Source organism: Candidatus Njordibacter sp. Uisw_056, from assembly GCF_047730085.1.
Classification (GTDB): Bacteria; Pseudomonadota; Gammaproteobacteria; order Pseudomonadales; family Balneatricaceae; genus Njordibacter.
In genome coordinates this window covers 2139684-2196494 of record NZ_CP159830.1, presented here as the reverse complement: position 1 = coordinate 2196494, position 56811 = coordinate 2139684, and the positions used below count along the sequence as shown (strand labels likewise).

At 45.2% G+C, this 56811-nt stretch carries 58 protein-coding genes and 1 tRNA gene (2 of these 59 running past the window's edge); 25 read left to right on the top strand and 34 right to left on the bottom strand.

Annotation, left to right across the window (positions count from 1 at the left end; all coding sequences use genetic code 11):
- Nucleotides 1-248: the beginning of an amidohydrolase family protein gene (locus tag ABXT60_RS10595; RefSeq protein WP_443632099.1), read on the bottom strand. The gene continues 775 nt to the left of window position 1, outside the view; the window shows 248 of its 1023 coding nt (coding positions 1-248); it begins with the start codon at nucleotides 246-248; its stop codon lies off the left edge, out of view.
- A 159-nt stretch (nucleotides 249-407) separates the two neighbouring features.
- Here ABXT60_RS10595 and ABXT60_RS10590 point away from each other — a divergent pair, with 159 nt between their 5' ends.
- Entirely contained in the window at nucleotides 408-1631 is a 1224-nt protein-coding gene (locus tag ABXT60_RS10590; RefSeq protein WP_443630115.1) for a LysR family transcriptional regulator, read from the top strand.
- 126 nt (nucleotides 1632-1757) lie between these two features.
- The gene (locus tag ABXT60_RS10585; protein WP_443630114.1) at nucleotides 1758-2711 is read left to right on the top strand and encodes a Gfo/Idh/MocA family oxidoreductase; all 954 of its coding nucleotides are present in this window, start codon (nucleotides 1758-1760) and stop codon (nucleotides 2709-2711) included.
- Nucleotides 2712-2747: 36 nt separating this feature from the next.
- Here the strand turns inward: ABXT60_RS10585 and ABXT60_RS10580 are convergent, their stop codons facing one another.
- Nucleotides 2748-3527: a helix-turn-helix domain-containing protein gene (locus ABXT60_RS10580; protein WP_443630113.1), complete on the bottom strand. Its 780-nt coding sequence runs from the start codon at nucleotides 3525-3527 to the stop codon at nucleotides 2748-2750.
- A gap of 328 nt (nucleotides 3528-3855) precedes the next feature.
- Here ABXT60_RS10580 and pobA point away from each other — a divergent pair, with 328 nt between their 5' ends.
- Nucleotides 3856-5058: a 4-hydroxybenzoate 3-monooxygenase gene (gene pobA / locus ABXT60_RS10575; RefSeq protein WP_443632098.1), complete on the top strand. Its 1203-nt coding sequence runs from the start codon at nucleotides 3856-3858 to the stop codon at nucleotides 5056-5058.
- A 640-nt stretch (nucleotides 5059-5698) separates the two neighbouring features.
- Here the strand turns inward: pobA and ABXT60_RS10570 are convergent.
- The 4 genes from ABXT60_RS10570 to ABXT60_RS10555 all read right to left on the bottom strand — a co-directional run bounded on the left by ABXT60_RS10570 (nucleotide 5699) and on the right by ABXT60_RS10555 (nucleotide 7987).
- Nucleotides 5699-5908, bottom strand: coding sequence for a hypothetical protein (locus ABXT60_RS10570; RefSeq protein WP_443630112.1), 210 nt, complete (start codon nucleotides 5906-5908; stop codon nucleotides 5699-5701).
- A 482-nt stretch (nucleotides 5909-6390) separates the two neighbouring features.
- The gene (locus ABXT60_RS10565) at nucleotides 6391-6810 is read right to left on the bottom strand and encodes a terminase small subunit (RefSeq protein ID WP_443630111.1); all 420 of its coding nucleotides are present in this window, start codon (nucleotides 6808-6810) and stop codon (nucleotides 6391-6393) included.
- A 163-nt stretch (nucleotides 6811-6973) separates the two neighbouring features.
- Nucleotides 6974-7049, bottom strand: a tRNA-Ile gene (locus tag ABXT60_RS10560).
- Nucleotides 7050-7117: 68 nt separating this feature from the next.
- Nucleotides 7118-7987, bottom strand: coding sequence for a phytanoyl-CoA dioxygenase family protein (locus ABXT60_RS10555; RefSeq protein ID WP_443632097.1), 870 nt, complete (start codon nucleotides 7985-7987; stop codon nucleotides 7118-7120).
- Between the two features lie 110 nt (nucleotides 7988-8097).
- Between ABXT60_RS10555 and ABXT60_RS10550 the strand changes: the two genes are divergently transcribed.
- Nucleotides 8098-8721, top strand: a complete 624-nt coding sequence (locus ABXT60_RS10550; RefSeq protein ID WP_443630110.1) for a VF530 family DNA-binding protein — start codon at nucleotides 8098-8100, stop codon at nucleotides 8719-8721.
- Nucleotides 8722-8756: 35 nt separating this feature from the next.
- Here ABXT60_RS10550 and ABXT60_RS10545 read toward each other — a convergent pair whose 3' ends face one another.
- The 5 genes from ABXT60_RS10545 to rpsU form a co-directional block, all read right to left on the bottom strand.
- Nucleotides 8757-9758, bottom strand: a complete 1002-nt coding sequence (locus ABXT60_RS10545; RefSeq protein WP_443630109.1) for a DMT family transporter — start codon at nucleotides 9756-9758, stop codon at nucleotides 8757-8759.
- Between the two features lie 157 nt (nucleotides 9759-9915).
- Nucleotides 9916-11724 carry an RNA polymerase sigma factor RpoD gene (gene rpoD / locus ABXT60_RS10540; protein ID WP_443630108.1) on the bottom strand — a complete coding sequence of 603 codons (1809 nt, stop codon included), beginning with the start codon at nucleotides 11722-11724 and terminating at the stop codon, nucleotides 9916-9918.
- Between the two features lie 208 nt (nucleotides 11725-11932).
- Nucleotides 11933-13972, bottom strand: a complete 2040-nt coding sequence (gene dnaG, locus ABXT60_RS10535) for a DNA primase (protein ID WP_443630107.1) — start codon at nucleotides 13970-13972, stop codon at nucleotides 11933-11935.
- 23 nt (nucleotides 13973-13995) lie between these two features.
- Complete coding sequence (locus ABXT60_RS10530) at nucleotides 13996-14442, bottom strand: GatB/YqeY domain-containing protein (RefSeq protein WP_443630106.1); 447 nt, start codon at nucleotides 14440-14442, stop codon at nucleotides 13996-13998.
- A 186-nt stretch (nucleotides 14443-14628) separates the two neighbouring features.
- Entirely contained in the window at nucleotides 14629-14844 is a 216-nt protein-coding gene (gene rpsU, locus ABXT60_RS10525) for a 30S ribosomal protein S21 (protein WP_046484947.1), read from the bottom strand.
- A gap of 280 nt (nucleotides 14845-15124) precedes the next feature.
- Between rpsU and tsaD the strand changes: the two genes are divergently transcribed.
- From tsaD to folK, 3 genes are read left to right on the top strand one after another with little or no spacing between them, the layout of a single operon-like run.
- The gene (gene tsaD / locus ABXT60_RS10520) at nucleotides 15125-16159 is read left to right on the top strand and encodes a tRNA (adenosine(37)-N6)-threonylcarbamoyltransferase complex transferase subunit TsaD (RefSeq protein WP_443630105.1); all 1035 of its coding nucleotides are present in this window, start codon (nucleotides 15125-15127) and stop codon (nucleotides 16157-16159) included.
- A gap of 35 nt (nucleotides 16160-16194) precedes the next feature.
- The gene (gene folB / locus ABXT60_RS10515; RefSeq protein ID WP_443630104.1) at nucleotides 16195-16554 is read left to right on the top strand and encodes a dihydroneopterin aldolase; all 360 of its coding nucleotides are present in this window, start codon (nucleotides 16195-16197) and stop codon (nucleotides 16552-16554) included.
- Nucleotides 16554-17042: a 2-amino-4-hydroxy-6-hydroxymethyldihydropteridine diphosphokinase gene (gene folK / locus ABXT60_RS10510; protein ID WP_443630103.1), complete on the top strand. Its 489-nt coding sequence runs from the start codon at nucleotides 16554-16556 to the stop codon at nucleotides 17040-17042. The genes folB and folK overlap by 1 nt, the downstream gene beginning before the upstream one ends.
- On the opposite strand, the gene ABXT60_RS10505 is transcribed toward folK, so the two are convergent.
- From ABXT60_RS10505 to ABXT60_RS10470, 8 genes are all read right to left on the bottom strand, one after another.
- Entirely contained in the window at nucleotides 17023-18153 is a 1131-nt protein-coding gene (locus ABXT60_RS10505) for a hypothetical protein (protein ID WP_443630102.1), read from the bottom strand. The two genes, folK and ABXT60_RS10505, sit on opposite strands and share 20 nt — an antisense overlap.
- A 12-nt stretch (nucleotides 18154-18165) precedes the next feature.
- On the bottom strand, nucleotides 18166-18486 hold the full coding sequence (gene glpE / locus ABXT60_RS10500; protein WP_443630101.1) for a thiosulfate sulfurtransferase GlpE: 321 nt from the start codon (nucleotides 18484-18486) through the stop codon (nucleotides 18166-18168).
- 100 nt (nucleotides 18487-18586) lie between these two features.
- Complete coding sequence (locus tag ABXT60_RS10495) at nucleotides 18587-19402, bottom strand: symmetrical bis(5'-nucleosyl)-tetraphosphatase (protein ID WP_443630100.1); 816 nt, start codon at nucleotides 19400-19402, stop codon at nucleotides 18587-18589.
- Between the two features lie 11 nt (nucleotides 19403-19413).
- Entirely contained in the window at nucleotides 19414-19800 is a 387-nt protein-coding gene (apaG, locus tag ABXT60_RS10490) for a Co2+/Mg2+ efflux protein ApaG (protein WP_046484961.1), read from the bottom strand.
- A gap of 9 nt (nucleotides 19801-19809) precedes the next feature.
- Nucleotides 19810-20619 carry a 16S rRNA (adenine(1518)-N(6)/adenine(1519)-N(6))-dimethyltransferase RsmA gene (rsmA, locus tag ABXT60_RS10485; RefSeq protein ID WP_443630099.1) on the bottom strand — a complete coding sequence of 270 codons (810 nt, stop codon included), beginning with the start codon at nucleotides 20617-20619 and terminating at the stop codon, nucleotides 19810-19812.
- A 20-nt stretch (nucleotides 20620-20639) separates the two neighbouring features.
- Nucleotides 20640-21629 (bottom strand): 4-hydroxythreonine-4-phosphate dehydrogenase PdxA, encoded by a 990-nt coding sequence (gene pdxA, locus ABXT60_RS10480; RefSeq protein WP_443630098.1) that lies wholly within the window; start codon nucleotides 21627-21629, stop codon nucleotides 20640-20642.
- 2 nt (nucleotides 21630-21631) lie between these two features.
- The gene (locus tag ABXT60_RS10475; protein WP_443630097.1) at nucleotides 21632-22918 is read right to left on the bottom strand and encodes a peptidylprolyl isomerase; all 1287 of its coding nucleotides are present in this window, start codon (nucleotides 22916-22918) and stop codon (nucleotides 21632-21634) included.
- Entirely contained in the window at nucleotides 22902-25184 is a 2283-nt protein-coding gene (locus tag ABXT60_RS10470) for an LPS-assembly protein LptD (RefSeq protein WP_443630096.1), read from the bottom strand. The genes ABXT60_RS10475 and ABXT60_RS10470 overlap by 17 nt, the downstream gene beginning before the upstream one ends.
- Before the next feature lie 210 nt (nucleotides 25185-25394).
- Here ABXT60_RS10470 and djlA point away from each other — a divergent pair, with 210 nt between their 5' ends.
- From djlA to ABXT60_RS10440, 6 genes are all read left to right on the top strand, one after another.
- The gene (gene djlA / locus ABXT60_RS10465; protein ID WP_443630095.1) at nucleotides 25395-26219 is read left to right on the top strand and encodes a co-chaperone DjlA; all 825 of its coding nucleotides are present in this window, start codon (nucleotides 25395-25397) and stop codon (nucleotides 26217-26219) included.
- 33 nt (nucleotides 26220-26252) lie between these two features.
- Entirely contained in the window at nucleotides 26253-26921 is a 669-nt protein-coding gene (gene rpe, locus ABXT60_RS10460; RefSeq protein ID WP_443630094.1) for a ribulose-phosphate 3-epimerase, read from the top strand.
- Between the two features lie 9 nt (nucleotides 26922-26930).
- On the top strand, nucleotides 26931-27596 hold the full coding sequence (locus tag ABXT60_RS10455) for a phosphoglycolate phosphatase (RefSeq protein ID WP_443630093.1): 666 nt from the start codon (nucleotides 26931-26933) through the stop codon (nucleotides 27594-27596).
- Between the two features lie 65 nt (nucleotides 27597-27661).
- The gene (locus tag ABXT60_RS10450) at nucleotides 27662-27955 is read left to right on the top strand and encodes a Trp family transcriptional regulator (RefSeq protein WP_443630092.1); all 294 of its coding nucleotides are present in this window, start codon (nucleotides 27662-27664) and stop codon (nucleotides 27953-27955) included.
- A gap of 7 nt (nucleotides 27956-27962) precedes the next feature.
- A complete protein-coding gene (locus ABXT60_RS10445; RefSeq protein WP_443632096.1) occupies nucleotides 27963-29324 on the top strand; it encodes an anthranilate synthase component I family protein in 1362 nt (453 codons plus the stop codon).
- Complete coding sequence (locus tag ABXT60_RS10440; RefSeq protein ID WP_443630091.1) at nucleotides 29321-29974, top strand: anthranilate synthase component II; 654 nt, start codon at nucleotides 29321-29323, stop codon at nucleotides 29972-29974. Before ABXT60_RS10445 ends, ABXT60_RS10440 begins: the two co-directional genes overlap by 4 nt.
- 77 nt (nucleotides 29975-30051) lie before the next feature.
- Here the strand turns inward: ABXT60_RS10440 and gnd are convergent, their stop codons facing one another.
- Both gnd and ABXT60_RS10430 read right to left on the bottom strand, forming a co-directional pair.
- The gene (gene gnd / locus ABXT60_RS10435) at nucleotides 30052-31500 is read right to left on the bottom strand and encodes a decarboxylating NADP(+)-dependent phosphogluconate dehydrogenase (protein WP_443630090.1); all 1449 of its coding nucleotides are present in this window, start codon (nucleotides 31498-31500) and stop codon (nucleotides 30052-30054) included.
- An 88-nt stretch (nucleotides 31501-31588) separates the two neighbouring features.
- On the bottom strand, nucleotides 31589-31834 hold the full coding sequence (locus tag ABXT60_RS10430; RefSeq protein WP_443632116.1) for a hypothetical protein: 246 nt from the start codon (nucleotides 31832-31834) through the stop codon (nucleotides 31589-31591).
- Between ABXT60_RS10430 and ABXT60_RS10425 the strand changes: the two genes are divergently transcribed.
- Nucleotides 31731-32000, top strand: a complete 270-nt coding sequence (locus tag ABXT60_RS10425) for an NAD-binding protein (RefSeq protein ID WP_443630089.1) — start codon at nucleotides 31731-31733, stop codon at nucleotides 31998-32000. The genes ABXT60_RS10430 and ABXT60_RS10425 overlap by 104 nt on opposite strands.
- A 149-nt stretch (nucleotides 32001-32149) precedes the next feature.
- Here ABXT60_RS10425 and ABXT60_RS10420 read toward each other — a convergent pair whose 3' ends face one another.
- Entirely contained in the window at nucleotides 32150-33034 is an 885-nt protein-coding gene (locus tag ABXT60_RS10420; RefSeq protein WP_443630088.1) for an NAD(P)-dependent oxidoreductase, read from the bottom strand.
- A 700-nt stretch (nucleotides 33035-33734) separates the two neighbouring features.
- Entirely contained in the window at nucleotides 33735-34181 is a 447-nt protein-coding gene (locus ABXT60_RS10415) for an Lrp/AsnC family transcriptional regulator (RefSeq protein WP_443630087.1), read from the bottom strand.
- A gap of 204 nt (nucleotides 34182-34385) precedes the next feature.
- On the opposite strand from ABXT60_RS10415, the gene putA reads away from it, so the two are divergent.
- The 8 genes from putA to hisC all read left to right on the top strand — a co-directional run bounded on the left by putA (nucleotide 34386) and on the right by hisC (nucleotide 44162).
- A complete protein-coding gene (gene putA, locus ABXT60_RS10410; protein WP_443630086.1) occupies nucleotides 34386-38042 on the top strand; it encodes a bifunctional proline dehydrogenase/L-glutamate gamma-semialdehyde dehydrogenase PutA in 3657 nt (1218 codons plus the stop codon).
- A gap of 35 nt (nucleotides 38043-38077) precedes the next feature.
- Nucleotides 38078-39370, top strand: coding sequence for an MFS transporter (locus ABXT60_RS10405; protein WP_443630085.1), 1293 nt, complete (start codon nucleotides 38078-38080; stop codon nucleotides 39368-39370).
- A gap of 100 nt (nucleotides 39371-39470) precedes the next feature.
- Complete coding sequence (locus tag ABXT60_RS10400) at nucleotides 39471-40049, top strand: anthranilate synthase component II (RefSeq protein ID WP_443630084.1); 579 nt, start codon at nucleotides 39471-39473, stop codon at nucleotides 40047-40049.
- A 121-nt stretch (nucleotides 40050-40170) separates the two neighbouring features.
- Nucleotides 40171-41193, top strand: coding sequence for an anthranilate phosphoribosyltransferase (trpD, locus tag ABXT60_RS10395; RefSeq protein WP_443630083.1), 1023 nt, complete (start codon nucleotides 40171-40173; stop codon nucleotides 41191-41193).
- Complete coding sequence (trpC, locus tag ABXT60_RS10390; RefSeq protein WP_443630082.1) at nucleotides 41193-41999, top strand: indole-3-glycerol phosphate synthase TrpC; 807 nt, start codon at nucleotides 41193-41195, stop codon at nucleotides 41997-41999. Before trpD ends, trpC begins: the two co-directional genes overlap by 1 nt.
- Nucleotides 42000-42037: 38 nt before the next feature.
- Nucleotides 42038-42607 carry a DUF2147 domain-containing protein gene (locus ABXT60_RS10385; RefSeq protein ID WP_443630081.1) on the top strand — a complete coding sequence of 190 codons (570 nt, stop codon included), beginning with the start codon at nucleotides 42038-42040 and terminating at the stop codon, nucleotides 42605-42607.
- A 39-nt stretch (nucleotides 42608-42646) separates the two neighbouring features.
- Nucleotides 42647-43072, top strand: coding sequence for an OsmC family protein (locus ABXT60_RS10380; protein ID WP_443630080.1), 426 nt, complete (start codon nucleotides 42647-42649; stop codon nucleotides 43070-43072).
- Between the two features lies 1 nt (nucleotide 43073).
- Nucleotides 43074-44162 carry a histidinol-phosphate transaminase gene (gene hisC / locus ABXT60_RS10375; protein WP_443630079.1) on the top strand — a complete coding sequence of 363 codons (1089 nt, stop codon included), beginning with the start codon at nucleotides 43074-43076 and terminating at the stop codon, nucleotides 44160-44162.
- Between the two features lie 24 nt (nucleotides 44163-44186).
- Here the strand turns inward: hisC and ABXT60_RS10370 are convergent, their stop codons facing one another.
- The 5 genes from ABXT60_RS10370 to dusB all read right to left on the bottom strand — a co-directional run bounded on the left by ABXT60_RS10370 (nucleotide 44187) and on the right by dusB (nucleotide 48883).
- Nucleotides 44187-44519, bottom strand: coding sequence for a histidine triad nucleotide-binding protein (locus tag ABXT60_RS10370; RefSeq protein ID WP_443630078.1), 333 nt, complete (start codon nucleotides 44517-44519; stop codon nucleotides 44187-44189).
- A 23-nt stretch (nucleotides 44520-44542) separates the two neighbouring features.
- A complete protein-coding gene (gene purD, locus ABXT60_RS10365) occupies nucleotides 44543-45832 on the bottom strand; it encodes a phosphoribosylamine--glycine ligase (RefSeq protein ID WP_443630077.1) in 1290 nt (429 codons plus the stop codon).
- 87 nt (nucleotides 45833-45919) lie between these two features.
- Nucleotides 45920-47485 carry a bifunctional phosphoribosylaminoimidazolecarboxamide formyltransferase/IMP cyclohydrolase gene (gene purH / locus ABXT60_RS10360; RefSeq protein WP_443630076.1) on the bottom strand — a complete coding sequence of 522 codons (1566 nt, stop codon included), beginning with the start codon at nucleotides 47483-47485 and terminating at the stop codon, nucleotides 45920-45922.
- A 35-nt stretch (nucleotides 47486-47520) separates the two neighbouring features.
- The gene (fis, locus tag ABXT60_RS10355) at nucleotides 47521-47883 is read right to left on the bottom strand and encodes a DNA-binding transcriptional regulator Fis (RefSeq protein WP_443630075.1); all 363 of its coding nucleotides are present in this window, start codon (nucleotides 47881-47883) and stop codon (nucleotides 47521-47523) included.
- A gap of 4 nt (nucleotides 47884-47887) precedes the next feature.
- Nucleotides 47888-48883 (bottom strand): tRNA dihydrouridine synthase DusB, encoded by a 996-nt coding sequence (dusB, locus tag ABXT60_RS10350; protein ID WP_443630074.1) that lies wholly within the window; start codon nucleotides 48881-48883, stop codon nucleotides 47888-47890.
- A gap of 307 nt (nucleotides 48884-49190) precedes the next feature.
- On the opposite strand from dusB, the gene ABXT60_RS10345 reads away from it, so the two are divergent.
- Nucleotides 49191-49520: a hypothetical protein gene (locus ABXT60_RS10345; protein ID WP_443630073.1), complete on the top strand. Its 330-nt coding sequence runs from the start codon at nucleotides 49191-49193 to the stop codon at nucleotides 49518-49520.
- A gap of 60 nt (nucleotides 49521-49580) precedes the next feature.
- Here ABXT60_RS10345 and proB read toward each other — a convergent pair whose 3' ends face one another.
- From proB to aroQ, 6 genes are all read right to left on the bottom strand, one after another.
- Nucleotides 49581-50348 carry a glutamate 5-kinase gene (gene proB, locus ABXT60_RS10340; protein ID WP_443630072.1) on the bottom strand — a complete coding sequence of 256 codons (768 nt, stop codon included), beginning with the start codon at nucleotides 50346-50348 and terminating at the stop codon, nucleotides 49581-49583.
- A 113-nt stretch (nucleotides 50349-50461) separates the two neighbouring features.
- Nucleotides 50462-51190 carry a TSUP family transporter gene (locus ABXT60_RS10335; RefSeq protein WP_443630071.1) on the bottom strand — a complete coding sequence of 243 codons (729 nt, stop codon included), beginning with the start codon at nucleotides 51188-51190 and terminating at the stop codon, nucleotides 50462-50464.
- 6 nt (nucleotides 51191-51196) lie between these two features.
- Complete coding sequence (gene prmA / locus ABXT60_RS10330) at nucleotides 51197-52090, bottom strand: 50S ribosomal protein L11 methyltransferase (RefSeq protein WP_443630070.1); 894 nt, start codon at nucleotides 52088-52090, stop codon at nucleotides 51197-51199.
- Nucleotides 52091-52281: 191 nt separating this feature from the next.
- Complete coding sequence (gene accC / locus ABXT60_RS10325; RefSeq protein ID WP_443630069.1) at nucleotides 52282-53622, bottom strand: acetyl-CoA carboxylase biotin carboxylase subunit; 1341 nt, start codon at nucleotides 53620-53622, stop codon at nucleotides 52282-52284.
- Between the two features lie 14 nt (nucleotides 53623-53636).
- Nucleotides 53637-54086 carry an acetyl-CoA carboxylase biotin carboxyl carrier protein gene (accB, locus tag ABXT60_RS10320; protein WP_443630068.1) on the bottom strand — a complete coding sequence of 150 codons (450 nt, stop codon included), beginning with the start codon at nucleotides 54084-54086 and terminating at the stop codon, nucleotides 53637-53639.
- A 30-nt stretch (nucleotides 54087-54116) separates the two neighbouring features.
- Complete coding sequence (gene aroQ / locus ABXT60_RS10315) at nucleotides 54117-54557, bottom strand: type II 3-dehydroquinate dehydratase (RefSeq protein WP_443630067.1); 441 nt, start codon at nucleotides 54555-54557, stop codon at nucleotides 54117-54119.
- A 157-nt stretch (nucleotides 54558-54714) separates the two neighbouring features.
- On the opposite strand from aroQ, the gene ABXT60_RS10310 reads away from it, so the two are divergent.
- Together ABXT60_RS10310 and ABXT60_RS10305 are read left to right on the top strand one after the other, a co-directional pair.
- Entirely contained in the window at nucleotides 54715-55908 is a 1194-nt protein-coding gene (locus tag ABXT60_RS10310) for a hypothetical protein (protein ID WP_443630066.1), read from the top strand.
- A 104-nt stretch (nucleotides 55909-56012) separates the two neighbouring features.
- On the top strand, nucleotides 56013-56811 hold the 5' portion of the coding sequence (locus ABXT60_RS10305) for a DUF2333 family protein (RefSeq protein WP_443630065.1). 212 nt of this gene lie beyond the right edge of the window; 799 of the gene's 1011 nt are visible here — the first part of the coding sequence; the start codon lies at nucleotides 56013-56015; its stop codon lies off the right edge, out of view.

Here is a 56811-nt window from a genome sequence, read left to right as displayed (position 1 = left end):
TCATTGCCAATATGATGGCCCATCCAGCTGGCGCGCGGGGAGAAAATTGTCAGATCGGTACCGCGTTCTTGCTGCAGGCGTAATTGATTTTTCTCAATGCTTTCACGTATTTCATCATCGCTGATAATAATGGACCCTTTTTCACCCACGTGATGAGGGTTACTGGCTAGTGCTGTCTTTTGTTTTTCGCGGTACTCACCGACTTGAGGCGGTGTGGTTGTGTAGTGCCCATGGCAGTCGATGATCATTATGTATCTCACTTTAAAAAATGAATTTTTGGTGCGTCAATTAGATATGTGAGATACAGTATTATACGAAATGCTCATTTTTTCCATTTGATTTTTAACCCATGGGTATTCATTTTTGAGATAGACTGCGTTTTTAGTATTTTGGCTCAAGAGGCGGCTATGGAATTAAAAAGTCCTAACATCAGGCATTTACGTATTTTTTTGGAAGTTGTTGACTCTAAAAGTATTAGTAAGGCTTCTGGTCGGGTATTTCTTTCTCAACCAGCAATTACTCAGGCGATATCCAAATTAGAATATAACCTATCAGCACTTCTGTTTCAGAGGCGGAGTGATGGAATGTATGTAACGCCTTCCGGAGAAGTTCTCGCTCAACGGGTGCGGAGAGCATTGGATTTGCTTATTAATGGACTGAAAGGTGCAGTACGCATTGGTGGGGTCAAAGGAGTTCAGCCTTCCCAATTGTTACAGTTATTGACTTCAACGCAATTGCGCGCGCTGGTTGCAGTTTCAGAGGCTCAGAGTTTCAGTATGGCAGGGCGTAACTTAGGTGTTTCTCAATCGTCTGTGCATCGAGCTGCACGAGAGTTAGAAAGCTTGCTGGGTATTGTTCTATTTGAAAAAACTAGTATAGGTATTAGCGCCAGTAAAGCGGCGCGCTTGTTGGCAAAAGCGACAAAGTTGGCTTTGGCTGAAATAGCACAGGGACGGAATGAAATAGATTCTTTGTATAATCGTGAAGCCCCTCGTATTGTTATTGGTAGCATGCCGTTGGCACGTACGTCAGTTTTACCTAAAGCAATTATCGATTTTTCGAATAGTTTTCCTGATGTTAAAATTATTGTGAATGATGGTCCATATAATGATCTTTTATATCACCTGCTTGATGGTGACATCGATTTTCTAATCGGTGCGTTACGTTTTCCACCACCAAGTGATGATGTGGTACAGGAGGAACTATTTACATCGACAATTGAAATTGTCGCGCGTCCACAGCATCCATTAATATCGGCACAGACGATTACCACCAACATGTTGTCACAGTACTCATGGGTTGTTCCAAGAAAGGGCGCTCCCACACGAGCTATATTTGAATCTATATTCGTTAAAGATGATGTGCCGCTACCTAGGAGTATAGTAGAAACCAGTTCTCAAATACTTATTCGCTCATTGCTGTTGGGAAGTGATCGGCTCACCATAATTTCGGGCCATCAGATACAGCATGAGTTGAGTCAGGGAGTACTTAAGCCTGTTTCTTATAAACTACGGAATGTCCACAGGCCTATTGGTATTACTATGAGGTCGAGCTGGAAGCCAACAAAAGCACAGCTTTCCTTTGTTAATTCACTCCGCAGGAATGGGCAAGATATGAATGATGATCTATAACATATCAGTTCTATACTATGCAAAAAATGAATATCTAATATCATTATTTAATTACCTATAAATTAGAACGGATGTTAGTGTTAATAAAAATTTGGTGACCCCGTTATTAACTTTGGAGTGTTCAATATGAACGTGTGCGTAGTAGGTGCTGCAGGTGCATTTGGTATCAAACATTTAGATGCTATTAGCTGTATAAAGGGTGCTGTAGTCACCTCTATAGTAGGTACTAATACTGAAAAAATGAAAGCTTTTGCCGCCAATCGTACTATTCCACATTACACTACAGACTTGGCAGATAGCCTTGCTCGTGATGATGTTGATGCGGTTATTCTTGCCACTCCTACACAAATGCATGCGGCTCAGGCTATTCAGTGTCTGGAAGCGGGTAAACATGTCATGGTAGAAATACCCATGGCTGATAATATCGAAGATTCACAGCGCCTTGTCGACGCTCAAAAAAAATGTGGTCTGATCGCTATGGCAGGCCATACACGCCGCTTTAACCCAAGTCATCAATGGATCCATGATAAAGTTTTGTCAGGCGAGCTTACGGTTCAGCAAATGGATGTTCAGACGTATTTCCTCCGTCGTAGTAACACAAATGCCAAAGGTGAACAGCGTTCTTGGACTGATCATCTTTTATGGCATCATGCTTGTCATACGGTTGACCTATTTCAGTACCAAACTCAAGAAGAGGTCAGTCAGGTTCAAGCATTGCAAGGCCCTCTGCATCCCGACTTGGGTATTGCGTTAGATATGAGTATTGGCATGAAAGTACCTTCAGGGGCATTGTGCACGCTGTCATTGTCATTCAATAACGAAGGGCCGTTTGGTACCTTCTTCCGTTATATCTGTGATAACGGTACATATACTGCTCGTTATGATGAATTGTATGACGGCTTTGAGAATGCGGTAGATTTATCAGATATTGCGGTTTCTATGAATGGTATTGAGCTGCAGGATAGAGAGTTTTTTGATGCTATTCGTGAAGGACGTGAACCTAACGCGAGTGTAGGGCAGTGCTTTACCGCCATGAATACTCTGGATCGAATTGAGCAGCATCTTAATCAGGTAAAATAGAAACGGAAGTGATACCTGTTATAAAACGAAATATTTTTACGATTGAATTGTGTTTGGATGTTGTTTTTTTTGTTTACGATAATCGCTAGGTGAGACCTGTTCGATTTTTTTGAACATGCGAGAAAAGTAAGCAGGATCTTTAAATCCCAATGTATATGCCATCTGGTCGAGAGGTTCCTGTGTATAAATTAATCGTCTTTTTGCTTCAATCATAACTCTATCCTGAATTATAGCCTTGGCAGTTACACTGAGATTTTCATGGCATAGTCGATTAAGGCTAGATACTGAGGTATTTAACGCATCAGAGTATTGGCTAACTTTCCAATGTTGCCGATAGTGCGTTTCCAGCAGTTTTCGGAATCTACTGAGTAGCTGGCTACCAGTAGATGTGTGCGAGGTTGCACTATGCCTTTCTTCATGATGTTTTTGTTCGTACAGCCTTTTTAACGTCATCAACACCATTTGGATTAGCCACTCTTGCATTAGTTGATAACCGGCATCAGTGCGTTCTGACTCACCTTTAATTAGTGAAAGATATTGGACTAGTTGCGTTAAAAGTACATTTTTTTGACTAAAATTCATCACCTGAGGGTGATCGAGTATATCTCCAAAATAGCCGGGTGAAACTTGATTTTTTTGATATGCCAGCAAGGGGTCTGCAATTGACAGTACGACACCTTCAGCCCCCGGCATAAAACGAAATCCATGGACAATTCCAGGTGGAATTGTGATGGCGTAGCTGCCGGAGATAGAGTCTTTTTTTTCATCAAGCGTTAGTTCAAGCTCTCCATTGTACATAAATAAAATTTGGAACATTTTTATATGACGATGGGGCTTGATTAGCCAGCCGTTCTCACTACTTCGCGTGACTATATCCTCTATATGTACAAATCCTGGTTCCTGAGAATGGTTAATTTCTCCGTAGAGGCCAAACTGTGGAATAGAGTGTTTTTTCTTCTCGCGAATGGTAGCCCTTACGACAGGTTTTATAGATCCACCATATTATCATTTTGATTAAAAAGTACAAGTATATGTCTGATTATTGAATTCAGAATTCATCACAAAAAGAGGAATATATACATAAGTTGTGTCAGGCATATACAGATGTTAAATGAATCATAAAAGTGAGAGCTGCATGAAAATAATTAAAACCAAAATCGCGATTATTGGTGGGGGGCCTTCAGGGTTGTTATTAGGTCAGCTTCTTTCCAAGCAGGGTATTAGTAATGTAATCGTTGAGCGAGTGGCTGGTGATTATGTATTGGGTCGCATCCGCGCCGGAATTTTGGAGCAGGGCTTTGTCGATTTGGTACGCGAGGCTGGAGTGGCGACAAATATGGATGCTGCAGGTGGAGTCCATGATGGCTTTGAAATATCGGTAGGTGACCGTCGTGTTCGTATCGACTTGAAAGCATTGACTGGTGGTAAAACAGTGATGTGTTATGGGCAACTTGAGATCACCAAAGACCTTATGGATGCTCGGTCAGCAAGCGGGTTGGAAACGTATTATGAGTCCAGTCAAGTATCATTACATGATTTGAAAGCAGATTCACCTTTTGTGCTTTTTGAGCAAGGAGGAGAGCAGTTCCGTCTTGAGTGCGATTACATCGCTGGTTGTGATGGGTTTCATGGAGTTTCCCGGAAGACGATTCCCTTAGAGTTGAGAACTGAACATGAGCGTGTTTATCCATTTGGTTGGTTGGGCTTGTTGAGCGACACACCGCCGGTAAGTCACGAGTTGATCTACTGTAAAACCGAGCGGGGGTTCGCGTTAGCTAGTATGCGATCAGAGACACGGTCTCGTTATTATTTACAGGTTCCTCTCACGGACACAGTAGAAGACTGGTCAGATGAAGCGTTTTGGGATGAATTGAAAAAACGGTTACCAGAAGACATTGCCCTGAATCTAGTCACCGGCCCAAGCATTGAAAAGAGCATTGCACCTTTGCGCTCATTTATTTGCGAGCCGATGCAATACGGCAATCTATTTTTGGTAGGTGATGCGGCGCATATTGTTCCGCCAACTGGGGCAAAAGGTTTGAATCTGGCAGCATCTGACGTATCGACTCTTTATAAAATTCTCACGCGGGTCTATAAACAGGGAGATAAAGCCTGCATACATCAGTATTCTGAAATTGCATTGCGCCGCGTATGGAATGGTGAGCGTTTCTCGTGGTGGATGAGTAATATGTTGCACAATTTTGGCGAAACGAATGCTGGGGGTCTAGATGGTGATACGTTTATGCGATTTATGGAATCAGAACTAAATTATTACCTGTCATCTGAATATGGCCGGGGCATAATTGCCGAGCAATATGTAGGTTTGCCATATGAAAAATTAACGTAAGTATATCAATTTTCGATCAAAAATAGCGCCTTCTCAAACCTCTAGATTAAGCTATTTAAACTTACTTTTTATATGCATACCCAGCTGATCCTATTAGAAACCCATTCCCGGATTGGCTATATTTAACACCCTCCTCAATGGGGCTGTGGCTTCTTTGCAAAAGCAATAGAAGCCGTTAAGGTATCATAAATTGAGCTGGCGACAGGTTAAATTCTTTCACTTAATTGCCAGAGCTTAGCTTTGTCAGCAGTCTTTGCCGCATGGCAAGTTGCAGGCGAAATTGTGCGGCCAAGGGTGAGTTTTTTGATATTTCTAGAGTGGGCCCGCCTCTACAGCTGGTAATTAATTAACCCAAGTGAGCTGATGTTTGGTATCGATAATATCTCCAGTAGGATTTATTCCTTGGTCTAAGCGAAACACATCGCTTGCAGTCATAACCTGTCTTGTTTCATTTCTGGCAGACCAAATGTAGCGCTGTGAGCCGCTATCGACATGTCGTAGGCGAACAGAATTTTAGTGATAGCTATTAATTGCTAATTATTGAGTAAATCGTATATAAATATAGCCCATTCCGTCATCATCTTGGTCGTGGTAGGCATTAGCTGTGCTTTGTTGTACGTACCTCTAACGAGGTTCTGGGTTAATGAGCCATCTGAAGCTCTATGGCGTCAGCAGGGTATTCAATCTCATTTATCATGGCGCTAGCAGTATGTCTGAACTTATGGCTCGTCATAAAGCCAGTGCAAAAGGCTTTGCCTGTTCTAGGGTCCATCATTCCCTTAATGGCGTTTGTGGTTAAGCTCTCACCTATGGGTATAGATTTGTCCTTACCTATACCTATGTTTGACATAAACACGTTCTCTTGCTTACTTGAGTGGTTCGGCTCAGTCTGAGGTAAGCAAAAAAGTCTTTAGAAAGAATGCTATCCAATGATTCGGTGGAAAGTAGTTAAATTAGCGTTGAATAAAAATGAATATTATTATTTTTGAAATTATTTTTAGTTCGATCTACCTGTCGAATAGGTAGGTACCCTTCCTTGAAAAGTGGGGCTTCCCCCGATTCGACATTACAGATTTAGGATTTAGATTTCAGGGTTTTGGAACCTTGTTTTGAGGGGGCCCTTTATTCGTCCGCGCAGTAGTCTGTATCTGCGTCTTAAGGGCGCTAACGCACCCCTCGTCGCTTCGCTTCACACCCCGCTAAAGCGGTGCGCTGCGCTATACTCCAAGTGGCGCATCCGCGCATGTCGAGACCGCAGACAGGCCAACTTATCGGGTAATAACAGAGACCTAGGGTGTGAACACCGAAAACAGACCGGCAAGCCGATCAATTTTAGGCGTTGTCGTTTGAAATAAGGTTTTCTAACTCCTTATCCGTCATACCCTGCAAACCCAATGACGTTGTGCTGTTGCTGCTAGCATCATTGTCGCTAGCCGCTACCTGGTTATATAGGCCAAACATCCGACATAACATATCGATGGCTCTCAGCATTTCAGTTGTATTGGTTTCAGGGTTATCAATAATAGACCGAAGCTCAGAATAGATACTTTCACGGCTAACGTTAAACTCACGACGTAAGCGTTCTTGTTGCCGATCTAGCGCTTCTTGTACCTTTGGGTGTTTGAGCAGTTTGCATGCGCTGATTTTAGCGCTCTTGGGAGCCCCACCAGCTGTTATGTAAGCTTGTGCGGCGTTAGCAGGGCGAGATATGTACTCGTCTACGAAACGTTCTTGGAGAGTTGTAAGCGCCAATTTGATGTGGCCTACGTCGTTTGATTGCTGGTGCTCTAATTATACCACCAACCAAATTAGTTAGTCGCACCATTAGTTGCACCATATTGAGCACTTGGTGGTTTTGCGTTTAATAGCAATTAGCCAAATGATTGCCAAGTTATTGATAACTATGGACTTAATATGGTGGGCCTGGTCAGATTTGAACTGACGACCAAAGGATTATGAGTCCTCTGCGCTAACCGCTGCGCCACAGGCCCGTATGGGAGCACGCATGATACCCGTGCTGGTGGTTGAGAGCAAGATTCAACACCCCTAAATCACTGATTTAATAGTCTCTTTTTGTTTTTGCACCATGATAGAGGATGTCTGAAAAGTTTTTGTTGGATTTGTCTCTTTCAGCAATGCCCTTGGTGTCCATATCGGTATTGGGTCGAGCTAAATAATGATGTCCTTCTTGGGCACAGTTACCACGTGCAGGGGACCAGTTATTTTGTCCGACATTTTGCGTGGCGCCAGCTGGCATAAAGGACTGTAAGGCAAAACCGATACGGCGTTGGTGTTGGCTTTGATTGGGTTGCGAGCCATGAATCGTCATTGCGTGATGAAGTGACATTTGGCCAGGTTTGAGGATTAAATTAACAGCCAAGCTAGGGTCTAGGTTAGTGACTTCTTGTCCTCTGGTTAAAATGTTGTCTTTGCCATAGGTGTCTTTGTGGGGCTGAATGTCATTAAGGTGGCTGCCTGGGATCATGCTCATACAGCCTGTATGTTGGTTGCTATGGGTGAGCGCAATCCATGGAGTGACAAAATTATGTGGGGTGATGCACATGTAAGTTGCATCTTGGTGCCAGCTTACAAAATGACTTGAATTGGGTTCTTTGATAAAAAGTACGCTGCCCCATAATGAAAAGCTTGGTCCCAGTAAGTCTTCTACAGCATCCAGAACCCTAGGGTGATAAGCCAGTTCATCTAAAAATTTAAAACAAAGGTGAGGATTATTGCGGTTTACGCCACTTAAGTCGGCTGGGTACAGGGCTTCTGCTGCCTGTAACCGGTGTCCGTAGGATAGCGCCTCATCTTCAGACATTACGTCGACAGGACAGACAAAGCCTTCTTTTTGGTAGGCTTGAATCTGTTGTTGGCTAAGTACTTTGCCCATGGGTGTAACTCCTGCTTCTTGAGGTAAGCTGGTGATGTGTCAACAGGTGCGCCTAGAGTTAGGCCAGAGATATGGTTGGCTATTCTCCATCTACGTCTGCAATGAGGTATAATTTAAACAATGAATTATATTAGGTGCAACTAGGCATGTCTGACGAAATTAATTACCACAATAACCCTCTGCATGGTTTGAACTTGAAATCGATGCTCACAGAAATTGTGGATCATTATGGCTTTGAAATTCTTCATGCATATTTGTATATCCATAGCTTTAAAACCAACCCCAGTATTGATTCTAGCGTTAAATTCTTAAAGAAAACACAGTGGGCTCGTGAGAAAGTTGAAGCCTTTTATTTGTATAAGTTTAAAAGTTTGCCAAAGGTGTCCAGTGATCAATTTGAGCTGCCCCCTCGTGACCGTATCATCCCTGAAGGTCAAGTTGTAGGTGCCCCCTTTGAACTAAGCCTAGAAGATGCAGAGCGGGTGCGTGAAAAACGTGAAACGAAGGCTAATGAATATGACAGGCTAGCTGGGCGTACTGGCAGCAGTGCCGCTAAGCCTAGGTCCAGAAGTAATGATACACCTGGGTCAAAGGCTGTAGAAAAATCGTCTTGGAAACCTGAGCCTATATCTGCTGAAAAAAAGTCTCCTTGGAAACCTGAACCTAAGTCTAAGTCAGATGCTAAAGCTACAGTAGAAGGGCGTGTTAAAACTAGTGGGGCAGGTAATCTTGATCCTTGGGCCAGTTCGCGTAACAAGTTCAAGTCCTAGTTAATGGATGGGTTTATTTAACTCAGTTTAATGGGTTAGCGTTCATGTGCCCTTGCCATTTGCGGCTTGTGTGGGTGGCGTGTTTCTCGGTATAGGGTGTAAAGACCTGAAGCTAAGATAAAGCTGCTCCCAATTAGAGTAATATTGTTGGGCCACTCATCAAACACTACTAGCCCCCAAAACATGGCTAAGGGTAGAGCAATGTACTCAAACGGAGCTGCCAAAGCCGCTTCTGCATGTCGGTAGGCTTGGCTAATAAGATAACCACCCAAAGTGCTTCCTGCACCCAGCAAAATAAATAGCTTAAAGTCGCTATATTCCCATGGTCCCCAGGGCCTCAGAAGGAAATTTAGAGAGGGGCTACTTGGGTCGTTAAATCGCCCATCCCCCACTAGCATCCATATAAGAGTGCTAACAATGATAAACGTAACCTGAATATAGAAGGTCATAGTGGAGGCTGATTCAGTGTCACGCATAGTGCGAGTAAGCGTGTGCAGCGTGGCATAACAAAATGCAGCGCCAATGGGTAATAAGGACGCTAGCACAAATTCGTTAGTGCCTGGTTGTACCATAATTAACACCCCCACAAACCCCAAACCTATAGCAAACCAGCGGTGTGGGCCGACGTACTCTTTTAAAAAAATGATGGAGAATAAGCTAATTATACTGGGGCTAATAAAGAATAAAGCCACCGCATCTGCTAAAGGCATCGCTACTAACCCAAGGAAAAACAACATGTTAGCCAACACTACACTAATGCCACGTACCAGATGCCGCCTTAAGCGTTTAGTTTTCAAGCTCCTCACACCACCAGAACTCGCCATCAGTATCATCAAAATGACACCCATGCCAATGGCAGAGCGCAGCAAAATAATTTGATGCAGCGCATAGGCATCACTAAGAAACTTAATAGTGACGTCTGTCGTAGAAAAACAAATACCAGCACCAATAGCGCACACAATGCCTATGGTATTGCTTGATTTAGATAAGGTGAACGACATAAGCATGCAATCAAGAAATGTGTATATAGCAATCATGCAATATAGCTAATTTAACTCGAACAATATAGGTTTATGAGTCGTGGTTATTTTGCTAGGTATTGTTAGCTTGAAATGCGTTGAGGCGGGTTCTTAAAACTTCACTCAGTTGCAGGGCATTTGCTGCCAAGCAACTGGGTGAGTGTTATAGCGAAGTCTAGTCTTCGATGAAGCTACGTAGGTGATCAGAGCGCATTGGGTGGCGCAACTTACGTAGTGCTTTGGCTTCAATTTGACGGATACGTTCACGTGTCACATCAAACTGTTTGCCCACTTCTTCTAGGGTATGGTCGGTGTTCATTTCGATACCAAAACGCATACGTAGCACTTTAGATTCGCGAGGGGTAAGGCCCGCTAATACATCTCGTGTGGCTTCTCTTAAGCCTTCACCTGTGGCGGAGTCGATAGGAGAATCCATAGAGCTGTCTTCGATAAAATCGCCTAAGCTTGAATCTTCATCATCACCTATGGGGGTTTCCATAGAGATAGGCTCTTTAGCAATTTTGAGTACTTTGCGAATCTTTTCTTCTGGCATTTCCATGCGCTCGCCTAGTTCTTCTGGCGTAGGCTCGCGGCCCATTTCCTGAAGCATTTGACGAGATATACGGTTGAGCTTGTTAATGGTCTCAATCATATGCACTGGAATACGTATAGTACGGGCTTGGTCAGCAATGGAGCGGGTAATTGCTTGACGAATCCACCATGTGGCATAAGTAGAGAACTTATAACCCCGGCGGTATTCAAACTTGTCCACAGCCTTCATCAAGCCAATGTTGCCTTCTTGGATAAGATCCAAGAATTGAAGCCCACGGTTGGTGTACTTCTTGGCAATGGAGATAACCAAACGGAGGTTAGCTTCCACCATTTCTTTTTTCGCACGGCGGGCGCGCACTTCACCCATGGTCATGCGACGATTGATGTCTTTAATTTCGCTTAGGCTCAGGCCTGATTCTTCAACCACCATGGACAACTTACGTTGTGCACGACGAAGATCTACGGCGTTGCGGCGGATTGCTGGCGCATAGGGTTCGCCACTGGCAATAAGTTCGTCTGCCCAACCTACGTTAGTTTCGTTGCCAGGGAACTGAGCAAGGAAAACATCACGTGGCATTTTCGCTTTGCGGTTGCAGATGACGGTAATGATTTTTTCTTGTGCCCGAATACGGGCTAGGGCACCGCGTGGGTACTTAGCAACAGATTCAAAATGCTTCGGCACTAGCTTTAGTGGTGAGAACAAAAAACCAAGGTGAGCATACGCTTCTTTAGCTTGTGGGCTTTCACGGCCATGCTTTTCAACAGCAAGAAGAGACGTTACAAGCTGTTCTTCTAGCTCGGCAAAACGTTCTGCTGTTTCAATTGGATCTGGGCCGTTGTCCGTTTCTTCTTCTTCTTCGTCATTGTCGCTCTTCACGACAGTGGTTGGATTAATTGGAGACGGGTTAGGCTCACCATCTGGATCGATGTAGCCACTAAAAAGATCGCTTAAGCGGCCTTCTTCAGTAAAGATGCGCTTATAGACATCAATAATAGTGATAACACTATCTGGGTAATGAGCTAAAGCAGCCATCACATCGCGTAGGCCTTCTTCAATGCGTTTAGCAATGACGATTTCGCCTTCACGTGTCAATAGTTCTACCGTTCCCATTTCGCGCATGTACATACGCACTGGGTCTGTAGTTCGTCCTGCCTCATTTTCTACAGCAGCCAATGCGGCAGCAGCTTCTTCAGCGGCGGCTTCATCCGTAGAGTCGCCGTCTGTCATAAGTAAGGTTTCTGCATCTGGCGCTTGCTCAGATACGGTGATCCCCATGTCGTTAATCATACCGATAATATCTTCGACTTGATCTGGGTCGGCAATATTTTGCGGCAGGTGATCGTTAACTTCTGCATAAGTTAAAAAGCCCTGCTCACGACCTTTGGTGATCAGTTCTTTTAAGCGAGATTGTTGCTGTTCGTTGGCGGCCATGGCAACCCTTTAGTAAGTGAACGGATATTGAAAATTTCAGCGCCCCATTATAGTAGAAAAACAAAAATTCTTCCACAAAGTATAAGGGAATAGCTGATAGTTTGTGCTTTTTGAAGCCTGCACGAGACGATAGCCGTAATGGGACTGTTTTTGCGATGCCTAGCATGCCGCCCGATAGCCGTGGACCGTTATAAGATCCGTGGTAATACTATTGTCTACTTTTCAGCCGGTTTTGCAACTCTTCTTTTTCTTTTAGTAGGTCTTTTAGCTGTTTTTTTGTATTAGCATCGGCATTAGGCTGTGATGCTAGGTGTATTAGTTGGTTAAATCGCTCATCAAAGTGATGGCCTAGCAGGCGGCTAATAGCTTCGTCTAGCTGCTGAGGGTAGTTGCCTTGGGGCAGTAACGATTCCATAGCAGCTAATTGGCGTAACATGGGCCAAGCATCCCAAGTGGCGCATTCAATGTGCAACTCTGCAGGGTTTGGCCAGCGTTTCAAAGCCTTGTGCATAGCTTGCACTGTATTGAGCAACTGAGTGAGCACCCCAGCATCTTGCATTTTCAATTCGGCTAAATGACTGGGAATTTCATCGACATGTTCAACCACTTCTGGGTGTCGTAGGATAATCCGTATTGCAGCGTGAGCAGGGTTTTGTACCTTAGGTAAAACAGCACTAAAGTTCTGCCTTAACAAAAGAGAGGGGTCTTCAGAAGGCTGGGCATGAGGGTGTTCATCATGCCAGTGTTGAATGCTGTCCGCTATGTCTGGATTAGCCTCGGTGATGTGATAATCAGCGTAATCATGGGTACTGTTTTGATCTGAATCTCCTGCAGGCCCCATGTTGGGTGCCTGGCTGCTATTGCTGGCCTGTGTGTTTGCAGCTGGCGTAGGGTTTGGCTCAGAGCGTGTTGCAGGGGTAGGCACTTTTAGCGCACTTAGTTCTGCTAGCGTATCTTTATCTAGGCCGGTAATTTTGCTGAGTCGTGCATGCATCATACTGCGCATGATCCCCTTTGGGATAATTGCAATTAATGGGCTGGCGTCGGTGGCAAGCTTTGCTCTGTGCTCTAGGTTATGGGGGTCTAGGTCTTGGCCTAAACGTTGAAACAAAAAGTCACTCAGTGGTGTGGCATCTACAATGCGCGCTGTAAGCTTATCGTTACCTTCTTGGCGGACTAGAGAATCTGGGTCCTCACCATCTGGCAGTAACAGGAAGCGGGCTTGTCTGCCATCTTGCATATAAGGCAGGCAGGTGTGCATGGCGCGATCTGCAGCTTTAAGCCCTGCAGCGTCGCCATCAAAACAAAATACCACTTCGCTCACTAATTTGAAGATGCGTTCTAAATGAAAGCTGCTGGTGCTGGTGCCAAGGGTAGCCACCGCATAGTTTATATTGTGCTGCGCTAGCGCAACAACGTCCATATAGCCTTCTACCACCATAATGCGCTTAAGGTTGCGTTCGTGTTGGCGGGCCTCATAGAGGCCATAAAGTTCCTTTTGTTTGTGAAATACTACCGTTTCTGGGGAGTTTAGATACTTGGGTTTATCATCACCGAGTACTCGCCCACCAAATGCAATAATACGGCCTTTGTAGTCTTTTATAGGAAACATGATGCGGTCCCTAAAGCGATCGTAGCGGCGTTTGTTTTCTTCTTTCTCCACCACCATTCCAGCGTCTATCAAACCCTGTTCTTGTTCAGCTTTAGGCGCCAGTTCTTGCATCAAGTTTTGCCAACCAGTGGGCGCGTATCCTACGCCAAATCGCTGTGCTATTTGGCCATTAAGCCCACGACCTTTAAGGTAGGTGACTGCTTTTTGTCGATCTGGGTGGCGGCGTAACTGACTTTGATAGTATTGGCTGGCTTGGTTAAGTATGTCATAAGCCTGATTGCGTGCCTGAGTTTTGGCTTGGCTAGCTGCAGATGCTGCTTTGCTAGTGATGCTGTCATCTTTGGGCACTGTGAGGCCAGCTTTGCCTGCAAGTTCTTCTACAGCTTCAGGGAAATTTAGGTTTGCCAGCTGCATTAAAAAACCGATGGCATTGCCCCCGGCGCCGCAACCAAAGCAATAATAAAACTGCTTGTCTGGGGAAACACTAAAGGAAGGTGTTTTTTCTTTATGAAAAGGGCAACATGCAGAATAGTTGCGACCTGTTTTTTTAAGCTTTACGTGGCCATCTACCAAATCGACGATGTCGGTGCGGTCTAGAAGGTCATCGATAAATGATTGCGGTATGCGTGATGCCAAGTGGTATGCCTTTTAATAAAAGCTTAAGCAAGTTGTGCTTTGATCTTACCACTTACTTTGCCAATATCTGCGCGGCCTTGCAACTGTGGTTTAAGAATACCCATCACTTTGCCCATATCTTGCATGCTACTGGCACCAGAATCGCTAATGGCTTGGGTGATTAAGGCACTTATTTCATCATCTGTGAGTGGGGTAGGTAGAAATTCCTGAATCACATTTATTTCTAAGTGCTCAACATCAGCTAAGTCTTGGCGACTGGCAGCTTCGTACTGGCTGATAGAGTCGCGACGTTGCTTGAGCATCTTATCGAGTACGGCTAAGCCGCGGGCTTGATCTAACTCTATGCGCTCATCAACTTCTATGCGTTTAAATTCTGATAACATAGTGCGAATACAGGTTAGGCGAGGTTTATTTTTGTCACGCATGGCTTGTTTTTGAGCATCTTTAAGTTGAAGCTTTAAATCGGACATGGTGAGTTCTCGCTATGTTGGTTTCAGTAATTAGGGTGTTGCTTAGGTTGCGCTAAATGCGTAAACGTCAGAAACGACAAAGGGGCGGGTAACTGAAAAACCGCCCCTATGTATGGCTTTGCTCAGTAGCCCTTGGGTATCAGGCTGTAAAGCAGGTCGTGCAGGGTTCTATATCAGGTGTAAAGCCTAGTACAAACGAACATGACGACGATTTTCGCGTACTAGCTTCTTAGCATGACGCTTAACAGCAGCAGCAGCTTGACGCTTACGAACGCTGGTTGGCTTTTCGTAGAATTCGCGCTTGCGAACGTCTGCTAAAGTACCTGCTTTTTCACAAGCGCGTTTGAAGCGGCGTAGAGCAATATCAAATGGTTCGTTGTCTTTCAGTTTTACAGCTGGCATATCTTTACCTAATTGTGGGGGGCTGCATTAGGCAGCCATCCGAATGTTTTTGTATTCACTTCCTTAAGATCTTAAAAGCCTACCTAAGGAGGTATTCCTAATTGATTAAGGCCGCATATTTTACTCTTATGTGTTGGCCAGTGTAAAGCCAATTTTTCATCAAGTTAGACGTGTTTTTCAAAGATGGTGGAAAACGCTCCGGTACAGGTGGTCATTAGGCTTGATGAAAGGTAAAATTCTGGCCCTACTTAACTAAATATTTGAGAAAGTTGGCATATTCATGCGCGTACTAGGCATAGAAACATCGTGTGACGAAACAGGGGTCGCCATCTACGATACCGAAAAGGGCATAGTGTCTGAAGCACTTTACAGCCAAGTAGCTGTGCATGCGGAATACGGTGGCGTAGTGCCAGAGTTAGCTTCTCGTGACCATATTCGCAAACTAGTACCATTAATGCGTGAGGTGTTTAATAAGGCAGGCTTGGCTTACGGTGATGTTGATGGCGTGGCCTATACTGCAGGCCCTGGCCTAATTGGTGCGTTAATGGTGGGTGCTGCCACAGGACGTGCTTTAGGCATGGCGTGGGATCTTCCTACTATTGGGGTGCATCACATGGAAGGCCATCTTTTAGCACCGATGTTAGAAGAAAATGCGCCTAAGCCACCGTTTGTGGCATTATTGGTGTCTGGTGGCCACACTCAATTGGTGCACGTACGATCTTTAGGTGAATACGAATTACTCGGTGAGTCCTTAGATGATGCTGCTGGCGAAGCCTTCGACAAGGTGGCTAAAATGATGGACTTAGATTATCCAGGTGGCCCCTTGGTTGCTAACCTTGCCTTGCAAGGAGATGCGACGCGGTTTAAGTTCCCTCGCCCGATGGTAGATAGGCCTGGCTTAGACATGAGTTTTAGCGGCTTAAAAACTGCTGTACTCTATGCTATTCAAGACATTAAGAAACAGCAAGAGTGTTTAGATGAGCAAGACAAAGCTGATATTGCTGTGGCTTTTCAGCAGGCTGTTGTGGATACATTAGCCATTAAGTGTCGCCGGGCTCTGCAGCAAACTAAGCTTTCTACGTTAGTTATGGCTGGCGGCGTTAGTGCTAACTTGAGCTTACGTGAAAAACTAGCAGCAGAGACCGCTAAATTGCGCGCTAAGGTCTATTACCCAAGGCCAGAGTACTGCACTGATAATGGTGCAATGATTGCTTATGCTGGAGCTCAACGTTTGGCAGCGGGCCAGTGTGACGACCTAACACTTAAAGTAAAACCCCGCTGGCCGTTAAATGAGTTATCGGTGGTTGCTCAATAATAACGTTATTAATACCCACATAAAAAGAGGTCACAATGGACACAGTATATGTACATGGCTTAGCTGTAGACACCGTTATTGGTATTTTTGACTGGGAACGAAAAATCCGCCAAAAGGTGGTGTTAGATGTAGAAATGGCAGTGGACATTAGTCCTTCTGCAGCCACTGAAGACATAGACCGCACTGTGAGCTACAAAGATGTATCAGACAGGCTCACAGAGTTCGTAGAGCAAAGCGAGTTTTTGCTTGTAGAAACCATGGCTGAAGAAATTGCAGCATTAATTTTAACGGAATTCCCAGTGCCGTTTGTGAGTATTAAACTAGGAAAACCTGATGCTATTGCCAATGCGCGCGATGTCGGTGTAATGATTAAACGTGGCCAAAAGCCAGCATAATGACCTATGTTTACTTAGGTTTAGGGGCTAATATAGAGCCCCAAACGAGCCTTGAAGCTGGCATTTTTGAGCTAAGGACAGCCTTTGGCCGTGTAGAGGCTTCACCTGTCTACCTGGCCCCAGCAGTGGGTATAGATGGGCCAGATTTTCTCAATATGGTGGTGGGTTTTGAATGCCCAATGAGTCACCCACAACTGATGGCCTGGATCCGTACTACTGAAACTAAATATGGCCGTCAAAGGTCTGCAGATTCACGTCATAAGCCTACCAGTCATGGCCTAGACATGGATTTATTGTTGTTTGGTGATTGGGTGGATGAACAGGCTAAAGTGCCCCGGCCAGATATTTTAACCTGCGCCTATGTATTGCAGCCGTTAGCAGATCTGGTGCCTAACCTAATGCACCCAACACAGGCCAAGACCATTAGGGAGCTCAACGACTCCTGCAATTTTGACCACGCCGTGCGACCTACCCAGCATCACTTCTGATAGACTCGATCTGGGCCTTTTTAAGCTCTTCCCCAAGGCCTTTGCCAGTAAAACCTTGAGCCATTAGTTTGACAGGGTTTACGCTGTGTATGTTTTCTAAGTCATTCACTATGTGTTGCTTTGGCGATTGCCAACCAAAAAGAGGTTCTTGGCTTAGGCTCACGGCCTGGCATACATTAAGCAAATCATCCAATGAATCGGTACTACGGATTAGGCCAAGATTACTGAGCATCAGGTGTTTTTGAGCTGCATCTAACTCGGTATAAGCACGTAATTGGCGCTGGTGGTTACTGGTGGACAGGGATAAGGCTTTGTGCACATTGGGCATTTTTATTTGTGCTGCGAGGTCTTCTATTTGAGGTTTGTTGAGCTGATATAGTAAACCGGTTAGGCGTACTTCGGTGGTGGTGCTGGATTCGCTTAACAGCTTGAGGGTGTTTAGTGCATGGGGTCTGCGATCGAGTAATTCTGCTAAAGAAGGCATTAACTGTTGCAATGCACCACACACCTCCAATACTTCAAAATATACCCATGGGCTCTGGCTGGCGAGTGCTTTGTGTGTTTCTTGCCAAATACGCTCTTTAGCAAGGGTGCCTAGCTCGCCAGATTGAGTGATAGCGAGTAACAAGTTTTTGGTCTCTGGGGCAATGCTAAAACCTAAATGGTAAAGGTGGGCTGCAAATCTAGCAGTCCGTAATACCCGCAAAGGGTCTTCACTAAATGCCTGCGACACATGGCGCAGTTGTTTTGCTTGTAGGTCTCTTTGGCCTCCATAGGGGTCAATGAGTTGTCCGTCTGGCGCTTGAGCTATGGCGTTAATAGTAAGGTCGCGGCGCAGTAAATCGTCTTCTAGGGTCACATCTATCGTCGCATGAACTTGAAAGCCTTTATGCCCTTGTCCAGCTTTGCGTTCGGTGCGCGCTAGCGCGTATTCTTGTTTGCTTTTTGGGTGCAAGAATACTGGAAAGTCTTTACCTACTTGGGTATAGCCAAGCGCCACTAGAGCTTGTGGTGTACTACCGACCACTACATAGTCTCGCTCATGCACAGCGAGGCCAAGTAAGTGATCACGGACGGCACCGCCTACTAAATAGGTTTTACTATTGGGCATAGCCACGTAGCCTCATAATGAGCTACAGTGCTCTGGATGTTGCAGAGAATAAGCCGCGAATCCACCTGTTAGGCTGTACACTTCGTCAAACCCTTGCTGAGCTAAAAAGCCTGCGGCTTGTATCGAGCTAATCCCATGATAACAACAAACAATGATAGGTTTGTCCATGTCTGCTTCGCGTAAAAAAGTTGGTAGGCTTTCGTTATCAATGCGTTCGCTATTTTTGATGTGACTATTTTGGTAGCTATTAACATCGCGAATGTCCACTAGGTAGGCACCCTGACTAACTTTGTCCATAACATCAGCTGGGGCAATGGAGGTAACTTCAGACATATTCGATTCCTATATGAGAAAGCAGCAGTTTAGTGCTTGTCAGTGGTTTGTGCAATTATATATTAGTTATATCTAATAATTTAAGATGGTGCCAATCCCACTATGCTTTGCCACAAGCTACGCTAAAGCTTTCACCATCCTCTAGGCGCATTAGTTTAAGCCGGCCACCCCAAACACAGCCCATGTCTAGATTAATCACATGGTCTTTTCCAGTTTCACCCTCTAATACTGCCCAGTGGCCAAATACTTGCCGCGATGTTACGGCACTGGGTAAGTTGAACCAGGGCCTCAATGGCGCATCTTCACTACTATTGAGGTCCACTTTAGCGTTGTGGGTTAAATTTAGCCTCCCCTCAGGGGTAATAAAGCGCATGCGAGTGAAATGGTTGGTAATGCAACGCCAGCGATCCATACCTTTAAGCTGATCACTCCAAAGGTTGGGCTGGTTGCCATACATACCAGCAAAAAATGTTGCCGCATTATCACTGCGCAGTAGTTCCTGCAATTCTTGCGCATGTTTCTGTGCTTGCTTTAAGTTCCAACAGGGTGGAATACCTGCATGTGTCATTACGGTATCAAATTGGGGGTCATAATGCAGCAGCGGTTGTTGTTGTAGCCAGCTTAATAAGTCATCACGGTCATGGGCTACAAATATAGGCTGGAGGGTGTCGTCGGGTTTTAATTGAGCACCCTTAGCATGAAGTGCCAGTAGGTGAAGATCGTGGTTGCCTAGCACTACCTTGCTGCGGTTACCTAAAGATCTAATAAAACGCAAAGTCTCTAATGACTCAGGCCCTCGGTTAACGAGATCACCTGCAACCCATAGGGTGTCTGCGTCCGTAAAGCCCACTTTATCGAGTAAAGCCTTGAGGGGTGTTAAGCACCCTTGAATATCACCTACTGCATAACTGGCCATAGCTATAAACGCTAGTGCAGGGCGTTGGGGTAAGACAAAGTAAAAGGCGGTATAGGGGCAGAAAATTCGTGGCCGTCTGCTGCTACCATGCTGTAAAAACCACTCATACTGCCCACTTTTGTTTCTAACACAGTACCGCTGGTGTATTGATGCTGCTGGCCAGGCTCAATGATCGGTTGTTGACCGACAATGCCTTCGCCGGACACTTCTTGAATTTTACCGTCTCCATCCGTAATGATCCATTTCCGGCTCATAAGCTGGGCGCTTTGAATGCCACTGTTGGTAATAGTGATCTTGTAGGCAAACACGTACCGATTGCGGCTAGGGTCCGATTGCTCTGCAAGAAACTCTGTTTTCACGCCTACATTAAGGTCGTAATTATTGCTTAAGTTGCTCATGTTATAGCTCTAGCTTGGAGTTTGGGTCAATAGGTTACTAAGGGCGACAAATTCGCCTACAGTTAGACGCTCGGGACGAATGCTAGGGTCAATGCCCAAGCTTTGCAACTGTTCATCGTCAGCGATGCCTTTAAGGTTATTACGTAAGGTTTTACGGCGCTGAGCAAAACCACTTTTTACCAGCTGTTCAAAGTGTTTAAAATCTTGTGCTGTATGAGGTAGCTTTGTATAAGGCGCCATACGCACAATGGCAGAGTCTACTTTGGGCCTAGGGTCAAATGCCTCTGGAGGCACCTCAAACAAATTATCTACGCGGCAAAAGTATTGTGCCATAATACTTAGGCGGCCATAGTTATTAGAACCTGCTTCTGCGGCCAAACGCAATACCACTTCTTTTTGTAGCATAAAGTGCATATCGCAAACAAGGTCAGTATAACTGAGCAAGTGAAAGATTAATGGGGTGGAGATATTGTATGGCAAGTTGCCTACGATGCGCAGAAGCTGTTGGTCTGCGCTGAGGCTAGAGAAATCAAACTTTAGTGCATCAGCTTCATGGATACGTAAATTGTCACCATAACTGGCAAATGAAATGCGCAGGCGGGGCAGCAAGTCTCGGTCTAGTTCCACTACATCTAGGTGGCCAGCAGACGCAAGTAGGTGTTCTGTTATGGCGCCAAGTCCTGGGCCAATTTCAACAATTTTTTGTTCTGGTTTTGGCCTAATACAGGCCACAATATGGCGAATAATACCTTGATCATGTAAAAAGTTTTGACCAAATCGCTTACGCGCTTGGTGTTTTCTGGGGGTCTGACTAGCCATAAAGATCTCTGGTGTGCGACTTAAGGGTGAAGGCAAAGCTGCAATGCGCTTTCGGTAGCTTTTAACAGGCTACTGCTTTTGGCTTGGCCTGTGCCAGCTAAATCTAAAGCGGTACCATGGTCTACCGAAGTGCGAATAATAGGTAACCCTAAGGTAATGTTTACGGCGTCTCCAAAGCCTGCATATTTTAGCACGGGCAGCCCCTGATCATGATACATAGCCAGGATAACGTCTGCGTCCGCTAAGTTTTTAGGGTTAAATAAAGTGTCGGCGGGTAAAGGACCAATAATATTTAACCCCTTGCTACGCAACTTTTCGAGGGTAGGAATAATAACGTCTAACTCTTCTCGACCTAAGTGGCCATCTTCTCCTGCGTGAGGGTTGAGGCCACACACATAAATACAGGGTTGTTTAATACCAAACTTGCTGGTTAATTCAGCGTTAATAATGTGTAGTATTTGGCTTAACAGCTCTGGGGTAATGGCTTCAGAAACGTCTTTTAAGGGTAAGTGGGTAGTGGCTAGAGTGACACGCATGGCGTCACAAGCCAGCATCATTACGACCTTATCTACCCCGCAGCGGGCTTGCAAATATTCCGTGTGGCCGCTAAACGCAGTACCTGCATCATTAATTATGCCTTTATGCACTGGCGCGGTAATCATGGCGTGAGCTTGGCCTTCAACACATGCATCACATGCTATATTTAGAGTCGTTAACACATAAGGGCTATTGTCAGAATCTAGATGCCCAGAGCGGCTTTCAACTTTTAATGGGACGTGCAATACCTTAAGCTGATTAGGTGCTGTAGTTGTCATTATTTGTTCTAGGCTGACATGGCAAAAGTCGATCGCCATACCTAGCTGTGCAGCGCGGTCTTGCAATAGTCCCATATCGGCCACAATCACAATTTCAGCATCCTGCAGCGCTGCACTGGGCTGCCCTGCTAGGGTTAAGCAGAGGTCAGGGCCAATACCTGCGGGTTCTCCGGCAGTAACAAGTAATCTTCGCATAATTAGCGAATCTCTATGTAGGCTTGATTGCGAATTTCACGTAGCCAGTTCTCTAGCTCATTAGGAAATTTGCTTTGGTTAATGGCTTGCTTAGCTTTAAATCGTAAGTTTGCTTGGCCAACGTCTTGGGTTCGCCGCTCTACTACTTGTAGCAAGTGCCAGCCATTTTTGCTTTGTATGGGCTCGCTCAGTTGTTCTATCGCAAGCAAGTCCAATGGTGTTTGTAATATAGCCGGTAGTTGGTTTGCATTTAGCCAGCCCAAATCGCCTCCACTGGGTGCTGAGTTATCGTCGTCACTAAAGGTACGGGCAAGATCATAAAAATCACCACCATCAATCAAGCGTTGATGCAGTTCATTAATGAGTGCTTTTGCTTCGCTGGGCGAACGAATTTCATTAGGCAAAATCAATAGGTGGTTGGCTTTAGTTTGAGCTGCTGTTTGAATGCTCACACCGCGCTTGTTAATTAAGGTAATGACGTGAAAACCACTACTATTACGAATAGGTACACTAACTTCGCCAACCTTCATAGCCTTAATGGGTTTAGCAAATAGCTCAGGAAGCTGGCTGCCTTTGCGCCAACCTAAGTTACCTCCTTTAAGTGCATTGAGTGCATCAGAATAGGTTGCAGCGGCGCTGCTAAACGCTGCACCTTGGTCTAAAGCGATATTGAGCGCCTTTAGCTTCTGTTTTGCTAATTCAAGTTCTTGAGCATTGGGTTGTTCACTTAAACTAATCAAAATATGGCCAATTTCATATTCAGTATCGGCAAGCTGCTGGCCTTGATTTGAGGCCAAATACTTATCTATTTCGTGCTCACTAACGCGAATGCGTCGGTTAACAGAGGTGGTTTGGATTTCATTAATGGTTAATTTCTGGCGAATTTTAGCCCTAAATTGAACCATGGTGTCGCCAGTATTGGCTATGGCCTGTTCAAGTTCAGTCAGAGATAGCTTATTGCTCTTAGCAATGCGTCCTATGGCTAAATCTAAGCTTGGGTCGGCTATATACACGCCCTCTTTTGTGGCTAACTGCAACTGCAGGTTCTCAATAATGAGCTGGTCTAATACCTGACGCGTTAGAGCCACTAGTTCTGGTGCTTTAGTATTGTTTTTGGAAAGCTGTTGTTGCACCAGCACAACCCGGCTAGTTAAATCGCTTTGCAATACGATGTCATCATTAACAATAGCCGCAATACTGTCGAGCTGTTTTGCTGCGAAAACGCAGGAAGACGATGCCAAGCCCAAGGCTAAACCCAGGGTCACGCCCCATTTACTGAGTGTATTCATTGTAGCCCGTAATTCCTTTCATAAAATCTGCCATGCGCACTTTGTTGCCGCTGGTCAATTGTTTATCGCTTTGGCCTAAGCCCTTGAGAGAGAGCTCAAAAAATATGCCGTGTTCAATGCCTTTGGCTTGGTCTACTAACCAATAGCGGTTAACAAAACGGCCTTTCCAGCAGCAGTTGCTATACTCCACACCCAAAATTTCATCTTGTAGTTGTTGGTTGCGTATATCTTCTTTGCGCTTAGCTATTAAGGTCCACTGAGGTGCTAAAGGCCAAATTAAAGCCACTTCACCTTGTTGAGTGTTGTCCAAGGTTTCGGTGTATTTCAGGTCAATAATTTTGTTATTGTTTATCTGGTATTTCATGGTTGCGCTGGTGGCTTCAACATTACCAGATTTGGGGCTCCAGTCTATATTTAAACTAGAACTCCATTGGGGTGTAAATTGGTAGTTCATGTGACCATAAATTGGTGAAAAAGTTTCAGTGTCTGGGGTGCTAGTGCTGCTTAACTGTACTTTACGGTCACTAAAATAGTGGATTTGGGTCATGGATAGCTTGGCTTTTTGCCAGCCTTTGGCACTTAAAAATTGGCTATCTAGCCCAAGAGTGACGCGATTAGTGTCACCGATTCGATCATAGCCACTAAATCGGTTGGGCTGATACAAAGGTTTGCTGCTAGCACTGGTATCAAAAATAGCCAGGTCATCTTGCTGTTGATAGGGGCTGTAGGCGTAATAAAACCTAGGTTCAAGCGTTTGCATATAGCCGTCTGAAAGGGATCGTTCAAATAACAAGCCACTGTCGATTTCTAACTGAGGAATAACCCGAGTATTGCTTGCGGTAATTGCTGATGGGGTGTCTTTAAGTTGGTAATTAGTAATAGGTAGGCTAATTTTGGGTTTGATAAAGCTGTAGTCATTCACCCAAGACGTCGTTAAATTGGGAAGCAGGTGTGTGCGGGTACCCGTAATTTTGTTGCGGCCAGTTAAGCCAGAACTGTCTCTTGTAAAACGGCTTAAATCGACACTGTAGTTAGCCCTAAAGGGTTGTTCTTGCTGGTTCATCAACACACCACCAGTGATGGTTGCGTGGGGCAGTTGGTCGTAGGCTGGTATGCCAGCAGTGAGATTCTGATGAGTAACAATGGCTAAGCTGGCCTTGGCTAACACAGGTGTTGTGCCTTGGTAGTCAATCTTAGCATCACTATTAATGGAACTTCGCTCTGCGGTGGTTTGGCTTAAACCATAATCGTTAAAAATTTCCCCGTCACTTACCCGCTTAATATGAATTGAGGTAGAAAAACTAGCATTAATTTTGGCGTTAAGGTTATATTCCGTTAACCATCTATTTTTGTTTGTGTCTGGGTCTTCAATAGCCCAGTTAACATACAAGTCCTGCGTACTGTCTTTGCCTAGTTGCCTAAGCTTTGCGTCTATGCTGGTTCCGTGGAGTTCAGTGAACCGAGGCGTAACCAATGCATCATAGTTGGGTGCTAAGTTAAAATAATAGGGCGTTGTTATATCTAGCCCCATCCGTGATGAACTCACTAAAGTAGGAAACAAAAATCCAGATCGGCGCTGATCATCTATGGGGAAGCTCATCCATGGTAAGTAAAACACTGGTACAGTACCAATTTTTAGGATGGCATTTTGAGCCTCACCAAAGCCCAATTTTGGGTCTAGATCTATCTTGTTGCTGTGTATTGCCCATGCGTTATCGTTTGGGGGACAAAACGTAAAACTGCCCGTATTCATGGTGACGGTATCATCACTGTGGTAGTCAATAGACTGAGCCGTAGCTCTGAGATCACTGCTAGGCAGGGCAAGTTGCGCTTGGTTAAGCTGAGCTTCCGAATTGGCCATGTTAAAACTGGCATCGCTGCTTTGAACAATCATGTTTGGGCGGCGAAACTTCACATGCCCAATAATATCAACAGAACTATTATTACTATTAAACCAGGCGGCGTCACCGGTGACCGTCTGTTTTCCCTGACGCAGTTCTACATTGCCCTTCAGGTGAGTAATGCCTTGTTGGTATTCACTAGAATCAGAATTGCTGTATAAGGGCTGTTCGCCAGGGGCCAAAGATTGTTCCAAAGAAGGTGCCTGATAGGGCAGATAGTACCCAGAGCAAAAGTTTGCAGGGGTGGCGCTCTTTGGTTGCCAGTCAAGGCTAATTGGTTCGTGGCCTGCAGTTGCAAGCTGACTGAGGCCGCAAGTCACTAGGTAGACGAACATCAGGCGAAGACTTTGTGCTGGTATATACATTGGCAAAAGAAACCCAGTGTTTGTGAACCAAAAATTTGGTGCGTCTATATAGATAAAGCCTAAGTTTAAACCAAATATTCAAAGATAGGTGCTTCTAATGGGCTGGAATAGACTAAAAGTATCGATTTAGTTAATTTATAGTGGCTCAATGTAGCGCTTAAGGCCTTGGCGATTTATTATAGGGGCAAGTTTTTAACCACAGGTGAATATGTGAATACTTACAGCTTTGGCGCAAATATGGCACGCCATAGAACAGGATTAGTACTGGGTGCTCTAATAGGCCTAACAGGCGGGCCTTCCGGGATGCTGTTTGGCGCTGCCATTGGCTATTACTTGGATAAATTAATTCGTAGTGTTGCTGGGGCGGAAAACTGGACTCAAGCTAAAGCTCAGACCGCTTTTTTTGACGCCACTTTTTGTGTCATGGGCAAAATTGCCAAAGCAGATGGGCAAGTCACGGCTTTAGAGATTCAGTATGCAGAAGCTGTAATGACCCGAATGCAGCTGTCAGACGTTTTGCGCAAGCGTGCCATAGAGTGCTTTAGTCAGGGTAAAGAAGATGCTTTTGACCTCGGCCAAGTGCTGGAACCGCTGCGACGAGCCTTGGTGAACAATGCCTCGGTTAAACAGATGTTTATTGAAATTCAGCTACAAACAGCCCTAGTTGATGGCGATTTTAGTGCCGCAGAAGGTCGTATTCTTGGGGAAGTGTGCCAGCTTTTAGGTGTGACTCAACAAGAGTTTGAAGCTGTTGCTCAGCGCATGAAGGCTGAACAGTCATTCCATCAAGGGGGTGGGCAAGGTCAGTTTGAAGGGTCTGGCAATGCCGGTCTCACTCAAGCCTATGGTGTGCTTGGTGTAAAGCCAGATTGTGATGCCAAAAGCCTTAAAATGGCCTATCGAAAGCTCATGAGTCAGCATCATCCAGACAAACTAGTTGCCCGTGGTTTGCCTGATGAAATGATGCTTATAGCGAAACAAAAAACCCAAGAAATTCAAGCTGCTTACGACGCAATAAAGAAGTCTCGTAAGTAATTATTTTGATCTTATATACTGGAATATGACCCCATGGTTGATTTTAAAATAGCACCCTCTATTTTAGCTGCAGATTTTGCTCGTCTGGGCGAAGAGGTTGACACTGTGTTGGCAGCAGGTGCTGATATTGTGCACTTTGATGTAATGGACAACCACTATGTGCCTAACCTCACTATTGGGCCTATGGTGTGCAAAGCATTGCGTAATCATGGCATTACGGCGCCAATTGATGTGCATCTAATGGTGCAGCCGGTAGATCATATGATTGAAGAGTTTTTAGCAGCCGGAGCTAGCTATATTACCTTTCACCCAGAAGCTAGTGATCATATAGACCGGTCCTTACAGATTATTAAAGACGGGGGTGCTAAGGCCGGTTTAGTATTTAACCCTGCAACTCCATTACATTACTTAGATCATGTGATGGATCGGCTAGATATGATTTTGTTAATGTCAGTAAACCCTGGTTTTGGTGGGCAAAAATTCATTCCCTCTACACTGGATAAGTTACGCTTGGTCCGTCAGCGTATCGATACCTCTGGATTAGATATTCGCCTTGAAGTAGACGGTGGTGTCGGCGTGGCGAACATTGGCGAGATTGCCCGTGCTGGTGCAGATACCTTCGTAGCAGGCTCGGCTATTTTTAATACCGATAATTATCAGGCGACCATTGATCTAATGCGCAAAGAGCTGGCTGCTAGCTGATTAAATCTAATGATTTCATTGTTTAATACGCTTGGTTTTGAGCCAAAATTAGTATTGTTTGATTTGGATGGTACGCTGTTAGATAGCCTGCCAGACCTCTACTCGGCAAGCTTATCTATGGCTAATTCACTTAAAATTACTCCGCCTAGCTTAGCTCAAGTTGAGCAGTGGATCGGTAATGGTGCTGCGGTATTAGTTCAAAGGGTTCTGGCCAACCAATTCCAACCAGTTGCGGTAGACCCTAGGTTCGACCGCGCACTCGCATTATTTATGGATGCCTATCAGCACTTAGCTAGTCGTCAGAGCAGGCTTTATAGTGGCGTTGAAGCTTTATTGAGTGAGCTGCATCAACACCAAGTGATGCAAGGTGTGATTACTAATAAGCCCAGCCGTTTTACTGAGCCTTTGTTGTCTCAATTTGGCATATTGCATTATTTTGATTTAGTGTATTCGGGTGATCGTTTCACTGAAAAAAAGCCCCACCCCATGCCATTGTTAAAAGCGGCCCAACAAATGGGCCTTAGCCTTGAGGAGTGCTTAATGGTGGGTGACTCCAGCAATGACATAAATGCAGCGAAGGCTTGTGGTATGCCGTGTTTAGGTGTGAGAGGAGGCTATAACCATGGCCGTGATGTAGCAGAGTGTCAGCCAGATTGGGTTGTCGACCACCTGTAAATTAACAGGGCGTTCAAATACACCTTGGCAACCCTTTATCTCTGTGATAGTGTACTAGTACATTGATGCATTTTTGGCTGCCTAACACCATCACTACTTCTACTCAAAAACCCATGACCACTGTCGTTGATTATCTACTGACTCAGACAACCGTAGAACAAATGTCAGCGGCACTTGAGGGGTTATTGACGCCATATGAACAACAAGAACTAATTAATCGATTACAAATTTTCGAACTGCTATCTCAAGGTGTATCGCAACGCCAAGTAGCGCAAAAACTCGGAGTGGGTATAGCCACTGTTACCCGAGGTTCTAGAGCCCTTCAAGCTGGAAGTTATAAAATTGACACGTCCAAATAAAATAAAAATGGCACGCAAGCCAAGCTATGCAACCGTAACATCAAGCTGTGACTTTTTTGAGTTGTTTAAAAAAATAGAGCAGCGCTTTGATACCTGTTATATGCTCGAATCTTTGGGAGAAGATAGCGATATCTCGCGCTATTCGCTTATTGGTTTTGACCCAGAGCAGATATTTTGGGCCAATGGCAAACAGCTTAATATTAGGGATCGTGAAGGCAATGTTCAGTCTTATGCCAGCGACAACCCGTATTACCTTTTGCGTGATATTGTGCCGCAAAACATTATTAGCCGCCGCTATGCTGGTGGTTTAACAGGCTATATTGGCTACGATGCCATGAATTACTTTGAACCAAGTTTAAGCCTCACCACTAGTGACTCGTTTGATGCGTTTAAATTTGGTTTATACAAAGATGGCCTAATTTACGACAAGATGACAGGAGAATTAATATACTTCCACTATGAAGACAATCGGATCGCTTTAATTGAAGCGCTTATTGGTGATCCAACCCCCATTATTGGTGGCCTAAAGATAGTGCCTCAGGGTGAGGACATGACCCGCGAACAGCATGCCACCGCTGTTAAAAAGGTAAAAGCAGACATAGTAGAGGGTAAGATATTCCAGTGCGAAGTAGGCTTTAAGTACCGCTTTGACATGCAGGGTGAAAGTATTAATTTATACCAACAGTTACGTGTAATTAACCCTTCCCCACAAATGTATTACATTAAATTTGCTGAGCAAAAGGTCATTGGTGCAAGCCCGGAGCTACTGTTTCGCCTGCGCCAGGGTGAGATGGAGACTTACCCGCTAGCAGGCACTACCAAACGTGGTGCTACCCCAGAAGAAGACACTGCTTTGGCGCGGGCTTTATTGAACGATCCCAAAGAAATTGCCGAGCACAATATGATTGTTGACCTTCACCGAAATGATATTGGCCGAGTGGCCCGTTTTGGTACGGTTAAGGTACGTAGTTTGATGGATATTAAACGGTTTAGCCACGTGCAGCATATCTCCAGTGAAATTGTAGGCATCATGGCAGAAAATGAAGACATGTTCTCGGCGTTAGCTAGTAATTTTCCAGCAGGCACCCTAACGGGCGCTCCTAAAATTGAAGCTATGAAAATTATTGACGACTTAGAATTAGATGGCCGCGGTCCTTATGGTGGCGCAGTAGGCCACTTTGGTTTTAACGGAGATTGTACCTTTGCTATCCCTATTCGCACGGTATTTGCTAATGGCTCAAAAGCGTATGTGCAAACCTGTGGTGGTAATGTCTTTGATTCAAATCCAGAGGATGAATACCAGGAAATACAACGTAAGTTTGCCGGTACACTTAAAGTGTTAGAGCAGTTTATGGAGATTAAGGTATGAGCCAAACAAAAATAAAAGGGAAGTTCACCGTCTATTTGGTCGATAACTACGATTCCTTCACCTACAACCTTTACCAATATATCGGTGAAGTACTTTCAAGCGCCAAGTTAAATGGTGAGATAAGTGACTTTGAAGTTATTGTTGCCCGCAACGACCAAGTTACGGTAGCTGATATTGAGGCTGCTCATACGGATAGAATTATTATTTCACCAGGCCCAGGGTCTCCAGCAGATGAGCGCTACTTTGGTGTGTGTGCAAACGTGATTACAGAATTAGGACCGAAAATCCCACTGCTTGGTGTGTGTCTGGGTATGCAAGGCATTGTGCATTGTTTTGGTGGCAAAGTGGTGAAGGCACATTTGCCAATGCACGGTAAAATTAGCCCCATCAGTCACGATGGCAATGGTATTTTTGAAGACATTCCAGACCAACTAGAAGTCATGCGTTACCACTCATTAATGGCCCAAGCGGAATCTATACCAGACTGCCTGCAAGTCACCGCAGTTGTGGGTGAGTTTGGTTCAGAAAGTTATGAAATTATGGGTGTAAAGCATAAACTGTTTCCGATTCAAGGCATTCAATTTCACCCAGAATCTTTTGCTACAGAAGGCGGTAAAGAACTCATGAAGAATTTTCTACTCGGTGATTAATCATTCAAGGCCAGCTCAATTGTGGGTTTAAAGCTGACCTATTATTTCAGTCCTATGACGCAAAAGACTTAACCTAATTAAACAAGATAGGTCGATGCTGATGTGGTGCCGCCTCGTCCGGTCCAGTTGGTATGGAAGAACTCCCCCCTTGCTTGATCAATTCTCTCATAGGTGTGCGCACCAAAATAATCACGCTGGGCCTGCAGTAAGTTGGCAGGCAAGCGTGCTGTGCGGTAACCATCGTAATAGGCCAGCGCCGAAGCCATGGCGGGCATGGGAATGCCGAGCTTAACCGATTGCATAATTACCCGCCGCCAAGCCGCCTGTGCTGTCTCGATGGCCTCCTTGAAGAAGCCATCGAGCATTAGGTTAACCAGTTCGGGATTATGATCAAAGGCTACCTTAATATCATCAAGAAAGACCGATCGAATGATACAGCCACCACGCCACATTTGAGCGATCTGGCCATAATTTAGATGCCATCCATGTTCAAGGGCTGACATTCGCAATAGCTGGTAACCTTGAGCATAGGAGACAATTTTTGAGGCATACAGTGCCTGCTGTAAATCTTCAATAAATGCCGTTGCGTCACCCTCAAAAACCATCGATGGCCCACTGAGTTGTTTGGCAGCTTCTACTCGTTCGTCTTTTAATGCCGATAAGCAACGGGCAAAGACCGCTTCGCCAATGAGGGTCACAGGTTGACCAAAATCTAGCGCAGTGACCGCAGTCCACTTCCCCGTTCCCTTTTGTCCAGCAGCGTCAAGAATGTGATCGATGACAGCCTCACCATGACTAGTTTTGTAGCCTAAAATATCTGCAGTAATTTCAATTAAGTAGGAGTCAAGAACCCCATTATTCCACTGTTTAAACACATCGTGCATGGCCTCATTAGACAGTCCAAGCCCATCTCTGAGCATCTGGTAGGTTTCGCAGATCATCTGCATATCGCCATATTCAATGCCATTGTGAACCATTTTCACAAAATGCCCCGCGCCATCATCGCCTACCCATTCACAGCAGGTTTCCCCATTACCTGTGGTTGCAGCAATAGTTTGGAAAATGGGTTTAATAGCAGGCCATGCTGCTATCGAGCCTCCAGGCATAATTGAAGGCCCCAACAATGCACCTTCTTCGCCACCAGACACACCCGCACCAATATAGTAAAGGCCCTTACTTTCAACATAGCTGCAGCGCCGAATGGTATCGGGATAATGGCTGTTACCACCATCAATAATAATATCGCCTTTATCAAGAAAGGGCACTAGCGACTCGATGACATTGTCTACCGCCTCACCAGCCTTGATCAACATCATAATTTTACGGGGCCGTTCTAGACTGTCACAGAGTTTCTCAATGCTCTGGCAGCCGATAATATTTTTATCAGCACCCCGCCCTGAGATAAAGCGGTTTACTTTTTCCATGGTCCGATTAAATACAGCAACAGTAAACCCTTTACTCGTCATATTTAACACTAAGTTTTCACCCATAACGGCAAGGCCAATTAGCCCAATATGTGCCTTCATATTAATATCCTGTGTATTGCTCAGCGTTGATAAATGACCATCTTACCATGAGCCACTTAGGTGCTATTGATTTTTTGCACTATAAAACTCACACCTTTGTGCGCCATTGCTGAAGCCAATAAAGGCCTTCGTCTATGTTAGTTCTGGGCGTATATTCAGCACCAAAAGTGCCATCATCACCTAATTGCTGTACCTGACTAATTAGACTTCGATAATCAATTTCTCCACCGATGGGTTCCCCGCGGTCAGGTAGAATATTGAATCTGCATGGTGAGCGTATGGTAACGCGCAATTTTGAACCAGGTGGACGTTCTTGGTCGCAATTAAAAGACATTAACAATGCCTTAAACCTAGCCCAAGAAAATCGACTTAATCTACTTTTAGCGCAATGTGTAGAAACCGCATATCACAGTTTGGTTAATGATTATAAGGGTGGAGAGCTTGATCATTCTGTGTATTATTTATGGTTAGAACACACCCTAGAGCCAGACCAAGGGTAAGCCAATCGTTAACTAATTTGGCCAATAGCAGGGTCCATAAAATTGGCCATGCCACCTCATGCTTATTCAAACTTTTGTTAATTTCCCAGTACACCATGATGTGTGGCGTTGAGGCTTGCTAGATGATAAATGATGACCTTAGTAGCAAGCTAATTGTTCAGTGTAACCCAAGCTATTATGCCAGCTTGGTCTAGCCCGCCAAGATCAGCATCCACCATAGCTTGCCATTGACTCAGGCTGGTGTTGTTAAGGGGCAATTGTAGTTGGCTTTGTGCCGCTAGGTCTTGGGCCTGTTGTAAGTCTTTAAGCTGAGTGGCGGCGCGAGCACCTGGGGTAAAGTCTTTGTCGATCATGCGCTGGCCATGAATTTGTAAGATTTTGCTATCAGCAAAGCCACCCCCTAAGGCAGCTCTGACCTTAGCTGGATCAGCGCCATTTTTTTGTGCTAAGAAAAGCGCCTCTGCAACGATATTAAGGGTTGCACCTACAATCATTTGATTGGCTGTTTTAGCCAATTGGCCACAACCGACATCTCCCACATGGGTGGTTTTTTTTGCCATAACATCGAATAAAGGTTGAGCCCGTTGGAGCTGACTGAACTGTCCTCCAGCCATGATGGATAGGGTGCCTTGCTGCGCACCTATTTGGCCACCAGATACTGGAGCGTCCATATAATGAGCGCCCTTTGCTTGGGTTTTATGAGCTAGCTTTTGGGTAAGGTCAAAACGGCTGGTGCCCATATCAATGATCAAACAGCCGGTGGCCATAGGTTCTAATAGCCCTTGTTCACCTGCCAATACGTCTTCTAGAGAAATAGAATCGGTCACGCACACAATAATAATACCGCTTTTTACCTTTCTCGCTAACTCTGCTGGGGTGTGTGCGTAGGTGGCACCAAGTGCTATTAATGGTTCTGCTTTGGTGGCTGTACGGCTATGAATACACAGGTCATAACCAGCATTAAGTAGTTGTGTAGCCATGGCTTGGCCCATTAAACCAAGACCAATGAAACCTACGGGTGGGGTTGTGTTCATGATGAGCTGCCCAGATATGTGAACTGAAGTTAGCCCTATTATCCCTGTGCCAAAGCTGTGTGCCAACCTGTCTATGCTATTTAATGAGTTACCATTTTTGCAGCGCCATCAAGCGGCGGTAGATCACTGATTTGTGGGCGTAGAGTGCCTCTTTGCTTGTGGGGTCAATATTGATGGGGCGGCCCGTGTAATCCACTAGTGTGGCGTACTGCAGGTGCTTGTTAATACCAGCACGCATTATTGGCTAGTGGGTAATCGTGGTTTGGCACGTGATATTAATTGGCAATAGGATTTTCAGCAATCGTTTAAATAGGCGTCGGACTATGCATTAGCAATGGGCAAGCCCTTGGTACATATGATGGCTGAATTGGGGGTCCATGGAGTGAGCTTTGAACCCGCCGAAGGGCGGTATGTGAACAACCTAGGTTGGGCGGTAACCGAAGCCAATAAGCTAGGCCTCTAATTTGATGTTTTTATTACCAAAAGCATTAGGGCAGCGCTCTAAAACAGTTTAAAAACTATTGCCTTACTTCTTTCATGTGCAGGTTGTAGGAGTGCCATGAACCTGATAATGGAGAGCTAGATGAGACTTCGGTATTGATTACCCTGAAGGCGTTTGCATATCAAGGCTATGTTGGATGTGAGTAGTGGCCCAAAGCCAGCACCCGCGCGGGCCTTGGTTGGATGTCATGCTAAAGCCTTAAACGTCTTTTACACTTTCCATCACTACGAAGGTACTGGTTTGCACCACATGGGGTAGGCTAGATATTTTTTCTCCCAACACGGCGCGATAACTCGCCATGTCTTTAGTCCTCACTTTTAACAAGTAATCAAAGCTAGCGGCGGTCATATGGCATTGCTCTATTTCGGCAATGGTGCACACAGCAGCATTAAAAGCTGCCAACGCTTTACTGTTAGTGGAAGCTAAGGTTACCTGCACAAACGCTACATGATCTAGCCCTAGCTTGGTTTTGTTAACTAAGGCTACATAGCCTGTTATAAAGCCTTGTTTTTGCAGGCGTTTGAGGCGAATTTGACAAGGCGTGCTAGATAACCCTACCTGTTCGGATAGGGCAGTAATAGTCATACGGCCATCTTTCTGCAGTGCTGCAATGATGGCTAGGTCGTGGCGATCTAGCTTATTCATGAGTTTCCCATTTTACCCTAGTGATGCTAAAGGTTGGTTTTTATTTAGTGAATATACCTATTGATAATATATATTGTAAATTATTTACCTATTTATATAAATAAATATAGTTGTTTATTGTCCTGTATGGTGAGTATGTAGTAAATTTATACTTCAATATGAGCCTAGAATGCCACGCTAAATACATCACTCTTTGGATTAACCATGGCTAATAACACTGCCGCACTGCCCAATAAAGAGCAGCTTCAAAATATTCGTTTAGGTATGCGTAGTGCCTATTTAGCGGATGAACAGGTGTGTATAGAATCCTTACTAACGGGGTTAGATTTAGCAGCAGAAACACGTGAAGTGATGTCTGCGCAGGCTGCTGAATTGGTGCGTCAGGTGCGTAATCACTCTAGCCCTACAATGATGGAAAAGTTCCTTGGCGAATATGGCTTAAGTACAAAAGAGGGTGTGGCACTGATGTGTATGGCTGAAGCCCTGCTGCGAGTGCCAGACAAAGCCACCATAGATGCATTGATTGAAGATAAGGTGCAAGCAGGGGATTGGTCGAGTCACCTTGGGCACTCCAACTCATCCCTCATTAACTCCTCTACATGGGCGTTGTTAGTAACCGGTAAACTTTTGGCACCAGTAGATGCAGACAAGCTAGGCTCTACCATGCGCAGCCTTGTTAAGCGTGTAGGTGAGCCTTTGGTCCGTAAGGCAGTGGCACAAGCAATGAAAGAATTGGGTTCTCAGTTTGTGTTAGGCCGCACCATGAAAGAAGCAACGCACCGCGCCAAAAAACTGACCACTCAAGGCTATACTCACTCCTATGACATGCTGGGTGAAGCGGCTCGCACCGCAGAGGATGCTGCTCGCTACTTTGATGCTTACAGTAAAGCCATTGCAGACCTTGCACCTCATTGTAACGATGATGATATTCGCAACAACCCTGGTATATCGGTAAAGCTATCGGCCCTGCACCCGCGTTATGAATGGGGTCAGCGTGATCGCGTATTAACAGAGCTAGTACCAAAGGTATTGGCACTAGCGTTGCAGGCAAAAGTTGCCAATATGGGCTTCAATATAGATGCTGAGGAAGCCGACCGTTTAGATATTTCCCTTGATGTGATTGCTGCTGTGTTAGCAGCGCCAGAGCTAGCCGGCTGGAACGGCTTTGGCATTGTGGTGCAGGCCTTTAGTAAGCGCGCGCCCTGGGTGTTGGATTGGCTCTATGAGCTAGCCAAAGGCTTAGATCGCAAGATCATGGTGCGCTTGGTTAAGGGCGCATACTGGGATGCAGAAATAAAACGCGCGCAGGTGATGGGTTTAAAAGGGTTTCCTGTATTTACCCGTAAAGCCAATACGGATTTGTCTTATTTAGCTTGTGCAAAACAAATACTAACGATGAATGATCGTATTTATGCTCAGTTTGCCACCCATAATGCCCACTCTGTAGCGGCCATTTTACAGTTAGCAGATGCTAGCCAAGCATACGAATTTCAGCGTTTACACGGCATGGGCGAGTCCTTACACGCAAGTGTAATGGCCCAAGGTGGTGTGCGTTGTCGGGTTTATGCACCGGTAGGTGCACACCAAGATTTATTGGCCTACCTGGTTAGGCGATTGTTAGAAAACGGCGCTAATTCCTCCTTTGTTCACCAGCTCGTAAACCCAGAAATAGCCCCAGAAACCATTGCTCAAGACCCTGTAAATGCGGTTTTAGAGCGCTTAGATCAGGGTTTAAGCTGTGGTAGTCATGCCATAGTGCAGCCCAAAGACTTATTTGCTCAGGAAGGTGGCAGTTTTAGAAAAAACGCCAAGGGCTGGGATATTACTGATGCACCGACAGTTGAAGGCATGCAAGTAGAGCGAGCTCACTTAGCCCAAGAACGCTGGCAGGCTATGCCTATTGTGGCTAATGGCTCAGGTGTAGAAGGCGCGCTTGAATGGGTGATCAACCCGGCCACAGACGACGAGCAGGTGGGGCAAGTGTTTTTGACCTCTAAAGAACAGCTTGAAGCTGCAATGGTATCGGCGCCTCAGGGGCAGGCTCAGTGGTTGGCCATGCCAATTGCACAGCGAGTGGCCTGTTTTGAGAAGGTAGCAGACCTGTATGAAGCCAATGCAACAGAACTGTTTGCGATCTTAACTAGGGAAGCAGGAAAAAACTGGCTAGATGCCGTAGGTGAGCTACGTGAAGCGGTAGATTTTGCCCGTTTTTACGCCCAAGAAATGGCAGCGACGCCTTATAACCAGGGCCTTGGTGTAGTGAGCTGTATTTCGCCGTGGAACTTCCCCTTGGCTATTTTTAGTGGCCAAATATTTGCTGCCTTGGCAGCGGGTAACGCCGTACTAGCTAAACCTGCAAGCCAAACCAATTTAGTGGCTTATCGCGCGGTGCAGCTCATGCACGAAGCGGGTATTCCTGCAGCCGCAGTGCAGTTTTTACCGGGTGGTTCTAAGGAGGTAGGTGCGCCTATTACCAGTGATGCAAGGGTGAGTGGTGTTTGCTTTACGGGCTCCACTCCCACGGCGCAACACATCAACCGTGTGATGGCGACACACTTGGCTGCAGATGCCGTGATGATTGCTGAAACTGGCGGCATTAATGCCATGATCGTAGATTCTAGCGCGCTTCCAGAACAAGTAGTACGGGACGTATTGGCCTCGGCTTTCCAAAGTGCTGGCCAGCGTTGCTCCGCTTTGCGTATGCTGTATGTGCAAGAAGACATTGCCGACAAAGTGTTACACATGCTTTATGGGGCAATGGATGAACTTACCATAGGCAACCCGTGGCATTTAAATACCGATATAGGCCCGGTAATTGATGCAGCTGCCAAAACTAAAATTGAAAAGCACATTACCGAACATGCCACCAAAGGCAACTTACTTAAGCAGCTTAGCGCACCAAAAGCAGGTTTGTTTGTAGGCCCTGCAGTTATTAAGCTTAATGGTATTGAAGACCTTAGCGAAGAGATTTTTGGCCCCGTATTGCATGTGGCTACCTTTGCAGCAAAAGGCTTAGCCAAGTTAATAGATACCATTAATGCGCAAGGGTATGGCTTAACCTTTGGTGTGCACACCCGTGTAGATGCGCATGTAGAACAGTTGGTAAAAGGTGTGCACGCAGGCAATACCTACGTAAACCGTAACCAAATTGGTGCCGTAGTGGGTAGCCAGCCATTTGGCGGTGAAGGCTTGTCAGGTACTGGTCCTAAAGCTGGTGGCCCTCAGTATGTGCAACGTTTACGTAAACCACAACTAGTGCAGGCAGCCACCCCATCAGGCAGTATTGTAAGCCTAGGGCAGGTTCAGCACGCCATAGATTCTCTATCTGCCAAAGCACTTGATCAATGGCAAAATAGCAGTGATCGTTTGTCTCAATTAACTCATGTGTTTGGTGGCCAAGCGAGTCGCTTACAAGACTTGTGCCGCAATGTAATATTGTTGCCTGGCCCAACAGGAGAATTAAATCAGCTCAGTACTGTTGCCCGTGGCATAGTGCTGTGTCTTGGGCCAGGTCGACAGGCTGCTTTGCTACAAGCGCAGACCGCACTGGCGCAGGGCAACGGTGTGGTGTTAGTCGCTAATGACCTCAACTTACCCAGCAGTGATCTGCCCTTAGTGGTGATTAAAGGACAGCTTTCAGCTACAGACATCACACAGTTGTCGGGCTATCATGCGGTAGCTGCGAATAGTCATGGGCCTTATCAACAACAACTAAGGCTGGCCTTAGCTAATAAGCTGGGTCCTCTGCTGCCACTGATTAGCGAAACTGCAGACCCTCAGCGATATACGATGGAGCGCCATTTGTGTATTGATACCACTGCCGCAGGAGGAAATGCGAGCCTCATCGCGGCAGGGGAATAATAGTATTTGAATTGGCTAATTAGGGGTTATAACGCATGATATTAGGCGCATACGGATTATTGTTGAAAAACCATATGCGCTTCGTATTGTTTGGTTTAATCACCGCTTTTGCCTCTTCTTTCGGGCAGACCTATTTTATTGGCATATTTGGCCACGCCATTCAGCAAGATTTTGCTATGAGCCACACTCAATGGGGTGGCATCTATATGGCTGGTACTTTGTTGAGTGCCTTATTATTGCCGGTTACAGGCAAATTGATTGATCAGGTGCCATTGCAACGGTATACGTTTTTTGTGGTTTTGTTTTTGGCGTTTGCCTGTTGGTTTATTACCCAAGTACACAGCTTTGCTTGGCTTGTTGTTGGGATATTTTTATTACGTCAATCGGGGCAAGGCTTAATGAGCCATGTGGCGTATACCACTATGGGCCGTTATTTTGAACAACAGCGTGGTAAAGCCACCGCAATGGCAGCGATGGGTTTTGCGGCAGGTGAAGCCGCATTACCAATCATTGCAGTCACAGCTATTGCAGCTGTAGGCTGGCGCTGGAGCTATATGGGTGTTGCTCTAGTTGCGCTGCTTATCATACTGCCTGCCAGCATGTGGTTGTTGAGAGGTCATCATGGACGTCATCAGGACTATGAGCAAAAGCTCAAGGCGCAAGAAGAGGCCTCACTGGATCAGGCCACCTCAGTCGCTAAAGAAACATCAGCTACTCAATCTGTTGAGAACCTTATCAATGCCAAGTCTTGGCGGCGCCGAGATGTGCTCAAAGACTATCGCTTCTACTTAATTCTACCGGGTGTATCGGCCACATCTTTGGTGAGTACTGCGCTATTTTTTCATCACCTTAATCTAGCTGATGAGAAAGGCTGGTCTCATACCTTTATTACGGGCAACTACCTGCTTTATTCACTCATAGCCACAGTTATGGCTGTTATTTCGGGACAACTAATTGATCGTTTTAGTGCGCTTTCACTCATGCCATTTACACTGCTACCTTTGGTTGCTGCGCTACTAATGATAAATTTAGTGGATAGTTATTGGGTTATTTGGCCTTATATGGTGTTCCTAGGCATAGGCTCAGGCCTAGCGCAAACAGCACAAGCTGCCCTTTGGCCAGAATGTTATGGGGTACGTTACTTGGGGTCTATTAAGAGCTTATATTGGACCTTTGTGGTGTTCGCTTCAGCACTAGGCCCGGTATGGTTAGGGTACTTGGTGGATCTAGGGTATAGTTTTCAGCAATCCGTTTTAACCATGGCGGTTTATCTGGTGTTAGCCACTGGGTTAATGATGCTAGGCTTAAGAAAGTTTCGTTTAGCTTAGGGCTAAGCATAGTTAGGTTTGCTAGCTTTCAGCGAGTATAATATTCACCAGTTAAACCAGTTACGCGGTTTGTTATCTTATCTCTCAATGGGGCTTTCCTGTGTTGTTAATGCTCGATAACTACGATTCATTCACCTATAACCTAGTGCGCTATTTTCGAGAACTGGGCGCTGAGGTTGTGGTTTACCGAAATGACGAAATTAGTTTGACAGAAATTGAACACTTAGCGCCAAGCCATTTAGTGGTCTCTCCAGGGCCATGCACACCCAACGAAGCTGGCATTTCTATGGCGGCTATAGCCCACTTTGCTGGAAAAATTCCAGTGCTGGGTGTGTGTTTAGGCCACCAAAGTATTGGTCAAGTATTTGGTGGTAAGGTGGTTCGTGCAGAGAAAGTGATGCATGGAAAAACCTCTATGGTGAGCCATGAAAATGTGGGTGTTTTTGCAGGGTTAGCCCAGCCTGTAGAGGTAACTCGTTACCACTCTTTAGTGGTAGACGCTGATTCTTTACCTGAATGTTTAGAAGCCACAGCGTGGAGTTTAAATGCAGCAGGTGCCAAAGAGGTAATTATGGGTATTCGGCATAAAACCCTTGATGTAGAGGGTGTTCAGTTCCATCCAGAATCTGTCTTAACTCATCAAGGCCATGCGCTTTTGGCTAATTTCCTCAAACGTTAATCGGTAACACAAAAAACACCTAGTTATTTACTAAATGAAGGTTATAAAGCCTGATTTTAGGCAGTGTTATTTGCTAAAGTAGTGCATCTTGACCATTTGCTTAGTTGAATAAGGGTTCTCCATGAATATGCAGCAGGCGATCGCAGCCGTTACCGACCGACAAGACTTAAGCCAAGCCCAAATGCAGGCCGTAATGAACCTTATTATGACGGGCGAAGCTACTCAGGCACAAGTGGGTGGGTTTTTGGTGGGTTTGCGCATGAAAGGTGAAACTGTAGACGAAATCACCGGTGCAGTTATGGCCATGCGTGCTTTAGCCGCTGGTGTAGAGGTAAAAGGTGAGCATATCATCGACACCTGCGGCACTGGAGGTGACAGCTCTGGCATATTTAATGTGTCGACAGGCTGTGCCTTTATAGCATCGGCAGCGGGTGCTCAAGTAGCCAAACATGGCAACCGTTCAATTTCCTCAAAGAGTGGCAGCTCCGACCTTCTTGAAGCGGCAGGTGTCGATATTATGCTTAAACCTTTTCAGGTGGAGCTGTGTATTGCACAATTAGGAGTGGGCTTTATGTTTGCTCCGGCGCACCATAGCGCTATGAAACATGCCATTGGTCCTCGGCGTGAAATGGCTATTCGAACGTTATTTAATATTCTAGGACCACTGACTAACCCAGCGGGCGCACCTCATCAGGTTTTAGGTGTGTTTAGTCGTCAATGGCAACGGCCTATGGCGCAAGTGTTAAGGCGATTAGGTAGCAAACACGTTATGGTGGTGCATTCTGAAGACGGCTTAGATGAAATTAGTATTGCCGCTCCTACCTATGTGGTGGAACTCAACAACGGTGAAATTACTGAATACACTATTGATCCCACAGACTACAACTTATCCCATAAAAGCCTAGATGCCCTAGTGGTTGACGATGCGATAGGTAGCCTAAAGCTGATTAAACAAGCGTTTGCTGGCGAAGTTGGTGCACCGTTAGACATGTTGCTGCTTAATGCCGGAGCAGCCATATACAGTGCAGACTTAGCGATAGACTTGGCGGCAGGCATTGAGCAGGCTAGAGCCGCTATTAGCAGCGGTGCAGCCCAACAAAAGCTCGAAGACTTAATTCAATTGACACAAGGGTTCAATTCTTAATGAACACGCCAACAGTACTTAAACGCATTGTTTCCCGCAAGCTCGAAGAGATCGCTCAGCGCCAGCAACACACCTCCATCGATGACCTAAAACTTAAAGTTGAAGCCAATCGAAGTGGTCCAATGGCTCCACGTGGTTTTACTAAAGCTATGCAAAAAAAATTAGCACAAGGCTTACCAGCGGTGATTGCCGAAGCTAAGAAAGCCTCGCCCAGTAAAGGTGTGATCCGTGAAAACTTTAACCCGGCAGCCATAGCTGCTAGCTATGAAGCGGGTGGGGCTGCATGTATATCAGTATTAACAGACGCTGACTTCTTTCAGGGCCACGAAGACTATTTACAGCTAGCGCGTGCAGCGTGTAACCTACCTGTTATTCGTAAAGATTTTATTGTAGACCCTTATCAGGTTTACGAATCTAGAGCGATTGGTGCAGATTGTATTTTACTCATCGTAGCCTGTTTGGAAGATCAGCAAATGCAGCAGTTGGCTCAGTTGGCTGAACATCTAGGCATGGATGTATTGGTAGAATCCCATGACGCGCAAGAGTTGGCCCGGGCCCTAACCTTGAGTACACCTTTAGTGGGTATTAATAATCGAAATTTACATACCTTTGAACTGACTCTGCAGACAACCTTTGACTTATTTTCGATGGTGCCAGAAAATCGAATAGTGATTACGGAAAGTGGCATCCATACTCCTGCCGATGTAACTTTGATGAAAAACCAAAAGGTGAATTCGTTTTTGGTGGGAGAGTCCTTTATGCGTGCTAGTGATCCTGGTGCAAAATTAGCCGAATTGTTCGGTTAATTAATGTTTAATAAAATAAATATAAGAGAGCATTAATTATGAAAAACTCATTACAGCCCCTAAGCCAAGCTCAACCTCAGTCTGAGGTTAAAGCTGCAGCATTTCCCGTTACTAAGCCGGTTCTTCGTGTGGCAAAGGCCGCGCTGCTAACAACACTAGTTGCTCTGGTGTGGGTGCTAAGTAGTACTTATGCTTTAGCTAACGGTGATCAAATTATTGGCTCCTGGATTACTCCAGATGACAAGGCAGTGGTAGAGATTTATCAACAGAACGGTGAGTATTTTGGTAAATTTGTGTCTTTAAAAGAGCCTCTTTACCCTGTAGGGCATGAGAGTGGATTAGATGGTCAGGTAAAAACTGATCGTAAAAATCCGGATGCCACGCAACATGAGCAACTGATTATTGGGTTAGTCATGCTTAATGGCATGAGCTACGTTGGTGAAAAGAAAGGCAAGCACAAGTGGCAAGGTGGCACCATATATGATCCAAGTAATGGTAAAGCTTACAAGTGCACCATTAAGCTCAGTGCTGATGGCACCCTAGATTTGCGTGGCTATATCGGTATTTCTTTGTTTGGTCGTACCCAAGTATGGCGTCCGCAGCAGTAACAACTATAGATTAATACATACATTAGGTAGTAGCGCATTATGGAAGCAAACGTTAGTTGGGCTGGTGGTGTTAGTTTTAATGCCGAATCAGGCTCTGGTCATAAAGTGACTTTAGATGGCCCACCTACTTCAGGGGGTAAAAACCTAGGCGCTCGACCGATGGAGTTAATGCTGATGGGGTTAGGAGGTTGCACAGCGTTTGATGTGATGACCATTCTTAAAAAAACCCGTCAAGATGTAACAGATTGTGTGGCACAGCTCAGTGCAGAACGCGCTGATGCAGTGCCGTCGGTCTTTACAAAAATCCATGTGCACTTTGTGGTGACTGGCCGTAATTTAAAACCTAAGCATGTTGCCCGTGCTATTAAGTTATCATCTGAAGAGTACTGTTCTGCTTCTATCATGCTAGAAAAGGGTGGCGTTGCAATAACCCATGACTATGAAATTATAGAGCTGGGTTCCTAACGTGAGTTCAACAAACATTAACGCAAATCGCTTTTGGTCACCCAAAGTACATAATCTACTGCCCTACGTGCCTGGAGAACAACCTAAGCTAAGTAACTTAGTGAAGCTTAATACCAATGAAAACCCATTCCCACCTTCCTCGAAGGTGTTTGCAGCAATGCAAGGTCAGCTGTGCGACTCATTGCGTCTGTACCCAGACCCCAACGCCACTGAATTATGCCAAAGTCTGGCCAAGCGTGCAGGGTTGGCAGTGGACCAAGTGTTTGTAGGTAACGGGTCTGATGAGGTTTTAGCCCATACCTTTCAGGCATTATTACAACACAGCGAACCGTTATTGTTTCCAGACATTAGTTATAGTTTTTACCCCGTGTATTGTGGGTTGTATGGCATCGACAAGCGCGAAGTGCCCCTAGCCGAAGACCTCACTATTAACGTAAATGACTATCAGGGGCCTAATGGCGGAGTGATCCTTCCCAACCCAAATGCGCCCACTGGTGAGTTACTTAGCTTAGTGGCCATTGGTCAATTACTTACAGCCAATCCCAATAGGGTGGTAGTGATAGACGAAGCGTATATCGACTTTGGTGGCCAGTCAGCTACACAACTGGTGCCACAATTTGATAACTTGTTGGTGGTTCAAACACTATCAAAATCGCGTTCTTTAGCCGGTTTAAGGGTAGGCTTTGCCTTTGGCCAAAGTCACCTAATAGACGCTCTAGAAAGAGTAAAGAATAGCTTTAATTCATACCCTTTAAGCAGCGAAGCTCAAGCCGGTGCTTTAGCAGCAATAGAAGATGAAGATTATTTCCAACAGACCTGCCAAGCCAATATTGAGCAGCGCGAGCAACTTGCAGGTCAGTTAAAGGCATTGGGCTTTAGCATGACTCAATCCCATGCTAACTTCTTATTCGTGACCCATCGATCTATGGAAGCAGCAGCTATTGCAGCGGCATTAAGGCAGCAAGGCATTATTGTGCGGCATCTTACTAATAGTCCACGCATCACTAACTACCTGCGTATTAGCGTAGGCAGCGCAAGTGATTGTGAAATGTTAGTGCAGGCTTTAACAGAGCTGCTTAGCAGTAGCTAACCGGTAAGCAAACATGCCTCTGCGTTAAGCACAAAACGCCCTGCCACCCATCAAATGCAGGTGAATATGGTACACCACTTGACCACCGTCAGGGTTACAGTTCATTTGCACGCGATAACCACCTTCTGCAACACCTGCCTCTTTGGCTAACTTAGCAGCCGTAAGCATCATGTGTCCAAGTAGGGCTTGATGCTCTGGGTTAGCATCGTTAAGTGTAGCGATGGGTTGTTTAGGAATGATTAAATAATGCACAGGTGCTTTTGGTGCGATGTCCTTAAAAGCTAAAACCTGCTCATCTTCATAAATAATATCAGCTGGAATCTCTCGGCTGATAATTTTATCAAAAATAGTACTCATAGTAGTGACCCAGTGTTAACAGGTTAATGAAGTTGTTCTCGAGCAATAGCCCTATAAGCGATATCACGGCGACAAAACTTGCCTTCCCAGCTGATTTTGTCGGCAAGTTCATAGGCGTTATGCTGAGCCTGGCCTACTGTATCGCCAAGCGAAACAGCACACAGTACCCGCCCTCCATTAGTAATCACCATTCCGTCTTCATTGAGAGCAGTCCCCGCATGGAATATCTTACTGGTATTGCCCGCTTCTTCGGGTAAGCTAATAACATCGCCTTTAGGGTAATTGTCTGGATACCCTTGCGCAGCTAAAACTACACCAACGGCTGGGCGGTCATCCCAGTAGGCTATAGTTTGATCTAGAACCCCCATTGTGCCTGCAATACAAAGCTCTACGATACTGTTCTTAAGTCGCATCATAATAGGTTGAGTTTCAGGGTCACCAAAACGGCAGTTAAATTCTAACACCTTAGGTGTGCCATCAGCTGCAACCATGATGCCTGCGTAGAGAAAACCTGTGTAAACATAACCGTCAGTAGCCATACCGTTAACAGTGGGCATAATGACTTCATCCATAATGCGTTTATGCATTGCTTCATCAACCAAAGGAGCAGGTGAGTAGGCCCCCATGCCGCCTGTGTTAGGGCCTTGGTCACCTTCGTCCCGTGCCTTGTGATCCTGACTAGAAGCTAGTGGCAGCACATTTTTTCCGTCTGCCATAACAATGAAGCTGGCTTCTTCGCCTATTAAAAACTCCTCAATAACAACACGGTTACCTGCCTCGCCAAAAGCATTACCTGCTAGCATGTCTTCCACTGCTGTACAGGCTTGTTCTACACTGTCTGCTAAAATCACACCTTTGCCTGCAGCTAAGCCGTCAGCTTTAACAACAATGGGAGCACCTTGAGCCTTAATGTATGCCACAGCGGGTGCAATCTCTGTAAAGGTTTCGTATGCTGCTGTTGGGATGTTATGACGTTTGAGGAAGTCTTTGGCATAGGCTTTAGAGCCCTCAAGCTGCGCAGCACCTTGAGTTGGGCCAAAGATATCCATGCCTGCAGCGCGAAATAGATCGACCACACCTGCAACTAGGGGGGCTTCAGGCCCAACAATGGTTAGATCTATATTATTGGTCTTGGCAAAGTGCAATAAACCCTCAATGTCCATCACATCGATAGCAACATTTTCGGTTTTGTTTTCTAAGGCGGTGCCCGCATTACCCGGCGCTACAAATATTTTGTGTACGCCTCGGTTTTTAGAGGCTTGCCATGCCAGTGCGTGTTCACGGCCACCACCACCAATAATTAATACATTCATGTTATTTCCTGTTGCTTAAGTGACTAGTTGTCTTGTCATTACTCAGTCCCGTGCGAACTATAGGATGCGCTGGGGCTATGGATTATATTAATGACGGAAGTGACGCATTCCAGTAAATATCATACTAATGTTATGTTCATTGGCTGCAGTAATAATTTCATCATCGCGCATTGAGCCACCCGGCTGAATAATAGCGCTAATGCCAGCTTCTGCAGCGGCATCGATCCCATCGCGGAAAGGAAAGAAAGCATCAGATGCCATGACCGAACCTTTAACTTCTAAGCCTTCATCACTTGCCTTAATGCCCGCGATTTTAGCGCTGTAAACCCGGCTCATTTGCCCAGCACCAACACCAATCGTCATGCCGCCTTTGCAATATACTATGGCATTTGATTTAACATATTTTGCGACCTTCCAAGCAAATTGTAGGTCATGCATTTCAGCTTCTGTTGGCATGCGTTGGCTGACAATTTTTAGGTCAGCCTCAAGCATTTGGCCTAAATCGCGGTCTTGAACTAATAAACCGCCAGTGACGCGTTTGTAGTCTAGCTCTGCGACTCGTAAATGCGGCAAGTCGCCACAGCTTAATACGCGAACATTAGGCTTTCTGGCTAGGGTTGCTGCGGCAGAAGCACTGATGCTTGGCGCAATAATCACTTCTACAAATTGTCGGTCTATAATGCGTTGAGCAGTGGCAGAGTCTAGTTCACGGTTAAATGCAATAATGCCACCAAACGCGGAGGTTGAATCAGTACTGTAAGCTTTTTCATAGGCTTCAGTAATATCTTTACCCATAGCTACACCGCATGGGTTTGCATGTTTAACAATAACGCAAGCAGGATCTTGAAAGGCCTTTACACACTCTATAGCCGCATCTGTATCAGCAATATTGTTAAACGAAAGTGCCTTGCCTTGCACTTGTTGGGCAGTGGATACACTAGCTTCGTTGGTCTCATTTTCTGTATAAAAGGCAGCACTTTGATGTGGGTTTTCACCATAGCGCATATCCTGAACCTTTTTAAATTGAGTGTTAAAGGTGCGTGGGAATTTAGAGCGTGTATCCAATTGTGCGCCTAGGTAATTAGCGATTGCACCATCGTACATAGCCGTGTGTTCAAATGCTTTACAGGCAAGGTCTGTGCGTGTGGTTTGGCTTAGGCCACCTTTATTTGTTAACTCTTTAAGGATGCCCGAGTAGTCAGAAGAGTTCACTACAATCGCGACATGTTTGTTATTCTTTGCGGCTGAGCGAACCATGGTAGGGCCGCCAATGTCTATATTTTCAATAGCCATATCTAAGGTGCAGTCATCACGTTCAATGGTAGCTTTAAACGGATAAAGATTCACTACCACAAGGTCAATTGCATCAATGCCATGCTCTTCCATGACCCCGTCGTCTTGCCCACGCCGGCCCAAAATGCCACCGTGAATTTTGGGGTGTAGTGTTTTTACACGGCCATCCATCATTTCTGGGAAACCAGTGTAATCAGAGACTTCAATAGCAGCGATACCTGAATCATTTAATAACTTAAAAGTGCCCCCGGTGGACAAAATTTCCACTCCAGAATGACTCAATTGTTGGGCAAATTCTACGATGCCTTTTTTATCTGAAACGCTGATGAGAGCCCGGCGAATGGCGTGTACATGTGACATGATTCTATCCTTTTAACTACGGAGGTTGGTGCTGTCTAAAGTAAATCGTACTGTTTTAATTTTTTACGTAAAGTGCCTCGGTTAAGGCCAAGAAGGGCAGCCGCCTTAGACTGGTTATCTTGAGTGTGTTGCATTACGCACTCAAACAATGGAGCCTCTACCTGATGCATAAATAAATCATATAACGCAGTGGTTTGTTGGCCATCAAGTTCGTTAAAGTACTGGGTTAAAGATTGTTCTACACTTTGGCGTAAGGACTTTGGCACTTGCCCTTTCTCGGCGTCATTATCATTGCTCAAAGCCGAATTGTTGCTAGGGCTCTGGGCTTCAGGCAACGTGTTTGTAGGGCTCTGGGCTTCAAGCAACGTGTTTGTGGGGTTATTGGTGTTATAGCTCATGGTGCTAAGCCGCCTGCTCTTCAGCGCTGTCAAAGTAGTGGTTTAAAAACTCAAGTTGCTGCAGTTGAGTCTGTAGTTGATTAAATAGTTTTCGCTGGGTAGGTTCTTGCTTCAGGTACCAGCCCACATGTTTGCGTGCAATGCGTGGCCCCATAACCTCTCCATACAAGCTATACAGACCATATAGATGTTGCTCTAATATTTGCCAAACTTTAGCGTTGCTCGGTTTTTCTAGGGGTGTGCCATGTTTAAGGTAGTGGTGCACCTGTTGGAAAAGCCAAGGGTTGCCTTGGGCGCCTCTACCTATCATAATCCCATCAGCACCAGTATAACAGAGCACATGGGCCGCATCTTCTGCAGTATTGATGTCGCCGTTAGCAATCACTGGGATATTTAAGGCCTGCTTTATAGCAGCGATCGTGTCGTACTCTACCTCACCTTTAAATCCACAGGCACGTGTTCTGCCATGCACTGCGAGGGCTTGGATGCCCGCATCTTGGGCAATATTTGCAATATCTAAACCGTTACGTTGGTCAGTACTCCATCCTGTGCGTATCTTTAAAGTTACCGGCACGTCTACGGCAGAAACCACTGCTGTTAGTATGTCTTTAACTAAGTTAGGGTCTCGCAGTAATGCTGAACCTGCAGCTTTTTTGAGTACTTTTTTTGCAGGGCAACCCATATTAATATCGATAATTTGGGCCCCAAGCGCAACATTGGCTTGGGCCGCATGGGCCATTTGAGCTGGCTCACTGCCGGCAATTTGCACACTAATAGGCAAACTGTCATCAGCATGGGGTAAGCGGCGTTGAGATTTTTGTGTATGCCACAAGGAGGTGTCAGAAGTGAGCATTTCGGCAACAGCTAGCCCCGCACCTAGGTGACGACATAGGTGCCGAAATGGACGGTCAGTGATCCCAGCCATGGGCGCCAAAATCAAGCCATTTTCAAGCTGGTGAGGACCAATAGCAAAACCGTGAATAACACTAGAGTAATTCATTACAAGTTTAAAAAATGCCTAAAATTTGTCACAAGAGAGTGTTAAAAATTAATGACCCTATTGTACGAGTTGTACGTTTTTTGTTCAACTCATCTGGTGATGAAATTGGCTATATGTGTTAAAACAAACGCTGAGGGTGCGTATTTAAGGTGATATTTAACCCCCTTTCTGAGTACAGAAAATGTACTATATTTGATACCTAGAAGAATGTATGATGAAATTTGCTTGCGAACACATTGAGCTTAATAGACCGTCTATGGTGATGCACGCAGTGCACTTAAATAATTATAATAAAAGGAAACTCATAATGTCGATGTACGATAAAATAGAACAGTCAATGGCTGATAAAAATGTAGCGGCTTACATGGACCTTCTGCATGAAGATTTTACTGTTGTTTTTCATAAAACCGGCAACAGCTTCTCCAAAAGCCAATGGGGCGAAATGATTACGGGCATGTTTGGTAATGACAAGTTTATTCAAGATTCTACCCGTTGTGTTTATGAGAATGATGACATTTTAGTAGCGCATATGTTTATGTCTTACCCAGATGACACAAAAGAAGCCGTTATGGGCATTTCTATGCTTCAAGGTGGAAAGATTATTCGTATGGAAACTGGCGCTACATCGTTGAGTTAACAACTTAACTGCGTTCTGCATACCTAGGCAGCCATGTGTTAGCCAGGCATACATGTGTGGTTAACTGTTTGAGTGAGAAAATAACGTTCCCTTGTTGTGTGTCCCTTCGAGCAAAAATTCTTCTGCGGAGGTTAGGTCGTAGCCATTACAAAGAAACATGTCGCGGCCCTGATCTAGCATAAATTGGGTAGCTTTAAGCTTGGTTACTATGCCTCCAGTAGCAAATTCATGGGTAGACGAATCTGGCTTCTGAAGTTCAGAGGGCGGAATTTTTGTGACTAATTTGAACAATACTGCGTCATCGTGCTCGTTGGGGTTTTTGTCATAGTAGCCGTCAATGTCGCTCAGAATAACTAGAATTTCCGAGCCGCTGTGGTGGGCGACATGAGCCGATAATTGATCGTTGTCACCAAATACTTGCTCAGAAATAGTAGTGATATCATTTTCGTTAACGATGGGCATTATTTCGTGTTCAATTTGTGAATCTATAATTTGACGAAAAATTTCGATATGCGCTAATGAATCAAAATCTTCTTCTGTCATTAGCACCTGACTAGTGACGACATCATAAATATCGAACAGCGCTTTATAGTTGCTCATTAAAATTGGCTGACCTACAGCGGCCAGTACTTTTTTACTAATATGCTTTTTTCGATCTAATTTGAGTGCGGTATAGCCTGATGAGACGGCACCTGAAGAGACCAAAATGACGTCATAAAACTGCTTCAACTTGACGATAAATGAGACTAAATTAAGCATACGCTGCTTGGCGACGGCATTGTTTTCAGTTAAAACACCGCTGCCTACTTTCAAAGTAATACGCTTCATTTGGCCTTCGTCACTGTTGTATTTAATAAGATATTTTTTACTCCTGTGTAATTAATGGGTACTAATTATTGTAACACAAGCGACATAATTGTAACACAGGCGACATTAAAACCTTATTGCCACAGGGCAATACAAACTATCCCTAATAAGCATACACCAAGCCATTGACGTACCACTTGAGGGTTACGCTGAAGCATGAGGTGATGAAATTTAAGCCCAAGAAGGTGGCCACAGGTGGTTGGTATAAGTAGGGCCAGGGACCACTGCCATTGAAGATCTACCCCTGCAATAGCAAAGGCCGACATCTTGATTAGGACCAGAATGAACCAGAGTACAAACAAGGTATCACGGTAGGCTGATATAGCCATTTTTCTTACCGCTACAGCAACAATCAGGGGAGCGCCAATCAATGAGGCACCACTAAAATAGCCACCTAGGATATAGAGTAAACGGTCTACCCAAGGGGACTGGCTGCTAATTTCCCATTTCACTATCCAAGTAATCGCGTAAAAACCAGTAATAGAATAAATAAAAATCACCATCCATTGGGTTGGCATACTCAATAAGCCGATAACACCAATGAGTTTGGGGATGATCATCCACGTTAGCGATTCTTTCAAAAACTCACGGTCTACTTGCTGAAAGCGCAGCCCCGTAGTAATGCCAGAAAATATGAGTAGGTGAGTAGCAACGATAGGTAAAAAGAACAAAGGTTGGTCTTTTACTAATAACATGAGTGGCAAACCCAGTGCAGCCCCACCAAATCCCAAGCCTGCGCGCACGAAACCAGACCAAGCAAAAATGCCACTAATGAGGATTAACTCAGTGTTACTAAATTCCATGATGAGTTAGCGTTTCGTGCCGTCAATACGAACCCAATCCTCTTTAGAGACGACAGAATGCATATCAAACCAAGGTTCATAAGCGTCTATAACGGCACTGGCCTGATGCTCAAGAATACCAGATAGGGCAATTAAACCACCAGTCTTGGTGAGCTCAGCTAAGCGTGATGCCATATCGATCAATGGCCCTGCTAAGATGTTTGCAAGCATGACATCTACGGCCTCACTAGGCGTATTTTCTGGTAGAAATACGGGAATTTTTTCAGCAGCAATGCCGTTGCGCTGAGCATTATCTATGGTGGCAGTTAATGCTTGGGTATCGTTATCTACGCCCACCACATATTCAGCACCCATGAGTATGGCGCCAATGGCTAAAATGCCTGAGCCACAGCCATAATCAATTACCGTTTTTGTTTGCCAGTTTTGTTCTGCAATCCATTGCAAACATAACGCTGTAGTGGGGTGGCTGCCAGTGCCAAAAGCCAGCCCTGGGTCTAGCATTAGATTAGCTGCGCTTGGGTCTGGTACGGGTTTCCAGCTGGGGCAAACCCACAGGTGTTCACCAAATTGAATGGGTTCAAAGCGATCCATCCACTGCCTTTCCCAATCTTTGTCTTCTAAAATTTCGAGTTTGTGGCTTGGAAACGTGATATGTGGGAAAGCCTCTTGCCACCCGCTACTCAGGTGCTCAAGTAAAACATCACCGTTTGTATCGGCCTCAAATAAGCCCATCACCCGCGTATCTTGCCATAGAGGTGTAGTGCCTTTAATAGGCTCAAATACAGGCTCGTCTGCACCATCTAGCATGCTTACAGCCCCTGCACCGCATAGCAATAGCATGTCCTCTAAAAACTCAGAGTGTTCAGGTGTGGAAGATAAGGTAATTTGAACCCAAGGCATTGTTTGATCTCTGTAAGCTATTACGCCTAATATTTCGGCGTTAAAAAAGGGCTCAAGCTCGTCATTTACTTACTTACTGTAAACTCCTCGCTATTGCCCTCTTTTGCCCTGATCTATTGACGCTCGTGACACTTGCAAGGGTCAACAAACAGCCTTGATAAGATCGAAGACGAGGGGGGTAAGTAGTCGGTTTAAAGCCCTAGTTTCTTCTCTAGGTAGTGTATATTAACGCCACCTTCGGCAAACAGAGCATCCCTTACAATTTCTTTTTGTAGTGGGATGTTGGTCTTAATGCCATCAATGATCATTTCGTCTAAAGCCACTTCCATACGTTTTAGTGCTTCTTTGCGAGTGGGCGCGTGGGTGATTATCTTAGCAATCATTGAGTCATAAAATGGAGGTACGGTATAGCCACTATATAGGTGTGAATCTACGCGAACGCCCAAACCACCTGGCGCATGAAACTGGGTTACTTTACCTGGGCTTGGCATAAATGTTTTAGCATCTTCTGCGTTTATGCGGCACTCAAAGGCATGGCCGTTTATAGTGATATCTTCTTGCTTCACAGACAGTGGGTAACCACTGGCAACAAGCAGTTGTTCTTTGATGATGTCTATACCAGTGATCATCTCGGACACCGGATGCTCTACCTGAACACGAGTGTTCATTTCAATAAAATAGAAACCACCGTCTTCATACAAAAATTCAAACGTACCTGCACCACGGTAACCGATTTCAAGGCAGGCATCAGTGCAGCTTTTAAGCACTTGCGTGCGGGCCGCTGCATCCATATGCGGGGCAGGTGCTTCTTCTACCACTTTTTGATGGCGACGCTGCATAGAACAGTCCCGATCATAAAGGTGAATAACACCACCTTGGCCATCAGCCAAAATTTGTACCTCTACGTGGCGAGGGTTCTGTAAGAACTTTTCCATGTAAACTGTATCGTTACCGAAGGCACCTTTGGACTCCGCCTTGGTCACTAAAATGGACGTAATCAGGGTTTCTTCATTGTGCACAACGCGCATTCCACGACCACCACCCCCAGCGGAGGCTTTAATAATAACGGGATAGCCGATGCCTCTTGCAATGCGTTTAGTCCGCTCTTCGTCATCGTCTAGAGGGCCATCAGACCCTGGCACTGTAGGCACGCCGGATTGCTGCATCGCTTTAATTGCTGCAACTTTATCACCCATTATACGAATGGTTGCTGCTGTGGGACCTATAAAGGTAAAGCCACTGCTCTCTACCATTTCTGCAAAGTCAGCATTTTCTGCTAAGAACCCATATCCTGGGTGAATGCCTGTGGCATGGGTAACTTCCGCAGCAGATAAAATGCGGGGGATATTTAAATAGCTTTCAGTAGACGAATTTGGCCCAATGCATACTGCTTCGTCAGCTAAGCGCACATGCATAAGGTCTTTGTCTGCCTTGGAGTGCACAGCCACAGTCTTGATGCCTAGTTCTTTACAGGCACGCAAAATGCGCAGGGCAATTTCTCCACGGTTAGCGATAACAACTTTTTCTAACATAGGAAACTCCGGTATTAGGCAATGGTGACCAGAGGTTGATCAAATTCAACCGCTTCGCCATCTTCCACTAATATAGCTGTAATGGTGCCAGACTTGTCAGCTTCAATTTGATTCATCATTTTCATGGCTTCAATAATGCAAATGACATCACCTTCTTTCACGGTTTGCCCTACTTCAGAAAATGCCGGAGCACCTGGCGATGGGCAACGGTAAAAAGTACCCACCATAGGAGAAGCTACAGCGTGACCGCTAACTGCAGGTGTACTTGGAACAGCAGCAGGTGCAGCAACGGCAGCGACAGCTGCTACTGGAGCAGCTTGCATTACAGGTGCAGCTGCGGCCATCATCATCGCTGATGAAGCGCGGCTAATGCGCACAGACTCTTCACCTTCTTTAATTTCAATTTCGTTAATGTCAGACTCTTCTAGCAACTCGATGAGCTTTTTAACTTTACGAATATCCATGGGATCTCTCTATAATTTTTACAATGAGGATTAACTGCTCAAACGGCCAATGGCGGCGTCCATAGCAAAATGGTAACCGTCAACGCCTAGGCCGCAAATAACGCCCTCGGCAATGTCGGACAAATAGGAATGATGACGGAAGGTTTCGCGCTTGTGCACGTTACTCAAATGAACTTCAATAAAAGGGATGTTCACTCCAAGAAAGGCATCTCGCAGTGCCACACTAGTATGTGTAAACGCTGCTGGGTTAATAACAATAAATTGAACACCTTGATCAGGCGCTTGATGAACTGCTTCTATGAGTTCGTGCTCAGCGTTACTTTGTTTACAGTCTAACGTCACACCCGCTTGCTGACACTGAGATTGGCATTGAGACTCTATCTGCGCCAGGGTCAAGGTGCCATAAATTCCAGGCTCTCTCTTGCCAAGAAGGTTGAGGTTGGGGCCATTAAGTAGCAGGATCTGGGCCATTAAATACTTTCCGTTGCTGCAGCAAGTTGATGAAGATGATGGAAGATAATAGCAGGTTGGCAGGAATTTGCCGAAGTTTTTGTAATTTATTTAGTCCTAGAGGAGTCTTCTCGCGTCTGTTACTCTTATAGACATAAATTATTTTGGATTCTGTTTTATGCCCCTGCCACTCGTTAACCCGTTAATAAGACTTCAAACTGCCATTTTGTGTGGTGTATTTTTAATGCTTACAGCGTGTGTTGCGCAGCAGCCAATTAGTTCTGAAGCAGAACCTGTTGTTAACGCCCCAGTAATTGACCTACCAATAATTCCAACGTCAAAAGTGGCTAACCCGTCCATAGTTGATCCGCTCCCACTAGAGCCAATTCAGGCAGAGCCAATTCAGGCAGAGCCAATTCAGGCAGAGCCAATTCAGGCAGAACTAATTAACGCAGAACCAATTAAGGCAGAACCAATTAAGGCAGAGCCAATTAAGGCAGAGCCAATTAAGGCAGAACCAATCCAAAAAGGCTTCACTCAAGTAAAACCTAAAGTGAAGATGGCTTCTGTCACTGCAACATCGCCGCCGGTATCGGATCTAACGACGCCTGTTCCTAAAAAAGCGATCCTATTAGCCAAGAAAAAAACATCATTAATTAAGAAGCCTGTATCTGTCATTAAAACGGTCGCTTCTGTTGCTAAAAAAATAATACCGGTGTCTTTGGTATCTACTCAAAACCCCACTGACAGCGTTGCTTTTTGGTTAGGCGAAGCCGGCTGGGCTTTTGAAAAAGACCAATTAACCACGCCAAAGGCTAAAAGTGCCTATTATTATTTGTCTAAAGTGTTAGCAAAAGAACCTCAGAACCCCCTGGCCTTAGCTGCCTTGGAAAAAATTGTTCAACGCTATTATGTATTGTTAAAAGCGAGCCTTAATAAAGGTAAAATTGAACAAGCACGGGTCTTTTGGTCTCGCGCAAAAAAAATAATCCCAAAGCATAATGAGCTGGCCAAAATGAGGGCGCTCATTGAAAATCGCAATGTTAAGCAGCAAATGATTGTGGTATCTGAGCCAGTAACCGAACTGCCAGCCATACGTACTCAAAAGCTCCTTTTGCCTGCTCATCTTATTAAGCAACAGGATAAGCAGCTAGCTCAGTGGTTAGTTGTGCTGGCCAAAAAAACCCACGGTTTGCGAGCCACTCTGCTGATTGTGGCGCCTAGTGACACGCAAGCGCGTTGGGTATATCAGGCTATGAATAGTGCAGATCCAGAGCAACGCATCAGAGCTAATATTAAACACAGTAGGCCGGCACGCCTAGAAATTAGCTACCTTGCCCGCAAAGATGAGCTTGAAGTATATGGTAATTAGCACCTTAAAAGTGATGCTCTACTGGCTATGTTAAGTGGCATATGAAAGACTATACCCCGCTATATGCAGGGTAAAACACCCAGCAAAACACAAGGGAATTAGTAATGCTTAACATCAAGCAGGGATTACGCAATCTAAAAGAAGATTATGTGGATGGCAGTCACTGGGTACTCAAGGCTGTTGGCACTGTTTTATTAGCTTATGCATTAATGGCATCAGTGTTAGGCTTCTATTGGAATAGCGAGCCAGATGTTTCGCAACCACCTAGTGCCCAAACAGTCATTGGTGAAGCGACAACAAAGGCTTTATTGCACCTTGCCAATACCCTATTAGATAAGCCTGGCGGTTACCTTTCAAATGATGTTTCCTTGCCAGGCGTTTGGATGGATAACATCCCTAATTGGGAATATGGAGTGCTGATTCAAGTGCGTGATTTATCTCGTGCTATGCGAAAAGATTTTAGTCGTTCTCAATCTCAATCCACAGAAGATATGGATTTGGCTGTTGCAGAGCCACAATTTAATTTTGATAGTGAAAGCTGGATGTTGCCGTCAAGTGAAGGAGAGTATCGCACGGGTGTTAATGCGCTCACGCGTTATTTGGACAGGCTATCTGATGGCCAGCAAAGTAAGGCACAGTTTTATGCCCGGGCAGATAATTTGACGCGCTGGTTAGGCGATGTAGAAACCCGATTGGGTAGTTTGTCGCAGCGCCTTAGTGCTAGCGTTGGTCAAAAACGTTTAAATACAGATCTGGCAGGAGATGCTGAAGCAACGCAGTCCACTAGTACTGCAAGTGAGTTAGAAATTAAAACGCCTTGGTCAGAAATAGATGATGTATTTTATGAAGCACGTGGTGCCAGTTGGGCATTGATTCAGTTGTTACGCGCTATTGAAGTAGACT

Coding starts and splice junctions, on each gene's coding strand:
- rsmA (WP_443630099.1), bottom strand. CDS start 20,619: ATGGCTAGTCAGACCCCCAGAAAACACCAAGCGCGTAAGCGATTTGGT.
- ABXT60_RS10310 (WP_443630066.1), top strand. CDS start 54,715: ATGCCCCTGCCACTCGTTAACCCGTTAATAAGACTTCAAACTGCCATT.
- ABXT60_RS10445 (WP_443632096.1), top strand. CDS start 27,963: ATGGCACGCAAGCCAAGCTATGCAACCGTAACATCAAGCTGTGACTTT.
- trpD (WP_443630083.1), top strand. CDS start 40,171: ATGAATATGCAGCAGGCGATCGCAGCCGTTACCGACCGACAAGACTTA.
- ABXT60_RS10470 (WP_443630096.1), bottom strand. CDS start 25,184: ATGTATATACCAGCACAAAGTCTTCGCCTGATGTTCGTCTACCTAGTG.
- purD (WP_443630077.1), bottom strand. CDS start 45,832: ATGAATGTATTAATTATTGGTGGTGGTGGCCGTGAACACGCACTGGCA.
- ABXT60_RS10345 (WP_443630073.1), top strand. CDS start 49,191: ATGTCGATGTACGATAAAATAGAACAGTCAATGGCTGATAAAAATGTA.
- ABXT60_RS10530 (WP_443630106.1), bottom strand. CDS start 14,442: ATGTCCGATTTAAAGCTTCAACTTAAAGATGCTCAAAAACAAGCCATG.
- pdxA (WP_443630098.1), bottom strand. CDS start 21,629: ATGCGAAGATTACTTGTTACTGCCGGAGAACCCGCAGGTATTGGCCCT.
- tsaD (WP_443630105.1), top strand. CDS start 15,125: ATGCGCGTACTAGGCATAGAAACATCGTGTGACGAAACAGGGGTCGCC.
- ABXT60_RS10545 (WP_443630109.1), bottom strand. CDS start 9,758: ATGATTGCTATATACACATTTCTTGATTGCATGCTTATGTCGTTCACC.
- ABXT60_RS10335 (WP_443630071.1), bottom strand. CDS start 51,190: ATGGAATTTAGTAACACTGAGTTAATCCTCATTAGTGGCATTTTTGCT.
- ABXT60_RS10495 (WP_443630100.1), bottom strand. CDS start 19,402: ATGGCCAGTTATGCAGTAGGTGATATTCAAGGGTGCTTAACACCCCTC.
- ABXT60_RS10585 (WP_443630114.1), top strand. CDS start 1,758: ATGAACGTGTGCGTAGTAGGTGCTGCAGGTGCATTTGGTATCAAACAT.
- rpe (WP_443630094.1), top strand. CDS start 26,253: ATGGTTGATTTTAAAATAGCACCCTCTATTTTAGCTGCAGATTTTGCT.
- ABXT60_RS10405 (WP_443630085.1), top strand. CDS start 38,078: ATGATATTAGGCGCATACGGATTATTGTTGAAAAACCATATGCGCTTC.
- trpC (WP_443630082.1), top strand. CDS start 41,193: ATGAACACGCCAACAGTACTTAAACGCATTGTTTCCCGCAAGCTCGAA.
- ABXT60_RS10415 (WP_443630087.1), bottom strand. CDS start 34,181: ATGAATAAGCTAGATCGCCACGACCTAGCCATCATTGCAGCACTGCAG.
- ABXT60_RS10420 (WP_443630088.1), bottom strand. CDS start 33,034: ATGAACACAACCCCACCCGTAGGTTTCATTGGTCTTGGTTTAATGGGC.
- ABXT60_RS10450 (WP_443630092.1), top strand. CDS start 27,662: ATGCATTTTTGGCTGCCTAACACCATCACTACTTCTACTCAAAAACCC.
- ABXT60_RS10570 (WP_443630112.1), bottom strand. CDS start 5,908: ATGTCAAACATAGGTATAGGTAAGGACAAATCTATACCCATAGGTGAG.
- accB (WP_443630068.1), bottom strand. CDS start 54,086: ATGGATATTCGTAAAGTTAAAAAGCTCATCGAGTTGCTAGAAGAGTCT.
- gnd (WP_443630090.1), bottom strand. CDS start 31,500: ATGAAGGCACATATTGGGCTAATTGGCCTTGCCGTTATGGGTGAAAAC.
- ABXT60_RS10430 (WP_443632116.1), bottom strand. CDS start 31,834: ATGTCTTTTAATTGCGACCAAGAACGTCCACCTGGTTCAAAATTGCGC.
- ABXT60_RS10370 (WP_443630078.1), bottom strand. CDS start 44,519: ATGAGTACTATTTTTGATAAAATTATCAGCCGAGAGATTCCAGCTGAT.
- rpoD (WP_443630108.1), bottom strand. CDS start 11,724: ATGGCCGCCAACGAACAGCAACAATCTCGCTTAAAAGAACTGATCACC.
- purH (WP_443630076.1), bottom strand. CDS start 47,485: ATGTCACATGTACACGCCATTCGCCGGGCTCTCATCAGCGTTTCAGAT.
- ABXT60_RS10440 (WP_443630091.1), top strand. CDS start 29,321: ATGAGCCAAACAAAAATAAAAGGGAAGTTCACCGTCTATTTGGTCGAT.
- ABXT60_RS10550 (WP_443630110.1), top strand. CDS start 8,098: ATGTCTGACGAAATTAATTACCACAATAACCCTCTGCATGGTTTGAAC.
- folB (WP_443630104.1), top strand. CDS start 16,195: ATGGACACAGTATATGTACATGGCTTAGCTGTAGACACCGTTATTGGT.
- accC (WP_443630069.1), bottom strand. CDS start 53,622: ATGTTAGAAAAAGTTGTTATCGCTAACCGTGGAGAAATTGCCCTGCGC.
- ABXT60_RS10580 (WP_443630113.1), bottom strand. CDS start 3,527: ATGTTCCAAATTTTATTTATGTACAATGGAGAGCTTGAACTAACGCTT.
- ABXT60_RS10425 (WP_443630089.1), top strand. CDS start 31,731: ATGGGTTCCCCGCGGTCAGGTAGAATATTGAATCTGCATGGTGAGCGT.
- dusB (WP_443630074.1), bottom strand. CDS start 48,883: ATGAATTACTCTAGTGTTATTCACGGTTTTGCTATTGGTCCTCACCAG.
- aroQ (WP_443630067.1), bottom strand. CDS start 54,557: ATGGCCCAGATCCTGCTACTTAATGGCCCCAACCTCAACCTTCTTGGC.
- ABXT60_RS10590 (WP_443630115.1), top strand. CDS start 408: ATGGAATTAAAAAGTCCTAACATCAGGCATTTACGTATTTTTTTGGAA.
- ABXT60_RS10475 (WP_443630097.1), bottom strand. CDS start 22,918: ATGAATACACTCAGTAAATGGGGCGTGACCCTGGGTTTAGCCTTGGGC.
- ABXT60_RS10455 (WP_443630093.1), top strand. CDS start 26,931: ATGATTTCATTGTTTAATACGCTTGGTTTTGAGCCAAAATTAGTATTG.
- prmA (WP_443630070.1), bottom strand. CDS start 52,090: ATGCCTTGGGTTCAAATTACCTTATCTTCCACACCTGAACACTCTGAG.
- rpsU (WP_046484947.1), bottom strand. CDS start 14,844: ATGCCAGCTGTAAAACTGAAAGACAACGAACCATTTGATATTGCTCTA.
- fis (WP_443630075.1), bottom strand. CDS start 47,883: ATGAGCTATAACACCAATAACCCCACAAACACGTTGCTTGAAGCCCAG.
- putA (WP_443630086.1), top strand. CDS start 34,386: ATGGCTAATAACACTGCCGCACTGCCCAATAAAGAGCAGCTTCAAAAT.
- folK (WP_443630103.1), top strand. CDS start 16,554: ATGACCTATGTTTACTTAGGTTTAGGGGCTAATATAGAGCCCCAAACG.
- glpE (WP_443630101.1), bottom strand. CDS start 18,486: ATGTCTGAAGTTACCTCCATTGCCCCAGCTGATGTTATGGACAAAGTT.
- ABXT60_RS10385 (WP_443630081.1), top strand. CDS start 42,038: ATGAAAAACTCATTACAGCCCCTAAGCCAAGCTCAACCTCAGTCTGAG.
- ABXT60_RS10380 (WP_443630080.1), top strand. CDS start 42,647: ATGGAAGCAAACGTTAGTTGGGCTGGTGGTGTTAGTTTTAATGCCGAA.
- apaG (WP_046484961.1), bottom strand. CDS start 19,800: ATGAGCAACTTAAGCAATAATTACGACCTTAATGTAGGCGTGAAAACA.
- ABXT60_RS10505 (WP_443630102.1), bottom strand. CDS start 18,153: ATGCCCAATAGTAAAACCTATTTAGTAGGCGGTGCCGTCCGTGATCAC.
- proB (WP_443630072.1), bottom strand. CDS start 50,348: ATGAAGCGTATTACTTTGAAAGTAGGCAGCGGTGTTTTAACTGAAAAC.